35 protein-coding genes are annotated in these 44,317 nt (G+C 67.0%); 17 read left to right on the top strand and 18 right to left on the bottom strand.

The window, feature by feature from the left end:
• Positions 1–110: 110 nt before the first annotated feature.
• A complete protein-coding gene (locus ACLQ7E_RS19315; protein ID WP_411734205.1) occupies positions 111–779 on the bottom strand; it encodes a M48 family metallopeptidase in 669 nt (222 codons plus the stop codon).
• A gap of 182 nt (positions 780–961) precedes the next feature.
• Between ACLQ7E_RS19315 and ACLQ7E_RS19310 the strand changes: the two genes are divergently transcribed.
• Complete coding sequence (locus tag ACLQ7E_RS19310) at positions 962–2,002, top strand: ThiF family adenylyltransferase (RefSeq protein WP_411734204.1); 1,041 nt, start codon at positions 962–964, stop codon at positions 2,000–2,002.
• A gap of 11 nt (positions 2,003–2,013) precedes the next feature.
• On the opposite strand, the gene ACLQ7E_RS19305 is transcribed toward ACLQ7E_RS19310, so the two are convergent.
• Positions 2,014–4,155: an ATP-dependent DNA helicase UvrD2 gene (locus ACLQ7E_RS19305; protein WP_411734203.1), complete on the bottom strand. Its 2,142-nt coding sequence runs from the start codon at positions 4,153–4,155 to the stop codon at positions 2,014–2,016.
• Between the two features lie 3 nt (positions 4,156–4,158).
• Positions 4,159–5,112: an NAD(+) diphosphatase gene (gene nudC / locus ACLQ7E_RS19300; protein WP_411734202.1), complete on the bottom strand. Its 954-nt coding sequence runs from the start codon at positions 5,110–5,112 to the stop codon at positions 4,159–4,161.
• 227 nt (positions 5,113–5,339) lie between these two features.
• Here nudC and ACLQ7E_RS19295 point away from each other — a divergent pair, with 227 nt between their 5' ends.
• Together ACLQ7E_RS19295 and ACLQ7E_RS19290 are read left to right on the top strand one after the other, a co-directional pair.
• Positions 5,340–6,815 (top strand): phosphotransferase, encoded by a 1,476-nt coding sequence (locus ACLQ7E_RS19295; protein WP_411734201.1) that lies wholly within the window; start codon positions 5,340–5,342, stop codon positions 6,813–6,815.
• 146 nt (positions 6,816–6,961) lie between these two features.
• Positions 6,962–7,708 (top strand): hypothetical protein, encoded by a 747-nt coding sequence (locus ACLQ7E_RS19290; RefSeq protein WP_411734200.1) that lies wholly within the window; start codon positions 6,962–6,964, stop codon positions 7,706–7,708.
• 80 nt (positions 7,709–7,788) lie between these two features.
• On the opposite strand, the gene ACLQ7E_RS19285 is transcribed toward ACLQ7E_RS19290, so the two are convergent.
• Genes ACLQ7E_RS19285 through ACLQ7E_RS19275 form a run of 3 tightly spaced genes read right to left on the bottom strand, consistent with a single transcriptional unit; the run spans position 7,789 to position 15,055 of the window.
• The gene (locus ACLQ7E_RS19285) at positions 7,789–11,277 is read right to left on the bottom strand and encodes an ATP-dependent helicase (RefSeq protein ID WP_411734199.1); all 3,489 of its coding nucleotides are present in this window, start codon (positions 11,275–11,277) and stop codon (positions 7,789–7,791) included.
• The gene (locus ACLQ7E_RS19280) at positions 11,274–14,615 is read right to left on the bottom strand and encodes an ATP-dependent helicase (RefSeq protein ID WP_411734198.1); all 3,342 of its coding nucleotides are present in this window, start codon (positions 14,613–14,615) and stop codon (positions 11,274–11,276) included. The genes ACLQ7E_RS19285 and ACLQ7E_RS19280 overlap by 4 nt, the downstream gene beginning before the upstream one ends.
• An 8-nt stretch (positions 14,616–14,623) precedes the next feature.
• Positions 14,624–15,055 carry an MGMT family protein gene (locus ACLQ7E_RS19275; protein WP_411734197.1) on the bottom strand — a complete coding sequence of 144 codons (432 nt, stop codon included), beginning with the start codon at positions 15,053–15,055 and terminating at the stop codon, positions 14,624–14,626.
• Between the two features lie 120 nt (positions 15,056–15,175).
• Here ACLQ7E_RS19275 and ACLQ7E_RS19270 point away from each other — a divergent pair, with 120 nt between their 5' ends.
• The 6 genes from ACLQ7E_RS19270 to ACLQ7E_RS19245 all read left to right on the top strand — a co-directional run bounded on the left by ACLQ7E_RS19270 (position 15,176) and on the right by ACLQ7E_RS19245 (position 20,644).
• Positions 15,176–15,856 (top strand): 3'-5' exonuclease, encoded by a 681-nt coding sequence (locus ACLQ7E_RS19270; RefSeq protein WP_411734196.1) that lies wholly within the window; start codon positions 15,176–15,178, stop codon positions 15,854–15,856.
• A 409-nt stretch (positions 15,857–16,265) separates the two neighbouring features.
• On the top strand, positions 16,266–17,258 hold the full coding sequence (locus tag ACLQ7E_RS19265) for a methionine ABC transporter ATP-binding protein (protein ID WP_411734195.1): 993 nt from the start codon (positions 16,266–16,268) through the stop codon (positions 17,256–17,258).
• A gap of 3 nt (positions 17,259–17,261) precedes the next feature.
• Positions 17,262–17,942: a methionine ABC transporter permease gene (locus tag ACLQ7E_RS19260; RefSeq protein ID WP_411734194.1), complete on the top strand. Its 681-nt coding sequence runs from the start codon at positions 17,262–17,264 to the stop codon at positions 17,940–17,942.
• A gap of 139 nt (positions 17,943–18,081) precedes the next feature.
• A complete protein-coding gene (locus ACLQ7E_RS19255) occupies positions 18,082–18,939 on the top strand; it encodes a MetQ/NlpA family ABC transporter substrate-binding protein (RefSeq protein WP_411734193.1) in 858 nt (285 codons plus the stop codon).
• Between the two features lie 258 nt (positions 18,940–19,197).
• Positions 19,198–20,049 (top strand): MetQ/NlpA family ABC transporter substrate-binding protein, encoded by an 852-nt coding sequence (locus ACLQ7E_RS19250; protein ID WP_411734192.1) that lies wholly within the window; start codon positions 19,198–19,200, stop codon positions 20,047–20,049.
• Positions 20,050–20,197: 148 nt separating this feature from the next.
• Entirely contained in the window at positions 20,198–20,644 is a 447-nt protein-coding gene (locus ACLQ7E_RS19245) for a GNAT family N-acetyltransferase (RefSeq protein WP_411734191.1), read from the top strand.
• A 193-nt stretch (positions 20,645–20,837) separates the two neighbouring features.
• Here ACLQ7E_RS19245 and ACLQ7E_RS19240 read toward each other — a convergent pair whose 3' ends face one another.
• The 9 genes from ACLQ7E_RS19240 to hemE all read right to left on the bottom strand — a co-directional run bounded on the left by ACLQ7E_RS19240 (position 20,838) and on the right by hemE (position 32,026).
• Entirely contained in the window at positions 20,838–22,364 is a 1,527-nt protein-coding gene (locus tag ACLQ7E_RS19240) for an amino acid permease (protein WP_411734190.1), read from the bottom strand.
• Between the two features lie 394 nt (positions 22,365–22,758).
• On the bottom strand, positions 22,759–24,072 hold the full coding sequence (hemL, locus tag ACLQ7E_RS19235; protein ID WP_411734189.1) for a glutamate-1-semialdehyde 2,1-aminomutase: 1,314 nt from the start codon (positions 24,070–24,072) through the stop codon (positions 22,759–22,761).
• A complete protein-coding gene (gene hemB / locus ACLQ7E_RS19230; protein ID WP_411734188.1) occupies positions 24,072–25,055 on the bottom strand; it encodes a porphobilinogen synthase in 984 nt (327 codons plus the stop codon). Before hemB ends, hemL begins: the two co-directional genes overlap by 1 nt.
• Before the next feature lie 87 nt (positions 25,056–25,142).
• The gene (locus ACLQ7E_RS19225) at positions 25,143–26,003 is read right to left on the bottom strand and encodes a uroporphyrinogen-III synthase (protein ID WP_411734187.1); all 861 of its coding nucleotides are present in this window, start codon (positions 26,001–26,003) and stop codon (positions 25,143–25,145) included.
• A gap of 8 nt (positions 26,004–26,011) precedes the next feature.
• Positions 26,012–26,986 (bottom strand): hydroxymethylbilane synthase, encoded by a 975-nt coding sequence (gene hemC, locus ACLQ7E_RS19220; RefSeq protein ID WP_411734186.1) that lies wholly within the window; start codon positions 26,984–26,986, stop codon positions 26,012–26,014.
• On the bottom strand, positions 26,983–28,188 hold the full coding sequence (locus tag ACLQ7E_RS19215; protein ID WP_411734185.1) for a ferrochelatase: 1,206 nt from the start codon (positions 28,186–28,188) through the stop codon (positions 26,983–26,985). The genes hemC and ACLQ7E_RS19215 overlap by 4 nt, the downstream gene beginning before the upstream one ends.
• Positions 28,185–28,898: a hydrogen peroxide-dependent heme synthase gene (gene hemQ / locus ACLQ7E_RS19210; protein WP_411734184.1), complete on the bottom strand. Its 714-nt coding sequence runs from the start codon at positions 28,896–28,898 to the stop codon at positions 28,185–28,187. The genes ACLQ7E_RS19215 and hemQ overlap by 4 nt, the downstream gene beginning before the upstream one ends.
• 124 nt (positions 28,899–29,022) lie before the next feature.
• Positions 29,023–30,834, bottom strand: a complete 1,812-nt coding sequence (locus tag ACLQ7E_RS19205; RefSeq protein WP_411734183.1) for an FAD-dependent oxidoreductase — start codon at positions 30,832–30,834, stop codon at positions 29,023–29,025.
• Positions 30,835–30,955: 121 nt separating this feature from the next.
• A complete protein-coding gene (gene hemE, locus ACLQ7E_RS19200; protein WP_411734182.1) occupies positions 30,956–32,026 on the bottom strand; it encodes a uroporphyrinogen decarboxylase in 1,071 nt (356 codons plus the stop codon).
• A gap of 136 nt (positions 32,027–32,162) precedes the next feature.
• Between hemE and ACLQ7E_RS19195 the strand changes: the two genes are divergently transcribed.
• On the top strand, positions 32,163–33,536 hold the full coding sequence (locus ACLQ7E_RS19195; protein ID WP_411734181.1) for a glutamyl-tRNA reductase: 1,374 nt from the start codon (positions 32,163–32,165) through the stop codon (positions 33,534–33,536).
• Between the two features lie 150 nt (positions 33,537–33,686).
• Here ACLQ7E_RS19195 and moeB read toward each other — a convergent pair whose 3' ends face one another.
• On the bottom strand, positions 33,687–34,910 hold the full coding sequence (gene moeB / locus ACLQ7E_RS19190; RefSeq protein ID WP_411734180.1) for a molybdopterin-synthase adenylyltransferase MoeB: 1,224 nt from the start codon (positions 34,908–34,910) through the stop codon (positions 33,687–33,689).
• Between the two features lie 172 nt (positions 34,911–35,082).
• On the opposite strand from moeB, the gene ACLQ7E_RS19185 reads away from it, so the two are divergent.
• Positions 35,083–35,664, top strand: coding sequence for a TetR/AcrR family transcriptional regulator (locus ACLQ7E_RS19185; protein WP_411734179.1), 582 nt, complete (start codon positions 35,083–35,085; stop codon positions 35,662–35,664).
• A 71-nt stretch (positions 35,665–35,735) separates the two neighbouring features.
• Positions 35,736–35,957: a DUF3107 domain-containing protein gene (locus ACLQ7E_RS19180; RefSeq protein ID WP_411734178.1), complete on the top strand. Its 222-nt coding sequence runs from the start codon at positions 35,736–35,738 to the stop codon at positions 35,955–35,957.
• 87 nt (positions 35,958–36,044) lie between these two features.
• Here ACLQ7E_RS19180 and ACLQ7E_RS19175 read toward each other — a convergent pair whose 3' ends face one another.
• Together ACLQ7E_RS19175 and ACLQ7E_RS19170 are read right to left on the bottom strand one after the other, a co-directional pair.
• Positions 36,045–36,728, bottom strand: coding sequence for a 4a-hydroxytetrahydrobiopterin dehydratase (locus ACLQ7E_RS19175; protein ID WP_411734177.1), 684 nt, complete (start codon positions 36,726–36,728; stop codon positions 36,045–36,047).
• Positions 36,729–36,778: 50 nt separating this feature from the next.
• The gene (locus ACLQ7E_RS19170; protein WP_411734176.1) at positions 36,779–37,459 is read right to left on the bottom strand and encodes a ferritin-like fold-containing protein; all 681 of its coding nucleotides are present in this window, start codon (positions 37,457–37,459) and stop codon (positions 36,779–36,781) included.
• A 76-nt stretch (positions 37,460–37,535) separates the two neighbouring features.
• Between ACLQ7E_RS19170 and ACLQ7E_RS19165 the strand changes: the two genes are divergently transcribed.
• The 5 genes from ACLQ7E_RS19165 to ACLQ7E_RS19145 all read left to right on the top strand — a co-directional run bounded on the left by ACLQ7E_RS19165 (position 37,536) and on the right by ACLQ7E_RS19145 (position 43,998).
• The gene (locus ACLQ7E_RS19165) at positions 37,536–38,987 is read left to right on the top strand and encodes an RNB domain-containing ribonuclease (protein ID WP_411734175.1); all 1,452 of its coding nucleotides are present in this window, start codon (positions 37,536–37,538) and stop codon (positions 38,985–38,987) included.
• A 335-nt stretch (positions 38,988–39,322) separates the two neighbouring features.
• The gene (locus ACLQ7E_RS19160; protein WP_411734174.1) at positions 39,323–41,005 is read left to right on the top strand and encodes a DEAD/DEAH box helicase; all 1,683 of its coding nucleotides are present in this window, start codon (positions 39,323–39,325) and stop codon (positions 41,003–41,005) included.
• A 19-nt stretch (positions 41,006–41,024) separates the two neighbouring features.
• Positions 41,025–41,966: a DNA-methyltransferase gene (locus tag ACLQ7E_RS19155; protein ID WP_411734173.1), complete on the top strand. Its 942-nt coding sequence runs from the start codon at positions 41,025–41,027 to the stop codon at positions 41,964–41,966.
• A gap of 389 nt (positions 41,967–42,355) precedes the next feature.
• The gene (locus ACLQ7E_RS19150; RefSeq protein ID WP_411734172.1) at positions 42,356–43,015 is read left to right on the top strand and encodes a DUF6318 family protein; all 660 of its coding nucleotides are present in this window, start codon (positions 42,356–42,358) and stop codon (positions 43,013–43,015) included.
• 2 nt (positions 43,016–43,017) lie between these two features.
• Positions 43,018–43,998 (top strand): hypothetical protein, encoded by a 981-nt coding sequence (locus ACLQ7E_RS19145; RefSeq protein WP_411734171.1) that lies wholly within the window; start codon positions 43,018–43,020, stop codon positions 43,996–43,998.
• Positions 43,999–44,317: the final 319 nt, after the last annotated feature.

The raw sequence follows: 44,317 nt of genomic DNA, 5'->3' as shown, positions 1-44,317 counted from the left end.
CCCCCCCCCACTTTGTCTTTGCCGATGGTCCTCGCCGGTTGTCCCTGAAGGCGTGATTTGCCTTGGCCGCCCAGAACGACAGGTTCGCTCGGGCCCGGCCGCGGGAAGTGCTACCCGAGGGCCGCTTCGTGCTCCCCCAGGTCTGCGTCGTCAAAATCATCGAAGTCGTCGAAGTCGTCGTCCCCGCCCAGTGGCAGGTCCCCGGGCAGCGGATGCGCCCCGGGCTTGGCCGCTGCGTGGTAACCGTGACTGACCCCGGACAGGAAGATGTTGGCATCGTGCACCCGCGGGTAGCGTGACAGTGCCGCCTTGAACCGCGGGCCGTGGCCATCGCGCGGCTCCACCAGGTGGGCCAGTTCGTGGGCCAGCACGTAGTCCTGAACCCACTGCGGCATCGCACGCAGCCTGTCCGAGAGCCGGATCCGGCGGCTGTGCAGGCTGGCCGAACCCCAGCGGCTGTTTTGGTTCGACACCCACCGCACGCCAGCGGGCTTGGCCTTGGAACCGAAGAGCTGCACATCCATGGCGCGCGCCCGTTCCATGAGCTGCGCGTTGGGGTCGACCGAGGTTCCGGCAACCACCTTGCGCATGACCTTTTTGACCATGTCGGCCACGAGCATGCGTTCGGCCTGTTCGCCCAGGCCGAGCGGAACCGACACGACCATGGTGTTCTGCTTCCAGGCCCCGGATATCGTCTTCTTGCGCCTGGCCGAGCGCACCACGCGAATGGGGGTCCCGTCGCTGTCGACGTATTCGCTGGTGGATGCTTGGGTGCTCATGTCCGTGTCCTTCCGCCCCGTCCTGTTCTTTTGCTGCACCGCGCGCCGCTCCCCCCCACTTTCCCGCTCCGGGGTGTGGATAGCCCGCGTAGCCCGTGCGGCCGATGCCACGATGGGTGGATGAAGGGCGCCGGCGATTGGAAATCTCGTCGGTGCCGCCGTTCCCCCAGAGGAGCAACATCATGAGGATCAACCCCGGCTTGCAGGTACTTAGCCTAGTGGAGGGTGCCATCCAGATTGGCACCGGCCAGCGCGCGCGGTGGATAACCGGGCTCACCGCTGCCGAAAAACGCTTCGTGCTCTCCTTGTGTGAGCGCGGCCCGGGCCCCGGCGGTCCCGCACCGGAGCAGCCGGACGAGCGGCGGCGCGGGGAGATCCTGGCGATGCTGGGCCCGGTGCTGCTCCAGTCCCCCATGAAACCGCCACCCGCAGGTGCTCCCGGCGTCGGAAACGGGCTCGTCACCGGAAACGGGCTGGGTGGGCGGTTGGTGCCCGATGTCCTGCAATGGGGAGCTGCCTACCAAATGGATGCCGTCCCGGTGCTGCAGCGCCGCGCCGAGGCCAAGGTGGCCCTGTACGGCTGCGGGCGGATGGGCCAGTTGCTGGCACACGTCCTGGCAGGCGCGGGCGTCGGATCCCTGATGCTCTGCGACGGCACCCCGATGGATGCCGGGGACCTGGGTGCCGGGACCACCGGCATCACCGGCGTGGGCGCCCCGCGTGCCCGCGCCACCGCCCGGGCGCTGCAATCGATCTACCCCCACCTTTTGGTGGCCGATGCCGCCGGCCGCAGTCCCGACGCCCCGGCCCTGGACATGGCGGTGGTCATCGCCGGCGGCATGCTTCCGCCGCTGGAATCCCTGGCAGTCGATGCGGCGATGCTGCCGGTGTTGTTCACCGATTCGGGGATGCACCTGGGCCCGATGGTCATCGACGGTCTCACCATGTGCGCGCAATGCGCGTGGGAACAATGCGACCCGACGCTGCGGATGCTCTGCGACGACGAGTCCTCCGGACAGGCCCCGGCGCTGCGTCCGGAGGCCTCGCTGGCGGCCGTGGCGGCGGGCCTGGCCGCCATGGCGGTGTTGATGGCCCTTGACCGCATCAATGTCCCCGCCGCGGCGGGGTCCATGGTCGTGTGCGACCTGCCCACCGGTTCCGTCACTTCGGTGCCGGCCCGGGCCCGGCCGCGCTGCACCTGCCTGGACCCGCTGGCCGCCTGAGGTTCGACCCGCTAGTCCGCCGACCCGCCGGCCAGGATGGCCAGCACGGCCTCGCCGTAGCGATCCAGCTTGCCCTTGCCCACGCCTGAAACCTGGCCCAGGGCCGAGAGCCCGTCGGGGTTGGACTCGGCGATCGCCATCAGCGTGGCATCGGTGAAGATCACGAAGGCCGGCAGCGAGTTGGTCTGGGCAACCTGCAGGCGCCAGGCGCGCAGGGACTCGAACACCGCCTCGTCGTACCCGGCCGGACAATTGCCGCAACGGCCCACCTTGCGTTCGGCGGCGCTGGTGAGCAGCGTGCCGCAGACCCGGCACATCGGCGGGCCGGCGGGGGCCTTGCGCCGGGCGGCCCGCGGGGCCGATGCCACGCGGGAGGTCCCGGCGGGGCGGAGCCCGTCCAGGAAGCGCGAGGGCCGGCGGTTGGCCCGGCCCCCGGGGGTCCGTGCCAGGGACCAGGACAGGCCCAGGTGCATGCGGGCGCGGGTGATGCCCACGTACAGCAGGCGCCGCTCCTCGTCGTATCCGGCCTGGTCGTCGGCGAAGGAAATCGGCATCAACCCCTCGGAGAGCCCGACCAGGAACACCGCGTCCCATTCCAGGCCCTTGGCCGCGTGCAGCGAGGCCAGCGTGACTCCCTGCAAGGTGGGCGCGTGCTGGCTGGCTGCACGTTCCTCCAGCTCGGCCACGAAGGTGTGCAGCGTGAACGGGGTCTCGGATCCCGCGCGGGCCGCGGCCATCTCGTCGGCGAGCGCCACCAGGGCCGAAAGCGACTCCCACTTTTCGCGGACCGCGCCGGAGGCGGCCGGGGCCGTGGCGCTGTAGCCCAGGGACACCAGGATGTCGCGGGTCAGCTGCGGGACCGTTTCGCCGTCGGCCTCGGTGGTGGTATGGCGGGCTGCGGAGCGCAATTGCAGCATCGCGTCGCGTACCTCGCGCCTGGCGAAGAAGCGTTCCCCGCCGCGCAGCAGGTAGCCCACTCCGGCGGACGCCAGCGCCTGCTCGTAGGCGGCGGACTGTCCGTTGGTGCGGTACAGGATCGCGATCTCGGCGGCCGGGGTGCCACCGGCGATGAGCTTCTTGATCCGCTGGGCGATCTCGGCGGCCTCGGCCTCGTCGTCCTTGGCCTCGAAGAAGGTCGGCTCGGGCCCGTTCTCGCGCTGGGCAATGAGCTCCAGCGGGGTGGGCCAGTTGATGTCGCGGTCGGGGACCCCGGGTTCGGGGCGGCGGGCCGCAAGCACGCGGTTGGCCAGGTGCACCACCTGCGGGGTGGAGCGGTAGTCGCGCACCAGCTTCACCACCGGGGCGTGCCCGTAGGTGGCGGTGAAGTCCAGCAGGTGGCGCGGGGTGGCGCCGGTGAAGGAGTAGATGGTCTGCGAGGCATCGCCCACCACGCACAACTCGTCGCGCCCGCCGAGCCACAGATCCAGCAGGCGTTGCTGCAGCGGGGAAACGTCCTGGTACTCGTCGACCACGAAGTGCCGGTACTGGTCGCGCACCGAGGCGGCGACCCGCGCGTCGTCCTCCAGGATCGCCACGGTCAGCAGCAGCACGTCCTCGAAGTCGATGAGCTGCCGATCGGTCTTCACGTCCTCGTAGGACTGGAAGACCCGCGAGACGGTGACCGGATCCAGCCCGCCGGGCTGCCCGCGGTCTGCGGCGGCCGCCACATAGGATTCCGGGGTGAGCATCGAGACCTTGGCCCACTCGATCTCGCTGGCCAGGTCGCGCACGGTGGCGCGGTCGGCGGTGGTGCGCAGGCGGCGCGCCGCCTCGGTGATCAGTGGCGCCTTGTAGTCAACGATGGACGGCAGCTGCCCGCCAATGGACTGCGGCCAGAAGTACTGCAGCTGGCGCAGCGCAGCGGCGTGGAAGGTGCGGGTTTGCACGGCCCCGGCCCCCAGCTCCCGCAGCCGCGAACGCATTTCCGCCGCCGCCCGGGCGGTGAACGTCACCGCCAGCAGGGAGGAGGGCTTGTAGACCCCGGTGTGCACGCCATAGGCGATGCGGTGGGTGATGGCGCGGGTCTTGCCGGTGCCGGCGCCGGCCAGCACGCACAGCGGCCCGCGCAGCGTGGTGGCGACCAGCCGCTGTTCCTCATCCAGTCCGCCGAGGATCCGTTCTTCCAGGGCTCCCATGTCGGTTGTCTCGGTCATGTCCTAGTTTTCCAGGCGTTCGGGTTCGGGCAGCACGCCGCCGTACCAGTGCTCGATCAGCGCGCTGGCAATCGAGGTGCCAGAGGGCACGGCGATGGCGCCGGAGCGGACCGCGTCTGCAAGTTCCTGGCGGGTGAACCAGCGCAGGTCGATGATCTCCTCCCCGTCGGGCATCAGCTCGGTGCCGACGGCGGTGGCAGTGAAGCCGAGCATCAGCGAGCGCGGGAACGGCCAGGGCTGGGAGCCCATGTAGCGCGGGTCGGACACGATGACGCCAGACTCCTCGGCGACCTCGCGGATGACGGCGGACTCCAGGGATTCGCCCGGCTCCACGAAACCGGCAAGGGTCGAGAAGCGTGTCCCGCCCCATGCCTTGTTGGCACCCAGCAGCAGCCGGTCGTCCCCGTCGGTGATGGCGACGATGACTGCAGGGTCGGTGCGCGGGAAGTGTTCCAGGTCCTCGGCCGCGCAGTGCTTGACCCAGCCCGAGGCGCGCAGCTCCAGTTTCCCGCCGCAGCGCGGGCAGTAGTTGACAGAGTGGTTCCAGTTGGCGATGGCGACCGCCTCGACGAACAGGCCTGCGTCGCGGGCACCGAGCCCGGCGGCGACGTCGCGCAGCCCCAGCCATTGCTCCGGATCCGTGGAGCCGGGCCCCGCCTGGCCATCCGCCGAGGCAGGTGCGTCGTGGAAGGAATGCAGCACGATTTCGGTGATGCCGTCAAAACCCAGATAGATCTCCGTGCCGCCGGCCGGGACGCGGGCATGCTCGATGAGCACCAATTCGCCGTCAAGCACCCGGGCACGCCCGCCGACCAGCACCAGGTAGCGGGTCGCCGGATCCACGCGCAGCGCATCGAGCCAGCCGTCGTCGGTGCGCCGCTCGCAGCCGCGATCGGTGGTGGCGCGGGCCAGGGGCAAGGCTCCGAGCGCCGGGAAGCTCGTCACTGGGTTCTGCACGGTATCGCTCATAGCATCAACCGTACTGACCGTTGCGGCCCAACGCCTACTTCGGAGACCCTGTTGTGGCCATCGGCGCACCGGTCAGTGCCACGGAGCACCATTCCCGGCGTCCCCCATGGTGGGGAAGCGAGGAGGGATTGGACGCAAAACATGCGACTCGCCGCCACACGGCAGGACTCGGGCACGGCATGCGGTCTACGGTGGAGGATGTGAAACGCTCTCCCATGGAACTCGCTGCCATCGCCACCGCTGCGGTCCCCGGCTTGGCGCCCACGGGCGTGGCCTCGTTGCCGGACGACGGCAATGATTTCGACTCGGTGCTCATTGTGGACGCCGCCAAGAACCGTTGGCGCGTGCGCTCCCCGCGCCACGAGGAAGCCAGTGTGCGCCTCGAAACGGAACTCGCCGCCCTGCGCGCATTTTCCGCCGGCATCCGCGCCTCGTTGCCCTTCCAGCTGCCCACCGTCGCCGGAACCGTGCGCCAGGGCCCGCTGCGAACCTTCGTCTACAACCACGTGCCCGGGAAGCAGTACTCCCTCGAGGACCTGGTGTCGCTGGGCTCGCGCTGCGCCCGCGACCTGGGTTCGGTCATGGCCGCCATCCACTCGATGCCCGCCTCCGCGATCGACCGTGCGGATTTGCCCTCCTACACCGCCGAGCAGGTGCGCCAGCGCCGCTTGAACGAACTCGACGCCGCGGCAACCACCGGCATGATCCCCTCGCGCCTCTTGCGCCGATGGGAACACGCGCTGGAAGACGTGGCGCTGTGGCGCTTCAATGCCACCGTCATCCACGGGGACCTGCATGAGGACCAGCTGTTGGTCCTGGACGCCAAGGTCGTTGCCGTCACCGGCTGGACGGATCTGCAGGTCGGGGATCCGGCCGACGACTTCGCCTGGCTCGCGGCGGTGCACGAGCAGTCATTCGCCGAGGCAACCTTCGAGAGCTATATCGCGGTGCGCGGGGACCGTGCCGATCCGCACATCATGCGCCGTGCCGCGCTGGCTGCCGAGTTTGCGTTGGCCCAGTGGCTGGTCAAGGCCATTGCCGGCGGCGACGCCGACCGCATCGCCGAAGCCAAGTTGATGCTCGAGGAACTGGACTCGGACATTGCAGAGTACGGCGGGCAACCCATCTCCGTGGTTGAGCCCCCGCGCGCAGCCCGCGCCGAGGCCGCCGACGAACAGCCCAAACCTGTCCCCGTCGCCGAAAAGGTCACCGTTTCGGGCATCGAGCCCGCCGACGAAGACGAGACCGATGCAGCTGCCCAGTCGGGCCCGGCCGAGCCGGAAACCTCGGCGCTCAAGATCGTGCCTTCCCCGGTGAGCGTCGCGCCGATACCGGCCGCAGCACCGCCGGTCCCGGCCGCTTCCCCGCTCAAGCCTGTCGACGCTCCCAAGTCGAAGTCGAAGTCGACAACCGACTCAGACTCGACGGACGATCAGCCGAAGTCAGCCGGTTCCCTGGACGCAACCGTCACTGAAGACGCGGATGCCGACGCCAAGGAAACAACAGGCGACAAGGAAGCCGCTAAGACCAAGGGTGCCGACACCGCAAACGGCGCCCCGGCGACTGCGTTCTCCGCACTCTCGGGCGAGGGCAACGTTGACAGCGCCGAGCAGAACCAGGACAGCCCCGCCAAGGACTCCGCCGGAACCGACACCACCGCGATCCCCGTTCAGTCCGCCGATACTAAATAACAGGCGGGAGGTCGTATTCACGACTCTCCCGACTCGCTCGTTTTCCGCGTCATATTAAATCCACTTGGTAGAGTGTATGTTGCGCGCCGATGCCGTTGACATCGGACCGTGCCTTCCACCTTCCTATGTACAGCGGGGACATACTTATGAAAAATTTCAAGAACGGCACCATGCTGCTGTCGGCGACCGCTGGGGTATTGCTGGCCTTGACCGGATGTTCGGCCGCCGCGGAACAACCTGCCGGACCGTCGAATGCCGGAACCGAAGCTGCCCCGGTGCAGGCCGAAATCGTGGTGCCGGAGGCCAAGGAAATCTTCCCCAAGGCATCCGCCGCCATGGAGAAGGCCACCTCGGCAACCATCGTTGCTGACCTGACCGATGGTTCCGAAAAAGGAAAATTCGAGCTTTCAGGCACCGTCGACGGCACAAATGCCCAGTCAATGATGAGCCGAGGCGACGCCACCATCGAAATGCTGACCGTCGACAAAGTTTCGTACGTGAAGCCCAACAAGGCATTTTTGACCGAAAGAGCAGGGGCCGAGGCCGCAAAGATGCTCGACTCGGTCGCAGCGGACAAATGGATTTCCACGAAGAACGCCAGCCAGTTCGGGGAATTCAAGATCGATTCCCTGCTTGAAGCGATGGGCACCGACCAACTCGGAACGACGGAAGCCGCAAAGTTCACCGAGAAGGCCCTCACCGATCTCAATGGCGCCAAGGCATTCAAGTACACCGGTGGCGACGACACTTACTGGATTGCGGCCGAGGGCGAACCCCACCTGCTGAAGATTGAAGGAACCGGAACCGGAACCATGACCTTCAGCGAGTGGAACGCCGTCAAGCCGTACGAGGCTCCGGCCAAGTCCGACGTGGTCAGCGTTCCGGGTCTCTAGAGCACCACGCCAACGGGCGGGGATGATTGGAATTTTCCGATCGTCCCCGCCCGTTGGCGTGTCCGGCTCCGTGACGAAACTCAGCCGTTCAGGGCACCCATCGAATTGCTGATCAGGCTTTCGAGTTCTGCCTCATCGGCCAGGTCGTGTGGCCGGATGGTGGTGCCGGACCCGACGTAGTAGAACGCCGCGCGCACCTCGGATACGTCGATGCCGCGCAGACGTGCCCAGCCCAGCCGGTACACCGCCAGCTGCAGTGCCTTGATCCGCAGTTCCTCCCCGCGCGGCACCCGCCCGGTTTTCCAGTCCACCAGCAGCCAGGCTCCGTCGGGTTCCTGGAAGATCGCATCAATGCGGCCACGCACCGACACCGGACCGATGCGGGTCTCGATGGCTGCTTCCACGAATGCCGGCTGGCGGTTGGCCCATTCGGAATCCAGGAAGGCGTTCTTCATGTCCTCGAGGTCCAGCGCATCGTCGATGTAGGCGTCGGCGGCCTCCATGTAGTCCCCCAGTTCCAGCATCCCCGTGGAATCGAAGTACTCCTCCAGCCAGGCGTGGAACGCGGTGCCTCGGCGGGCGGCGGTCCCCGGGCGCCGCGGTACCGGCCGGCGCAGCTCGGCCAGCACCGTGGCCGCGTCGGTGGCCAGGTCCACGAAGACCGAGGCACGCACGTGCTTCGGGATCACCGTGGTCCGCTCCTCGGCGGCTTCCCGTGCCTTTCGGGCCAGCAACAGCTCGGCTTCCTTGAACCAGCCCCTGCCTGTCGGCGTGTGCCACGGTTCCGGCGCTTCGGACTCCACGTCCCCGTCCGTGGATCCGTGCGACGGATCGGTTTTCTGGGCGGTGTCTGCTTTCGCGTGTGCGGCGGCCTGGAGCACTGCGGCCGCGGAGGCCTCCAGCTTGGCGCGGCGCCCGGGCGCCCGGGGGCGCTGCACCCCGCCGCCGGTGACGACCGGGCCCTCCAGCGGGTCGTAGGGCCAGCGAGCCTCCAGCGGTGCCTCGCGGAACGGGTTAGCCTCCGGTGCGTCTTCGTCCTCAATCCACGTCATGGATGCCGCCGAGGGGGTCGGCGGATCGGCCAGCGGCAACATGTCCAGCAGGAAGCTGGAGGGTTCGGTGAGCTTGGTGCGCGTGCCGGTCCAGGCGGTGGCCGAACAGATCAGCAACGACTTGGCCCTGGTCAGCGCCACATAGGCCAGGCGGCGCTCCTCCAGTTCGGCATGGGCCAGCACCTCGGACTTGAACATCCCCTCGGACTTGACCACGTCAAAGAGGCACTCCTGATCGGTGTCCCACTGTGGCAGGTCGTGCTTGTCGCCGCGCAGCGGCCAGGGCAGCGCCGCGTCCCCGCTAGTCCAGCGCGAATCGTTGGCGCTGGGGAAGATGCCCTCGTTCATCCCGGTCACCGCCACCACATCCCATTCCAGGCCCTTGGAGGCGTGGATGGTCAGCAACTGCACCGCGTCCGGGTTCGATTCACCTGGCACGATCGCCAGCCCGCCCTCCTTCTCGGCGGCGGCCTCCAGCCAGGTCAAGAAACCCGCCAGGTCCACGCGCGCCGAGGTGCTGGCGTAGTCCTGCGCAATGTCGGCAAAGGCGTCCAGATGGCGCCTGGCCTCGTGGATGCCGACCCCGGGCTTGGCGGCAACCTCGATGTCCAGCCCCATGGCCCGCTCGGTCTCGCGCAGCAGCGCCTCCAGGTCGTCGTCGATGAAACCGCGCAGGTAGCGCAGCTCATCGCGCAGCGTCCGCAGCCGAGCCAGTGCCTCGGGGCTCAGGGCGCGGCCGTCGCCGGAGACCCAGTCGGGGTGCGGCAGGCGGTCAAGGGCCTCGATGAGGCTGGCGGCGTCGTTCAGTTCCGCCCGCGCCTCACCGCGGGTGACTTCCTCGGCGCTCTCGGGCGCGTCCAGGTTCTCCGGCCCGCCGTCCTTGAGCGCGAATTCGCGGCGGCGTGCCAGGAAGCGCGACCAGTCGGCAAAGGCCATCAGGTCTGCCGGGCCAATGCGCCAGCGGGCACCTGCCAGCAGCCGCACCAGGTGGTCCGAGCGGTTGGGGTCCACCAGTACGTTAAGCGTCGCGACGACGTCTGTGACCTCGGGCATGCTCAGCAGCCCGCCCAGGCCCAGGATCTCGTACGGGACGCCGGCGTCCTCCAGTCCGCGGGAAATGGGGGTCAGCTGTGAGCGTGTGCGGCAGAGCACCGCCATGGTCGGGTGGCGACCGTGTTCGGCGGCGAAGGAGTTGCGCTCGGCGATGAAGCGCTGGGCCAGGGCAGCTGCCTCCTGCGAACCGGTGGCGTAGCGGGCCAGTTCGACCTTTCCGGTTCCGGCGAACGCGCTGGGTTTGAGCGACGGCACTGAAATGCCCAAGGGTGCGACCGAGTTCAACTTCGCGGAGACGGCATTGGCTGCCTGAAGCACGTTGATCGAGTTGCGCCACGCTGTGCTCAGGTACGCCACCGAGGCCGGGCGCAACCCGCCGTCCCCGTCTTCCCCGGCATCGTGCGTGCGGGCCGGGAACTCGGTGGGGAAGCGGAAGAGCTGCCCTGCCGAGGCCCCGCGGAAGCCGTAGATGGACTGGTTGGGGTCCCCCACCGCGGTCAACGCGTGGCCGTCGCCGAAGATGCAGGAGAACAGCACCATCTGGGCGTGGGACGTGTCCTGGAACTCGTCGAGCAGCACCACCTTGAAGCGCGCGCGTTCGCTGTGCGCCGCCTCGGGGATTTCCCGGGCGATGCGTGCCGCAAGGGCCACCAGATCCCCGTAGTCGAGGGCGCCGCGGGCGGCCTTGGCCCGCGCGTACCCCACGGCCAGTTCGGCGATGGTGGAGCGGGTGCGCAGCTTGTCCAGCAGCTTGCGGGCGTCCAGCGAGGGCGCGGCGGGCTTGTCGATCCGGTACGGCAGCACCTCGAGCCTGCAGACCAGCTCGTCGATCCACTCCTTGGCGGCCACCGGGGAAACCAGGTGCTCGGCGCATTCCCCGGCGAAGGTCACCACGGCGTCGATGAGTGTGTTCTTGGACGAGGCCAGGTGCTCGTAGTCACCGGTGTAGCCCTCGACCACCGCCGCGGCGACCTGCCAGGCCTGGGCGGTGCCAAGCAGCGCGGTGTCGGACTCGACCCCGATGCGCAGCCCGTGCTCCTTCACCAGCGTATTGGCGTAGGAGTGGTAGGTGGAGACCGACGGGTCAAGCAGCCCCTCGTCCTCGAGCTCCAGCAGCCCCGAGCGGGCCAGCTTCTCCAGCTGCCCGCGGATGCGCTGGGCCAGTTCCCCGGCGGCCTTGCGGGTGAAGGTGACGCCCAGGATCTCTTCGGGGCGCACCTTCTTGTTGGCGACCAGCCAGATGACCCGGTCGGCCATGGTGGCGGTCTTGCCCGACCCTGCGCCGGCGATGACCAGCAGCGGCTCGAGAGGGGAGGAGATGATGGCGGACTGCTCGGGGGTGGGCTGGTGCTGGCCCAGGATGTCGGCCAGCTCCTCGGGCGAGTACACCCGTTGGGGCGCGGCGGGCGAGTCGGTGCCGGCGATGGGTTCGGCGGGCGGGGTTGGTGCTTGGGTGCGGCTCACGGCTCGGTGACCTGCCTTCCTTCGGAACACAATGGACAGATGCCCGGCAATCGGCAGTTGCTGCCGCTGCGCCCTCCGCGGGCCGGGTCGTGGCGGGAGAGGAAGTCGGCGTCGCCCATCAATTGCGCGGCGGACAGCACCATCGGGGTGGCCCAGTCCTCGTCGGTGATGGCCGGCTGGGCCTGTTCGCGCGGGGTCTTGGTGGTGGTGCCCAGCTGCACCAGCGACGCACCGGCGGGCACGCGGGTGAGTTCCTCGGCGGTCTTCCCGGCCAGCGCGCCGTTGATGATGGCTGCCTGGTAGGCGCCGAGCTGAGGGTGCCTTTCCACGTCCTTGCCGCTGGGCTGGGACTTGCCGGTCTTCAGGTCAACCACCCACGGGTTGCCCGCGGCGTCTGCCTCCACACGGTCAACGACCCCGCGCAGCAATGCTGCACGCGGGGCGTTGGGATCGGGCAGCGCCTCGGGCCCGGGGTCCGGCGCACCGGCGGCGGACGGCGCGGGGATCGTGATTTCAAACGGGATCTCCCGGCCGATGAGCCGCCGGTTTTCGGTGCGCATCATGACGTTGTACTGGGCCAGTTTCTTGAGCATCGACTCTGCCCGTTCGCGGTCCCGGGCACCTTCCCAGTTATCCGGCATCTCCAGCTCGCCCCAGCGCTCCTCGAGCACCTGCAGGTATTCGCCGCCGCTGGCCTCAGGGTGTTCCTCGGCGATGGAGTGCACCAGGGTGCCCAGCGAGCGCGCGAAGTCGGTGGCTGCCTCTCCCCCTGCAGCCTGGACGAACCAGTTCAGCGGGGAGTTCATCACCGCCTCGACCTTGGAGGGGGAAACCTTCACCGGATCCCCGGGCGGGACGACGGGCCCGCTGGAGGTCGATTCGGCCAGCCCCCACCAGCGGGCGGGGTGCGCCCCGCGCACCGGGTGTGGTGAAGCGACCAGGGCACCGAGCACCGAGGTCGCGTCGCGGTGCAACTCCTCACGGGCCTCGTCCAGCGCCGTGGACTCGGCGGCCTGGCGCAGTTCGGCCACCAGGGCGCCCAGGGTCCGGGGCCGCGGGACGAAGACTGCCCGGCGACCATCGATTGCCCCGTCGGGGTCCACGATGTCCAGGAACGACGAGGGCTGGGTGTCTTCCGAGGCCACTGCGACGGCAATGACCTTGGAGGTGGCGCGCGAAATTGCGTTGGCGAAGGTGCGCAGTTCGTCGGCCCTGGTCTCGCGGATGAGCGAGGCGATATTGCGCACGGGCAGGATCTCCGGGCCGTGTTCGATCACGTCGCTCAGCGCTCCCCCGCCCAGCAGCTCGCCGCGCAGCTTCGTGTTGGGCCAGATGCCCTCCTGCATCCCGGGCACCAGCACCAGGTCCCATTCACGTCCTGCGGCCGCAGCCGTGGTGAGGACCTGAACGGAGGCGGCGCTGCCGCCCCTGCTGGCGAGGGTGTCCATGGGCAGTTCCTGGCCCAGCACGTGCTCGACGAACTGGGCCACGGAGGAACCCGGCAGCTGGTCAACGAAGCGTTCGGCGGATTGGAAGATCGCCAGCATTGCGTCGAGGTCGTGGTCGGCGCGGGCGCCCAGGATGCCGCCGGCCAGCGCTGCCTGGCTCCACTTCTCGCCCATGCCGCTGGCCGCCCACAGCGTCCAGAGCGCCGTTTCGGCGTTGACGTTGCTGCCCGCAAGCTCGGTGCGCAGCGCCTGGTACATCCTGGCCAGGCGCCTGGCCCCGGCCGCCTCGCGGCCCATGGTCTCGAGCAGTGCCAGCTGGTCCAGCATCCCGGTGAGCAGTTCGGCGCTGGAGCGGTTGCCGCCCTGCGCAACCTCGTGGCGGCGCAGTCCCTGGCGCAGCCGGCGCACGTCCAGCGCGGAGGCGTTGGCGTAGCGGGACATCAGCAATTCCTGCAGCAACAGCGGATCCTGCGGCGCCTCGGGCGCCAGGGCAAGGCCCATGAGGTCCAGCAGCGGGCGCACCGCGGGTTCCTCGCGCAGGGGGGTTTCGGCCGGCGGGGTGTTCACCGCGATGCCGGACCCGGCCAGGTACTTCGCCATGGAGCGGACCTGGGATCCGTTGCGCAGGATGACGGCCATGGTGTCCAGCGACCGGTGGTGGATCAGGTGTTCCTCCAGCAGTCGCTGGGCGACGAGGCGCTGCTCGTGGATGGGCGAGTCGACCAGCAGCACCTCGAGGCTGCCCGGGTCGGGCGTGTCCGGGGCATCGGCTTCGCCGTCTTCGGCACCGTTCGGGTTTGCTTCAGCCGCCCCGGGTTCCGCCTCGACCTCAGGGTAATCCAGGATCCTTCCGGCTCCGCCGGCTGCCACGGGGATGCGTCTGGCGACCCTGCCCCAGGCCGTCGCCAGCTCCTCGTTCAGGCGATAGGAAGTCTTCAGTTCCAGCATTCGGGCGGGGTTTCTCTCGGTTCCCAGGCGCGCACCAAATTCGCCCAGCATGTCCGGGCGCGCGCCGCGGAAGCCCTGCACCACGTTGTCGGGCACGGCGAAGGCCACCAGATCGCGCCCGCGGGCCAGCAAGGAGAGCAGGCGATGCTGCGCCGGGTTGGCCTCCTGCAGGTCATCGACCATCACCAGGTGCAGTCGCTCGTGCTCGGCGGCCAGGAACTCCGGGTTGTATTCCAGGATGCCGGCGGCGGCCGCCAGCAGCCCGGCCGGGTCAAAGGCCTCGGCACTGCCCAGGTCCAAGAGGTCCCTGTATTCCTGGTAGAACTGTGCCGCGGCGACCCATTCGGGGCGGCGCAGGGACTCGCCAAGATCCTGCAGGGCTCCGGCCTCGAGCCCGTGTTCGGAAATCCTGTCGAAGAGTTCGCGCAGCTCCTTGCGGAACCCCCGGGTGCCAATGGCCTCGCCGAGGGACTCTGGCCACTCCGGACCGGGGGTGATGCCCAGCGCGTGGCCCTCGAGCAGGTGCCCGATCAAGGTGTCCTGTTCGGGTCCCGAGAGCAGCCGGGGCGGACGTTGCAGTGCCGGCAGCAGCCCGTCCAGCCGCGCCCTGCGGATCAGGTCGAATGCGTACGCCGACCAGGTGCGAACGGCGGGTTCGGAAAACGTCTTTTCGGTGCCGGCGGAAAGGTCGTCACGAAGCGTGGCCGCGGCGGAGCGCGTGGGGGAAAGCACCAACACGTGCTGCGGATCGAGCCCGGTGTCCAGGCGCGTGGTAAGCACGCGCAGCAGCGTCGTGGTCTTCCCGGTTCCCGGCCCTCCCAACACCAGCACCGGACCGTGGCCGGGCTCCAGCTCGAGCAATTCCTGCTGCGCGGCATCGGCGCCAAAGGCATCGTCCGCGGCGATGGCCGCGGGGTCCTGGGTGGATGCGAGGGTGTCCATGTACTCCATCAGATCATTCGCGGGCGACGTTTTGGAATCGGCAGCAATTCGGCCACGCGATCGATGCGCGCGTGGTCTTCCTCAGAGGGTTGCCAGCGGGCATGCCTCATCCGGACCCCCGCCCCGGTGCGGGGTGTGGACTCCCTCACCCAGTGCTCCTCGGCGACCGGCTGCAGTGCCGCCGGGAGGGTTCCGTTGGAGCGGATGACGCGCCACCAGGTGATCTCGGTCCCGCCGCGGCCCATGGACTTTCCGACCTGGCGCGGGCCGCCGGATCCCAGCAGCTCGGCAATGTCCCCATAGGAGAGGACCCTTCCAGCGGGAATCATCGCGACCACGGCAAGCACCGCTTCGTCGTAGTCCAGTCCGGCGTCACCGGCAGGTTCACGGTCGCCGGGGCCCGATGGGCCCGGCCGTGGTTCCTGGCTTCGTTGAATCAACGTTTTCTCCTTCCGCTCCCCCGCACGTCTCCACCCATTATCGGGTCTCGGGCACGGTGTTCATCCACAAGCGCGCTGCGGTGGGCCAAAGTGTCTGCGATTCCCGGTAGCGTTGGTTACATGAATTCTTGGCACAATCTCCCCCGCGCCGCATTCGACCTGGAAACCACTGGTCGTGATCCGCTCGACGCCCGCATCGTCACCGCTTCCGTCGTCGTGGTCAACGGGCGCTCGGAAATCCTCCAGACCCGGGAATGGCTGGTCAATCCCGGCGTGCCGATTCCGGACGAAGCCGCGGAAATCCACGGCGTCACCACCGCCAAGGCCCAGGCCGAGGGCATGGATTCGGCAACCGCGGTCGCCGAAATCTCGGCGTTCCTGGCCGACCTCTTCCAGACCATGCCGGTCATGGCCTTCAACGCCGCCTACGACTTCACGGTGCTGGACCGCGAGGCCAAGCGCCACCTGCTGGCCCCGATCGTTGCGGCGCCGGTCATCGACCCCTACATCCTGGACAAGCAGGTCGACAAGTACCGCCGGGGCAAGCGAAACCTCTCGGTGATGAGCGAGTTCTATGGCGTTCAGTTGCTGAACGCCCACACCTCGGCAGCCGATGCGGCAGCGACCATCGGGATTGCCGACGCGCAGGCGTCCAAGTACCCGAACCTGCAAGTTGATGCCGCTGAACTTCATGCCTCGCAGATCAAGTGGGCCGCCGAGCAGGCAGCAAGCCTGCAGGAATTCTTCCGCCGCAAGGACCCCGCTGCCGTCGTCGACGGGCAGTGGCCGGTCAAGTCCTAACCCGTCGCCCCGCGATTCATGCAGGAGGGGACCCCGTGCGGGGTCTCCTCCTGCGTTCGTCTCCCGGCCGTTTCGGTTTCAGCCCATCGGTTCCGGCGCCCATAGGGGCCGGATTCTGGCAAGTCGGTCGCATCTTCGGCGCAACATGGGGCAATAATTACTAGCCACGGATTCCACGTGATGCGCTTCACCTTACGCCGGAGTAACCCACCGTCCTGTTTCGGGGATCGGGCATCGGCGAATTCTTCGGGAAAGCACTTGAAATCGCGCGGATCCAACAGGCAATGCCGCCCCGGTGGACATCGGTTGCAAAAAAAGACAAGATGTGACCACGATTGCGCTGCATTCATTCGATAGTGATTGAATGTCCAGTACCCCTTTTACTTTTTGATTGCTAAGGACACCCCTTTTGATCACAGTCACCGACCTGCGCAAGGTCTACCAGCAGGGCGACCGCACAGTCGTCGCCCTGGATGGAGTTTCCTTGCACGTCGACGCCGGCCAAATCCACGGCATCATCGGACATTCCGGAGCCGGAAAGTCAACGCTCGTCCGTTGCCTGACCCTGCTGGACCGACCCACCTCAGGGTCGGTTGCGGTGAACAACAAGGAACTGGCAAACGTGTCGGATGCCGATTTGCGCACGGCGCGGCGCCGCATCGGCATGGTCTTCCAGCACGCCAACCTCATGGATTCGCGCACCACGGCGCAGAACGTGGCGTTCCCGCTGGAATTGATCGGTACCCCCAAGGCCAAGATCGCGGAAAAAGTCTCTGCCCTGCTTGAGCTCGTCGGCCTGACGCAGTTCGCCGATGCATACCCGGCACAGCTCTCCGGCGGACAGCGCCAGCGCGTCGGCATCGCCCGCGCCCTGTCCTCGGATCCCGATGTGCTGCTCTGCGACGAGCCGACCAGCGCCCTGGATCCCAAGACCACCGACGAGATCCTTGAACTCATCAAGTCGGTGCGCGACCGCCTAAACCTCACGGTGCTGATCATCACGCATGAAATGAACGTCGTGAAGCAGGCCTGCGACTCCGTCTCCCTCCTGGAGGCCGGCCGCATCGTCGAACACGGGGACATCGCCACGGTCGTGGCCAACCCGGCCGGACGCCTCTCCCAGGCTTTGCTGCCCATGCCCGGCGAATTGCCTGACAACCTTCCCGCAGGAACCGTCCTGGACCTGCTGTACTCCGGCACCCAGGCCACCGAGCCGGTGATTTCCTCTATTGCCCGCACGTTCAACACCGATGTCAACGTGTTGGCCGGCTCCGTCGAGCATCTCGGCGAACACCAATTCGCGCACATTCGCATCCAGCTTCCCGAGGGAGCCGACATCACCGCCATCACCAACCACCTGCTCGGCAACGGCGTCGCAGTCACCGTGAAGGAAACCAAATAAGCCATGGACTTCTTCAATGACCTGATGACCAACCCCGGCATCACCAAGGCCATGTGGCCCGCGTTCATCGAAACAATGCAGATGACCGCCATCTCGGCACTCTTTACCGTCGTGGTTGGCTTGCCGCTGGGCATCCTGCTGCTCAACACCGCCAAGGGCGGCCTGACCCCGAACCGGGGGTTGAATGTCTTGCTCTCGGGCATCATCGTGAACATCACGCGTTCGATTCCCTTCGCGATCCTCATGGTCTCGCTGATTCCGCTCGCCGCACTGTTGGTGGGCACCTCGCTGGGGCCCATTGCCGCTTCCGTCTCGCTGACCATCGGCACCATTCCCTTCTTCGCCCGCCTGGTGGAAACCGCATTGCGTGACGTCTCTGCCGGCAAGATCGACGCCGCCCTGGTCATGGGTTCGACCAAGCTGCAGGTTGTCCGCAAGGTGCTGGTTCCGGAGGCGCTGCCGGGCATCATCGCGGCAACCACCACCACGATCGTGACGCTGATCGGTTATTCCGCGATGGCCGGCCTGGTCGGCGGCGGCGGTCTGGGGCGCCTGGCCTACAACTACGGCTTCCAGCGCTACGAACCGGCCATCATGGTTGTCACCATCGTTATCATGGTGTTGCTGGTGCAATTGGTCCAGATCCTGGGCGACTGGATCGCCCGCGTGGTCGACCACCGCTAAAACCCCGGAGTGCCAATGGCACTCCGCCACTCAATCTACCGGCGGCTCATCCCCCGCAGGCGCGCAGCCAGTAGCCGCTAGCTGCGTTGGTTACCCGGTGTCCCGCACACCGGTTCTTCATGAAAAGGAAACGCATCCGATGCGTAAGAAACTCGCACTCGCCCTGACCGGTGCAGCAACCCTGTTCGCCCTGACGGCTTGCGGTGGTGGCACTGCCACTGCTCCCAGCGCCGATGTGTCTGCCACGCTTGATACGGCCAATCCGACGATCGTCAAAGTCGGCGCAAGCCCGGTTCCGCACTCGCAGATCCTCGAGTACATAGATGAGAACCTTGCCGCCAAGGCAGGCATCGATCTGGAAATCACCGAGATCGACGACTACCAGACTCCGAACCTTGCGCTGAGCGACGGCTCGATCGACGCCAATTTCTTCCAGCATGTTCCGTTCTTCGACGACCAGGTCGAGTCGAAGGGCTACAAGCTGGAGCACGGCGCGGGCATCCTGCTCGAACCACTGACGGCTTTCTCCAAGAAGTTCGACGATGCAGCTTCGGTTGAAGACGGAGCGGTCGTCGTATTGATGAACGACCCGTCCAACCAGGTCCGCGGCCTGCGCGTTCTTGAGGGCGCCGGCCTGCTCAGCGGCATCGTCGACGGCGATTCGGCCCTGACCGTCGAATCCGACGAGGCCAAGAACCCGAAGCACCTGAAGTTCCAGGAAGTGAACGCCGAGCAGGTTCCGAAGTTCTACCAGGAAGATCCCGCGGTGGGCATCGCCGTGGTGAACGGCAACTTCATCGTCCAGGCGAAGCTGAACAAGGACGAGGTCATTGCCGTCGAACCGACGGAGAACAACCCGAACGCCAACATCCTGGCGTGGCGTGCAGGCGAAAAGACCGCCGGCGTCGCCAAGCTCGATGAGCTGCTGCACTCGGACGAGGTCAGCGCCTTCATCAAAACCACTTGGTCCGAAGGCAACGTTATCCCGGCCTTCTAGGCCAGGGCGGCTTCCGAAACTGAGCCATCCGTTGGTGTGGAGGACTCGTCCGCCACACCAACGACTCCTCCGGGGCGTGCACCGCCCGGGGAATGCTTGAACCAGCTTTTCCATCGCGGTATCCCCTCGAAGCACCTCGATGTTTCTTCGTGATTTTCCGGCGGTTCACCTCCGCCGGCGCGTAGCCAGTAGCCGCTAGCTGCGTAAGTTACCCGATTCCAACCAATATCGGGTCTTGATGAAAAGGAAACGCAGCCCATGCGTAAGAAGCTCGCACTCGCCATCACCGGCGTCGCAACCCTGTTCGCACTGACGGCTTGCGGTGGCGGTACTGCCGTTGCTCCCAGCCCGACGGCGACGCTCGACCCGGCCACCCCCACGATCGTCAAGGTCGGCGCCAGCCCGATCCCGCACGCCCAGATTCTCGAGTACATTGACGAGAACCTTGCCAAGAACGCCGGCATCGACCTGGAGATCACCGAGATCGATGACTACCAGACGCCGAACATCGCCCTGGCCGACGGCACCCTGGACGCCAACTTCTTCCAGACCGAGGCCTACCTCGCGGACCAGATGGCTACCAAGGGCTACAAGTTCGAACACGGAGCCGGCGTGCACATCGAGCCGCTGACGGCGTTCTCCACGAAGTTCAAGGAAGTCGCGGACGTGACCGAGGGCAGCCTCGTGGTCTTGAACAACGACCCGGTCAATCAGCTGCGCGGCCTGCGCGTGCTGGAATCGGCAGGCCTGCTTAGCGGACTGGTCGATGGCGATTCGGCACTGACTGTGCAGGACGACGCGGCAAAGAACCCAAAGAAGCTCAAGTTCCAGGAAGTCAACTCGGAGCAGGTTCCGAAGTTCTACCAGGAAGACCCGACCGTGGGCATCGCCGTGGTGAACGGCAACTACATTGTCCAGGCCAAGCTGAACCCGGAAGAGATCCTGTTCCAGGAAGAGGCGAAGGACAACCCGAACGCCAACTTCCTGACCTGGCGTGCAGGCGAGCAGACCGCGGCGATCGCCAAGCTCGATGAGCTGCTGCGTTCGGACGAGGTTCGCGAATACGTCAAGACCACGTGGAAGGATGGCAGCGTCCTTCCTGCCTTCTAAGACGTAAAGGTTCCCGCACGCGGAAGCCGATGAAATGCGCCGTTCGTTTCCCCTCCTTGGGGAAAGGAACGGCGCATTTTCGTGCACAAGGGCCGTCCAATTCCAGTGGGATTTGCACGGCAGCCGAGACGTGCCTTTGACTTGGCTTGTGTTGACTTCATTTTCGCTCCGAGCCGCCACCGACACCGATGCCCGGTGGATCGCCGAGCTGCGCGCAATCGTGCTCAGGGACGATCTTCAACGCCTCGGCCGATACGACCCCGTGCGCGTGCGACAACGCTTTCTTGACGGCTTCGATGCCGGACATGCGAAAGTCATCCTTGTCGACGGCGTTGAGGCAGGCAGCATCACCCTCCGACCCACCATCGACTGCCAATGGATCGAGCACTTCTATATTGATCGTTGCCGCCAGGGAAGAGGCCTGGGCGGATCCGTCTTGGCCGACGTCATGTCGCGGCATTTCGATTCACGCCCTTTTCGCCTGAACGTGCTTGCCGGCAGCCCCGCACAGCGGCTCTACCTGCGTCACGGCTTCAGCGTCGAGTCCGAGGACCCGATAGACGTGTACATGGTGGCTCCTGGACGAACCGCCTGACACACTCCTGAGCGCGAGGAACTTCTCCCTGTGCTAACGCCAGGTTCGAACGGCTCGGCCCCTCAGCCGGCGTGCCCTGGGGCGGTCATGACTTAATGCAAAAAACCCACCGCCTCTCCCCCGGATGGGTGGGGGGAAGGCGATGGGTTCCCTCTGCTTGATGCACACCAAGCCCGGTGTTCGGACTCGCGGACTATTTGCTGTCGACCAGTTCGTTTTCGTTGCCGTCGATGATCGCCATCTGCTTGGCGAATTTCTCATTCAGGCGCGAGTGCTTGCGGCCATAGGCGAAGTAGATGACGACGCCGACAATGAGCCACAGCACGAAGTAGATCCAGGTTTCCACAGCAAGGTTCAGCATCAGGTAGGTGCACAGCAACGCGGAGGCGATCGGAATGACCGGGCCGAAAGGAACCCGGAATGCAGGCTTGAGGTCCGGGCGCTTGCGGCGCAGCACGATGATGCCCAGGCTGACCATGACGAACGCCGAGAGCGTGCCGATGTTGATCATCTCCTCGAGCACGTCAACGCGGGTGAAGCCGGCGGCCAGGGCCACCAGCGTGCCGCAGATGACCTGGATGCGCACCGGGGTGGAGCGCATGGCGCTGGTCTTGGACAGCTTGTACGGCAGCAACCCGTCGCGGCTCATGGCAAGGACGACACGTGAAAGACCCATGAGCAGGACCATGACCACGGTGGTCAGGCCGATGAGTGAGCCCACGGCGATGACCGAGGCTGCACCCTCGTTGCCCACCAGCGAGAATGCCGTGGCAAGGTTCGGGGTATCGACGGCAGCCAGGTCCTTGTAGGACACCATTCCGGTCAGGGCCAGCGAGACACCGATGTACAGCAGCGTGGTCAACGCCAGACCGGCGAAGATTCCGCGTGGCAGGGTCTTGCTGGGGTTCTTGACCTCTTCGGCGCTGGTGGCCACCACGTCGAATCCGACGAAAGCGAAGAAGACCAGTGCGGCACCTGCGAAGACGCCCATCATGCCGTATTGCGCCGGTGCGGCTCCCGTGGCAAAGGCAAAGAGCGACTGCTTGAGTACCTCGGTGGTTCCGGTCCCGGTAGCGGGCACGGCCTCCGGGATGAACGGGGCGTAGTTCTCGGCCTTGACGTAGAAGAAACCGACCACGATCACGAAGAGCACCACGGCGATCTTGATGACGGTGAAGACGTTTGAGACGGTGGCCGAGAGCTTGGTGCCCATGACCAACAGAATCGTAAACAGGGCCACGATCAATAATGGTCCCCAGCTCATGGTGACGATGCCCAATTCAATGGTGGGTGAAAGGTGTACTCCCATGAGCTGGAAGACTTCGGTGAGGTAGATTCCCCAGTATTTGGCGATCACTGCCGCTGCCGTGAACAACTCGAGGATCAGGTTCCAGCCGATGATCCACGCGATGAATTCGCCCATGGTGGCGTAGCTGAAGACGTATGCCGATCCGGCGACCGGGATTGCCGTGGCAAACTCGGCGTAACACATGATCGCCATGGCGCAGGTCAGTGCGGCGATCACGAAGGAGAGGGTGACGGCCGGGCCGGAGAAGTTGGCGGCCGCTCGGGCGCCCACGGAAAAGATCCCGGCACCGACGGCTACCGCCACGCCCATGATCATCAGGTCCCAGGTGTTCAGGGACCGCTTGAGCTGTCGACCCGGTTCCGCGGCATCGGCCAGGAAACTTTCCACGGGTTTGGTACGAAAAAGGCTCACGGTTTTCCTCGGTGGCAATGAATCGCGAAAACTAACCGGACAAGCCTAGCCGCGTTGACTAGGGGCCGTTGGAAATCGATCGCCTCCTGGAGGTCCCCCCTGAATCATGGAACCGGACTCCCGCCTGGCATTTCACGGCCCGGCAAGGTTGTCCAAAAAATGACCTTGACGTGGTCGTTTCGTTTCAATTGCAGTTTCCCGCGACACCCGAAGGATCGGGTGTCAACGGTTCCCGGACTTTGGAATGCCGGCACTTCGAAAGTGGTCTAGACCTCACCAAATTTCATCGTCAAGGCGGCGTGAACTGCCCAAACACATGAAAATACCCCCGGAAACTGCTGCATCAAGCGATTGATATGGCAGTATCCGGGGGCTTTCACAGCACTCGTTGGGGCTAGACGGCAGGAACAGCCGAAGCCGCCGCACGTGCGGCGGCGGGAAGCGCATCGAAGATCTTGTTCATGGCTTCATCGTCGTGTGCCGAGGACAGGAACCAGGCCTCGAAGACGCTCGGCGGCAGGTAGATGCCCGAGGACAGCATCGAGTGGAAGAACGGCGCGTAGCGGTAGGCCTCTTGGGCCTGGGCCTGCGCGTAGTTGTGCACGCCGTTTTCCGAGGTGCCGAAGGCGACGGAGAACAGGTTGCCGGCACTCTGGATCGAGTGGTCGACCCCGGCGGCACCCAGCGCCTCGGTGAGGGCGGCCTGCAGCTGCAGGGACTTCGCGTCGATGTGCGCGTAGACCTCGGCCGTGGCGTTTGTCAGCTGGGCGATGCCCGCGGCCATGGCCACCGGATTGCCCGAGAGGGTGCCTGCCTGGTAGACCGGGCCCAGCGGGGCCAGGTAGTCCATGACCTCGGCGCGGCCGCCCAGCGCGGCGGTGGGCAGGCCGCCGCCGATGACCTTGCCGAAGGTGTAGAGGTCCGGGGTCCAGCCCTCGGTGCGGCCGGTCAGCCCCCAGTAGCCTGCATCCGAGGCGCGGAAGCCGGTGAGCACCTCGTCCAGAATCAGCAGCGCGCCGTTGGCGGTGGTGGTCTCGGCCAGGAACTTGTTGAAGCCGTCCTCCGGGGTGACGACGCCCATGTTGCACGGTGCCGACTCGGTGATGACAGCTGCGATGTTCGCGCCGTGCTCGGCGAACGCGGCGGTGATGGCCTCGCGGTCGTTGTACGGCAGCACCAGGGTCTCGGCGGCGGTGGCAGCGGTGACGCCGGCGGAGCCGGGCAGCGCCAGGGTGGCCAGGCCGGATCCGGCGGCTGCAAGCAGCCCGTCGAGGTGGCCGTGGTAGCAGCCGGCGAACTTCACGATCAGGTCGCGTCCGGTGTAGCCGCGGGCCAGGCGCACCGCGGTCATGGTGGCCTCGGTGCCGGTGGAGACCATGCGCATGCGCTCGACCCCGCCGAAGCGGTCCATGACCAGCTGGGCCAGCTTGCCCTCATCGGGGGTGGAGGCGCCGAAGGACAGCCCGCGGTCCACGGCTGCGTGCACCGCGTCCTGGATGGCCGGGTGGGCGTGGCCCAGCAGCGCCGGGCCCCAGGAGCAGACCAGGTCGACGTAGGAGTTGCCGTCGGCGTCGGTCAAATAGGCGCCCTTGGCACCGACCATGAACGGGGGCACCCCGCCGACCGAACCGAAGGCGCGCACCGGGGAGTTCACCCCACCGGGCATGAGCTTCTGGGCGGTGGCAAAGAGTTCGGCGGAGCTGGTCATTATTTTCCTTCTTTCAGCCACTGGGCGAGTTCGGACGCCCAGTAGGTCAGCACGGTGTCGGCACCTGCGCGGCGGATGCCCAGGACTGATTCGGTGATGGCGGCGCGGCGGTCGATCCAGCCGTTGGCGGCGGCGGCCTCGATCATCGCGTACTCCCCGGAGATCTGGTAGGCGGAGACCGGGACCGGGGACATGGCTGCCACGTCGGCCAGCACATCCAGGTAGCTCATGGCCGGCTTGACCATGACCATGTCGGCGCCCTCGGCCAAGTCGAGTTCGACCTCGATCATCGCCTCGCGGCGGTTCGCCGCGTCCATCTGGTAGGTGCGGCGGTCGCCGGTGAGCTGGGAATCCACGGCCTCGCGGAACGGGCCGTAGAACGCGGACGCGTACTTCGCTGCGTAGGCCAGGATCGAGACGTCCTGGTGCCCGGCGGCATCCAGGGCCTGGCGGATGACCGCGACCTGGCCGTCCATCATGCCGGAGGGGCCCAGCATGTGGGCACCGGCCTCCGCCTGTGCCACGGCCATCCGGCCGTAGATTTCCAGGGTCGCGTCGTTGTCGACGTTGCCCTTGGCATCGAGCACGCCGCAGTGGCCGTGGTCGGTGAATTCGTCGAGGCAGACGTCGGACATGATGACCAACTCATCGCCCACCTCGGCGCGCACCGCCTCGATGCCGCGGTTCAGGATGCCCTGGGGGTCCACCCCGGCGCTACCCAGCGCGTCACGGGTCTCCGGGATGCCGAAGAGCATGATGCCGCCCAGACCCAGCTCGACGGCCTCGGCGGCGGCGGCCTTGAGCGTGTCAAGGGTGTGCTGCACGACGCCGGGCATCGAGGTGATCGGGTTGGGTTCGGTCAGTCCCTCGCGCACGAAAGCCGGCAGGATCAGCTGCTGCGGGGCGATCACGAGCTCGGCGGCGAGCCGGCGCATGGCGGGGGTGGTGCGCAGGCGGCGGGGCCTGCGGGCGGGGAATGACATTCTGGCTCCTTGTGAAGCTCGTGGCTGGGTGATTCGAAGGGTGCGGCGTGCGCCTGGGTCGGAAGGCCGGCCGGCGCGCGGCGGGGATCAGGTCGGGGGGTGCGTTGCGGTGCGCAGGGATTGCTCCCAGGCGTCGATGAGGCCCGCGGGGGTCGGGAAGAGCGCGGTCGCGGCCGGTTCCAGGCCGCGGGCGCGTAGGCGGGCCGCGGTGCTGTCCCCGATCGCCACCAGCGCCAGGTCGGCAGCGGGTGCCGGGACCAGGGACAGGAATTGGTCCACGGTGCTCGGGGAGGTGAAGAAGACGGCGTCCAGCGTGTCGATGGCGGCGGGCAGTTGCCCCCTCTCCAGCAGGTAGCTGCCCTGCGGCAGCTCGGGGTCCGGCACCGGGGCGTGCAGTGCCCGGAAGGGATCGGCCGGGGCCGGGACGGTGCGGTAGGCGATGACGATGTGTGCATCCCAGCCGCGTGCGGCCAGGCCGTCGCGCAGGGTGGAGGAGGCGATGTCTGCCTGCGGCATGAACACGCTCCCCGGCTCCCCCGTGCGCAGCTGGTCCCACTCGGTGAGCATGCCGCGGGCCGAATGGTCGTGCGCCGGCATGAAGTCCACGCCGGCACCCAGTGCCTTCACGGCGTGTGCGGTGGCCTCGCCGACCACCGCCACCTTCGTGGTGGCGGGAATGAATAGCCGCAGATCCAGCGCCGCGGCGCGGAGCTCCAGTGCCCTGGCGGTGTTCACCGAGGTGAGCACCAGCCAATCGAAGTTGCCGGCCAGCAGCCGCCGCACACCCTCGTCCAGGACGAGGGTGTCGGCGGGCAGCTCGAAGTCGATGAGCCGGCACACCGCCGCGGATGCGCCGCGCTCGGCAAGCCGCGACACCGTGTCCGCCGCCCGCGCGGGGTCGCGCAGGAGCAGGGCGGTGCGGTGCGCGAGCACTGAATCAGCTGACATCCGGGTGCCTAGAGTCCCGCCAGGTCGGCCGCGCCCTCGCGCAGCAGCTGTTCGGCCAGCGCCACGCCCAGGGCCTGGGCGCCGTCGATGGTCAGCGTCTGCGTGGTGGCCGAGCGGCGCATGGTGTCGGTGCCGTCGGGCCGGCAGGCCACCGAGTCGAGCACCAGGGCGTCCCCGTGCACCGTGGCCAGCGCGCCGATGGGCGCGGCGCAACCTGCCTCGAGGCGGGACAGCAGCGCGCGCTCGGCGGTGACCGCCAGGCGCGTGTCGCCATCGTCCATGGTCTCCAGTGCCGCGTCGACGGACGGATGTCCGCTGCCGGCGGCACGCACCTCCACGGCCAGGGAGCCCTGGCCGGGGGCCGGAAGCATGATCTCCGGGTCCAGGTACTCGGTGATGTGCGATTCCAGGCCCAGGCGCTCCAGGCCGGCGGCGGCCAGGATGACCGCGTCCAGGTCGCCCTGGGCGGTGCGTCCCACTCCCCCGTCGTCCTTTTGCGCCGGCGAGCCCTTGACCCTGCCCAGCCGGGTGCCGACGTTGCCGCGGATGTCCACGATCTTCAAATCCGGGCGGAAGGCCAGCAGCTGGGCGGCGCGGCGCGGGGAGCCGGTGCCCACGGTGGCGCCCTCGGGCAGTTCGGCCAGGAAGAGCCCGTCGCGGGCGCAGAGCGCGTCGCGCACGTCCGCGCGCTTCGGGGTGGCGGCGATGACCAGGCCCTCGGGCTGCGTGGTGGGCAGGTCCTTGAGCGAGTGCACCGCCAGGTCGCAGGTGCCGTCGTAGAGGGCCTGGCGCAGGGCAGCGGCGAACACGCCGGTGCCGCCGAGCTGGGACAGCGGACCGGTGGTCACGTCCCCCTCGGTCTTCACCAGCACGGTGTCGTAGGGGACCTGCGAGATCTCGTGCAGCTGCGCGGCGACGTGTCCGGTCTGCGTGGTGGCCAGTGCGGAGCCACGGGTGCCGATGGTGAAGCGTGAGGCGCTCATGGTGCCGGCACCCCGACCTCGGAGTCGACGGCGGCAATGGTGGGCTTGACGCTTCCGTCGCGCATCACCTTGGCGCAGCAGTTCGGGCGGCAGACATCGAACCACGGACCGAGCTCGGCGACCGAGTCGCGACCGGGCTTCAGCGCGTTTCCGTCGCTTCCTGCCAGGCGCTCGGAAACCAGGTCGACCATGCCGGAGACGAAGTCGGCGTGGGTCCCGGGGGTCGGGACGCGGTGGAAGGCCAGGCCGAGTTCCGCGCAGCTGTCCTTGGCCTCGGTGTCGAGGTCCCAGAGGACCTCCATGTGGTCCGAGACGAAGCCGATGGGCACCACCACGACCCCGGCGACGCCGGCGCCCTTGTATTCGGTGAGCGCGTCGTTGATGTCAGGTTCCAGCCACGGCACGTGCGGGGCGCCGGAGCGGGACTGGAAGACCAGGGAGTGCGACAGGCCCGCGGCCTCCGGCACCCCGGCGAGGATCGCCTTCGCGACGGCCAGGTGCTGGGCCGAGTACAGGTCGGTCTCCAGCTCCGCGACCAGGTCGCGCGGGCCGGCGGCCTGCGCGTCGGAGATCGGGATGGAGTGGGTGACGAAGACGATGCGGATTTCCCCGTCGGGGTTGCCGGCCTCGGCCAGCTGCGCCCGGACGTTGTCCAGCGAATCACGCAGCCCGCCCATGAACGGGTTCACGAACGCGGGGGTGTCGAAGTACTGGCGCACCTTGTCGACCTCGAGCTTGCCCTCCAGACCGGTCTCGCGCAGGGCGACGCCCAGGTCCTCGCGGTACTGGCGGCAGGAGGAGTAGCCGGAGTACGCGCTGGTGGAGAGCATCAGCACCGTGCGGTGCCCCTCCTTGTACATCTGCCCAACGGTTTCCGCGACGTAGGGCGCCCAGTTGCGGTTGCCCCAGTAGACCGGCACGTTGATGTCCCGGGCGGCAAGCTCGGCCTCGAGCGCCGCCCTCAGCGCGCGGTTCTGCGCGTTGATCGGGGACACGCCGCCGTTGGCCCGGTAGTGGGTGGCGACCTCCTCGAGGCGCTCGTCGGGGATGCCGCGGCCGCGGGTGACGTTGCGCAGGAACGGGATCACGTCGTCCTGCCCCTCGGGACCGCCGAAGGAGGCCAGCAGGATGGCGTCGTACGCCTTGGGGGCCATCACCCCGAATTCGTCGTACCCGGTGCGAGGATCGAAATCCTGGCTCATCGCAGGACCTCGGCGACCTCGGCGGTGGAGATCCGGCGGCCGGTGTAGAACGGGGTTTCCTCGCGCACGTGGTTGCGGGCCTCGGTGTAGCGCAGGTGGCGCATCATGTCGACGAGGTCGATCATGTCGGGGGCCTCGAGGCAGATCTGCCATTCGAAGTCGCTGAAGGAGAAGGCGGCGACGGTGTTGGCCAGCACGCCGGGGAACTCGCGGCCCAGGATGCCGTGGTCGCGCAGCATCTTGCCGCGCTCCTTGGGATCCAGCAGGTACCAGTCGGTGGAGCGCACGAACGGGTAGACGGTCATCCAGGTCTCCGGGGCCACGCCGCGGGCGAATGCAGGCGAGTGGTCCTTGGCGAACTCGGCCTCGCGGTGCACGCCCATGGTCGAGTAGACGATGGAGGTCTCGGCGAAGAGGAAGGAGCGGCGGATCTTGCGCACCGCTGCCTGCAGGCCCTCGGCCGTCGGGCCGTGCACCCAGGTCATCACGTCGGCATCCTCGCGCATCGCGGAGACGTCGTAGGTGCCGCGCAGGGTCACTCCCTCGGCGGCCAGCTCGGCGATGAGCGCGTCAAACGCCTCGACGCCCTCGGTGCGGTCGAGGTCGGAATCGCGCTTGAAGACGGTCCACAGGGTGAAGTACATGGTTGCGTCGGTGCCGGCTGCTTCACGGTCGCGGATGACGGGTGAGTTGGATTCCACTGCACTCATGGGGTTGGTTCTCCTGCTTTCTTGGCGGTGCTTCGCGTGGGTGAGCGAAGCGGTTCTCGTAAGTGAATTGAATCTCTGGTCCCCGCCCCGGCACCCGCATTCACGGACCCCGGGGCGGGATGGATCAGCTGGCGGTGATGCGCAGCCGTTTGCGGGTGTCGGCGATGACGGAGGCCAGGCCGGTGCCGGCCAGCCAGGCGCCGACCACGTCGAGGCCCGGGTGGGTGGAGGCGAGTTCGCGGATCTTTGCCACGCGCTTGGCATGCCCGGTGGTGGCGAAGGGCAGTGCGCCCGAATAGCGCACCACGTCGAAGCCCAAAACGTCCCCGGCGGTGATCTCGATCCCCAGCAGCACCGAGGCGTCCTTCAGCGCCGCATTGCGCAGCGAGGCGTCGTCGGCGTTGACCAGGGCCGAGGCCACGTCGTTGAGCCGGCCGTAGGACAGCCGCAGCACGTGGGAGCCGGGGCCCGACTCGTCTCCCAGCCAGTGCCACTTGGCGGTCGCGTGGGTCAGCGCCTTGGCCCCGACGTCATCGACGGTGGGGGCGACCAGCAGGCCGGTGCCGCGCGGGGCGTCATCGAGCTCGGGCTTGTCGATCACCAGGGTGACCAGGGCGATGCCGGCGCCCGGCGCCGGGCGGTGCTCGGCGAAGTCCGCGTCGATCCCGCACAGCAGGTCAACTGCGCTTTCGCCGCCGGTGGCAACCACCAGGCGGTCGGCAAGCAGTTCGCGCGGCTGCCCCGCCTCGGCGGCGGCATCGGCCTCCTTGGCAAGCCTGTCGTGGCGCTCGTGCCTGGATTCCCTCTCGTGCTTGGCGTCCTTGGCCACCGCGGCATCATCGGCGCGCGGGGCCAGCTCGATGCGGAAGCCGGTGCCCTCGGCGTTCGGTGCGATCGCCGCCACCTGGCTGTTGGCGTGCAAGTGGACGCCGGCGGCCTTGAGGTCCGCGAGCAGGGCGGCGACCAAGCGGTTCATGCCACCGGAGATCGACGCGACGGCCGATCCGGCCGGGGCCGCGTTCCGCATGGCGGCGACGGCGCGGGCCAGCGAGCCGTGCTTGAGCACCGAGGCGCGCAGCCCCGGCGCGATGGCGTCCACATCAAGGGTGTCGGGGTCGGCCGAATGCACGCCGGAGACCACCGGGGTGACGAGGTTTTCCAGCACCGCGGAGCCCATTCGGGAGCGGACCAGGGCTCCGAGGGACATTTCACCCTCGAGAATCTTCTTGGAGACCGGGGTGATCAGGTCCGCGGCGGCACGCAGGGCGCCCGTGCGTCCCACGGCGCGGCGGACCTCCTCGGCCCACGGGTCCCCGGGGATGCCCAGGATGCCGGTGGCAGGAAGCGGCTGGGCCACGTTTTCGCCCCCGCGCCGCAGGTACAGCCAGGCGCCGCCGGGTTCGGGCGTGACGATGTCATCGCCCAGGCCCAGTTCGCCCAGCAGGTCCGCGACGGCGGTGGAACGGGTGGCGAAGGATTCGGCGCCGGCATCCAGGGCCAGCCCTGCCACCTCATGGAGCCCCACGCAGCCGCCAAAGACCGGCCCGGCCTCGTGCACCTGGACGCGGTGCCCGCTGATGGCCAGTTCGCGGGCGGCCACGAGCCCGGAGATCCCGCCGCCGATGACCACGGCAATCGGTCCGGTCGGTGTGGCGGCCGGGGACGGCTGCGACGCCTCGGTGCCACGGGCCCGGTTTAACAGGCGCAGGGCGTGGGCGGCAGCGTTCGAGGCCACCTGGGTGTGCCTGGGCTTGGCGGCGGCAGGGGTCTTCTCGGTGGCAGGTGCCTCGGAGGTGGTCGGGGCCTTGTCCATGGCCGATCCCGCGTCGGCGGCGGGGATGCGGTCCTCGGAGCCGGCCTGGCCGCCGGAGATGCTCTGGTCAGGGGCGACTTCGTTGGCCGAGCCGCGGCGTGGCTGCTCTTCGACGTGTGGCACCATCAACTCTTTTCCGGGAAAACGAACGTGTTACTGGGAGTCCGGGGCACGATGCGCGTGGCGTCTGCGCGGGCAAATGCCCCGCGCACCGCACCCCGGCGGTACTGCTTGTGGTTCTAGCTTAACGCCCGGCCACGGGGATCGAGTGAATGAGCTCGACCACGCGGGTCAGGATTTCCGGGTTGGTTTCCGGCGGCACGCCGTGGCCGAGGTTCGCCACGTGCGAGAGCGCCGTGTCTCCGGCCGCCAGCACCTCGCGCACGTGCGCCTCGAGGACCTCCCACGGGGCGGTGAGCAATGCCGGGTCGATGTTGCCCTGCAGTGGGATGTTCCCGCCCAGGCGGCGATTGGCCTCATCCAGCGGCAGACGGTAGTCAACGCCCATGACGTCGACTCCCACATCGCGCATCGCTCCGAGCAGCTCGGAGGTTCCGGTGCCAAAGTGCACCAGCGGGACGCCGGTATCTCGGACATGATCCAACGCGCGGGCCGAGGCCGGAGCGACGAAGTTGGTGTAGTCACCCAGCGAGAGCGATCCGGCCCAGGAGTCAAAGAGCTGGCCGGCGGAGGCGCCGGCCTCGATCTGGGCGCGCAGGAACGCGCCGGAGGCATCCGCGGCCCAGTTGGCCAGTTCCTCCCAGGCCCCGGGCTGCGCGTGCATCATGGTGCGCGGTCCCATGTGGTCGCGGGAGGGACGTCCCTCCACCATGTAGGCGGCGACGGTGAACGGGGCGCCGGCGAAACCGATCAGCGGGGTGTTGCCCAGCTGCTCGACGGTCATCGCGACCGCCTCGCGGATCGGATCCAGTGCCGCGTCGTCCAGCTTTGGCAGCGCACGCACATCGGCCGCGGTGCGCACCGGGGTCCCCAGCACCGGGCCGACGCCCGGGACGATGTCCACGTCGATGCCCGCGAGCTTGAGCGGGATGACGATGTCGGAGAAGAAGATCCCGGCATCCACGTCGTGGCGGCGCACCGGCTGCAGCGTGATTTCCGAGGCCATCTCGGGGCGCAGACACGATTCGAGCATCTCGGTGCCCTCGCGCAGCTTGCGGTACTCGGGCAGCGAACGGCCGGCCTGGCGCATGAACCACACGGGTCTGCGGCTGGGCTTCTGGCCGCGGTAGGCGGAAATCAATGGGGAATTGGCGGTACGACCGTCCATCAGCGGGTGGTTCTGGCTCAACGTCATGGAATTGATTCTGCCAACATGTTGCGCCGAATCGTAATCCGCACGCCCCCAGCGAACACTCGGCACCGCTTGTAACTAACGAACTGGTCACAACTGATGCTCTACGGCACGTAGAAGGGCTATCATGGGAGGCACTGTGGTTTTACTATCTCTCGTTGCCTCCCATTCAGACATCGACCTCGAGACCGTGGCAAAGATCAGTGCCGACGCCTCCCAGGTCGCTTCCGTCGTGCTCGCTTCGGCCAGCCCGGTCGCCGGCGCCATCACCCTGGCCACCTGCAACCGCTACGAAATCTATTGCGAAGTCCCGCAATCAGAGGACGTCGTTGCCGCCCGGTCGGAGGTGATCGCCCAGATCGCCTCGAGCACCGGACTCAGCGAGGACACCATTTCCACCGCGCTGGTCTCCAAGACCGAGACCGAGGTCATCGAGCACCTCTTCTCCGTCGGCGCCGGGCTTGACTCCGCCGTCATCGGGGAACGTGAGATCGCCGGACAGGTGCGCCGCGCGCTCACCGAAGCGCAAGCCGCGGGAACCGCCACCGGATCGCTGGTCCGCCTCTTCCAGGCCGCCTCGCGCACCGCCAAGGACGTTGGCTCACGCACCTCGCTGGGATCGCGCGGCCTCTCCGTCGTGTCGGTCGCCCTGGAGTTGGCCACGGACCTGAGCCGCGACCCGGACTGGGCCACCAAGAACATCGTCATCTTCGGCACCGGGGCCTACGCCGGGGCCACCATGTCGCTGCTGCGCGAACGCGCGGCCCACCTCGTCTCGGTCTACTCCGCCTCCGGTCGCGCCGACGCCTTCGTCGCCACCCGCGGCGGCACCGCGCTTGACGAGACCACCCTCGAGTCCGCCCTCGAGCAGGCCGATGTCATCATCGGCTGTTCCGGCTCGGACTTCCGCCTGATGGCGGCCGACATCGAGGCCCTGGATCGCGCCTCCCGCCCGCTGGTGGCCATCGACCTGGCCCTGACCCACGACTTCGACCCTGAACTCGGGGCCCTGGACGGCGTGGAATTGATCAACCTGGAATCGGTGCGCATGGCGGCACCCGAGGAGCAGGCGCAGTCGCTGCGCCAGGCACGGAGCATTGTGCTCGATGCCGCCGAGGCCTTCGCCTCCGAACAGCGCGAGCGCGCCGCCGATGCCGCCATCGTGGCCCTGCGCAAGCACACCCAACGGGTGCTGGAGGCCGAGGTGGAGAAGGTCCGCGCGCAGCACGGCTGCACCGCCGCGGCCGAGGAAGTCGAATTCGCCATGCGCCGGATGATGCGCCAGCTGCTGCATGTGCCCACCGTCCGTGCCCGCGAACTTGCGGCCGCCGGACGCGCCGGGGAATACATCGACGCCCTGGAAACCCTCTACGGGCTCGAGGTCGAGCTGCCGAGCGCCCCGTCGGTGAAGAATGCTTCCCGCTGCCCGGTCACCGGAACGGCGTCGGAGGACTCCGCACTTGAGGCAGGGACCGCGTCGAGGCCTGCAGACCTGGAGCGCCAGGCCGTCTAGTTCCTGACCAATGGCGCGAAGGCGCCGAGGGCAAGCACACAGCTTTCCGGCGGCGCCTTTCTCGTGGCCCCGGATTTCCCGCGGCCCTCGGAACCGTCCAAGCCATGCGAACCGTCGGGAACCCTCCGCTGTCCGTCGGGCCTGGCCGCATCAATATGCCGGCAGCGTCGGATCCACGTCGCTGATCCAGTCCAGGATGCCGCCGGCCACGTGGCGCACCCGGGTGTAATCGTTGCGCAGCAGGTAGCGCATCACCTCGGAGGAGCGCCCGCCCGACTTGCAATGCAGGATCAGCTCCCGGTCCCGCGGCAATTCGACCTCGCCGGAGAGGATCGCCCCGCGCGAGGCCAGGATGGCCCCGGGGATCGAAACGATCTCGGCCTCCCCGCGCTCGCGCACGTCGATGAGCAGGAAGTCTTCCTTCCCTTCCTCGCGCTCCGCGAGCAGCTCGGCCAGTCGGGAGGCCGGGATGCTGTGCGCGGCCGTGAGCCGCAGCCCGTCCGCGTCCAGTATCGGCACCGAACAGAAGTCGTCGTAGCTGGGCAGCAGCGCGGTGATCGGTGCGACGTCGGGATCGGTGCGCAGCGAGACCTCGCGCCAGGTCATGTCCAGCGAGTCCAGGATCAGCAGGCGGCCCAGCAGCGTGCGCCCCACCCCGGTGATGAGCTTGATGGCCTCTGCCACCATGACGGAGCCGACCTGCGCGCAGAGCACCCCGAAGACCCCGCCCTCGGAGCAGGAGGGAACGGTGCCCGGAGGCGGCGGGGTCGGGTACAGGTCCCGGTAGTTCGGGCCGTAGGCGTCCCAGAAGACCGACACCTGCCCGTCGAAGCGCAGGATCGAGCCCCAGACGTACGGCTTTCCGGCGAGCGCAGCTGCATCGTTGACCAGGTAGCGGGTGGCGAAGTTGTCGGTGCCGTCCAGGATCAGGTCGTAGTCCCCGAAGAGCCCAACGGCGTTGGAGACCTCCAGCCGGTCGTTGTGCACCTTGACGTCGATGAGCGGGTTCAGCTCGCGGATGCGCCTGGCCGCCGATTCGGTCTTCATCTCCCCCACGGTGGCGGTGGAGTGGATGACCTGGCGCTGCAGGTTGCTCAGGTCCACCACGTCGTCGTCGATGATGCCCAGGGTCCCCACCCCTGCCGCGGCCAGGTAGAGCAGTGCCGGGGAGCCCAGTCCCCCGGCGCCGATGACCAGGACCCGGGCGTTCTTCAGCCGGCGCTGCCCGGTCATCCCGATCTCCGGGATGATGACCTGGCGCGAGTAGCGCAGCAGTTCCTCGGGCAGCAGCGTCTCCCCGGGCTGCACGAGGGCCGGTGGCCGGCCCGGGGCGTCGTTCCGGTTCTGGGTGGTGGGCGCGGTGCTGGGATCCATGTATTCACCATAGTGCTTGCGCGGCACGATGCGTCAGGTCCGGGATCCGTCGTTACCCAAGAGTAGACTTGTGCGAAATGTCGCCCGTTTTCTCCGGGCGGCCAGCTTTCGCGAAAGGGCCGACGTGACCATACCCCCAAGCCTCGGCGGCCGGACCCAAAGGACCGCGCGGATGCCGCGCGAGGCCCGCCGTCGCCAGCTGCTCCAGGCGGCCCACCAGGTCTTTGTCGCCCATGGCTTCCACGGGGCGTCGATGGACGAGATCGCCGAGGTCGCGGAGGTGTCCAAGCCGGTGCTCTACCAGCACTTCCCTGGCAAGCGGGAGCTTTATGTGGCGTTGCTGGATACGCACATGGACGAGTTCAGCGAGCTTTTGCAGGAGGCGATCAATTCCACGTCCGACAACAAGTTGCGCGTGACGGCCACGATTCGCGCCTACTACGAATACATCGCCCGGGATTCCCAGGCCTTTCGGCTCATCTTCGAATCCGACCTGCTCAACGACGACGAGATCGGCGGGCGCATCGAGGCGTTCAACGCGAAATTCGCCGGGCGGATCGCCGCAGTCGTTGCCGAGGACACGAAACTTTCCCCGGCCCAGGCCCTTCTCATGGGCCGGGCCATGGCCGGGATGGCCCAGGTCTCGGCCCGCTACTGGGTTGATATGGCCGACGAGGTGTCCATGGAAGAGGCCAGCGATTTGGTGTCGCGTTTAGCTTGGCGCGGAATCGGTCGATTCCCCAAGGAATCCTGACGTAAATTCGAGACTAGATGTTGGTCGGCGCCACCGGGCTCCGGCACATGCAACAAACCAGGAAGGCCGACATGGACGTTCGCATTGGAATTCAGAATGTTGCCCGCGAGATCGTAATCGAATCCGACGAAAACGCCGAGGAGTTGGCCAAGCGCGTCTCGGACGCCTTGGCAGCGGGCGGGGAACTTCGCCTCACCGACTCCAAGGGCCGCCTCATGCTCGTGCCCGTTGCGGGCATCGCGTATGTCGAGATCGGTGTCGAGGAAGCACGCCGCGTGGGATTCGCCCACTAGGCGTACTTCGTGAGGCAGCCGAGGGGGGACGGGCAACCGTCCCCCCTCGGGCGTTTAAGCCCCTCGGTGCCCCGGGCGCCGGTGTCCCTAGTCGAGGGCGGGCGGGTCCTGCCGTTGCTCGGTGCACAGGCAGACCCGGTTGCCGTCGGCGTCCGAGTAGATGGTCCAGCTCGGTTCGTGCGTTCTGTCCCCCGGGCCGGCCTTCGGCATCAGCGCAGCCTGGGCGTGCTCGAGCCCGGAGTGGGAAATGTACTTGTCGATGTGGATGCGGTTGGGGTTCGGCGTCGCCGTTTCCTGGAACCAGATCCGCGGGTTGCGTCCCTCGGGGTCGACCAGGTCCCCGTCGCGGCCCTTGCGGTAGCCCATGGCATCGATCCAGAAGTCCTCCAGCCGGGCTGGGTCCTGCGTGTCGATGCCCAGGGACACGGACTGGTGGCGCTGCGGCACGGCGACGGCGGCGGAGTCGGCTGCCGCGAATTCCAGCAACGTGGCCAGGGCGAGGTCGCGCAGGGTGATTTCACCGCCCACGTCGTGGGAGGTGATGCTCAGGAAGATGGTGTTCCAGCGCCAGTCGACGTCCGGGTGGTGCCCCTGGTGTTCCGCGGCCTCCGCCACGATGGCCAGGAAGTCAATGGCCTCCCGCGAGTCGGGGAACGCCCAGGCGCAGACCAGCGCACCCTGGCGTTCGCGCCACGACGGCAGTTCCTTCAGCGCCCTGGCGATCTCGTATTCCGTCAGGACGCGGACGGGTGAGTCCTTCTCAAGGGCCATGGTTCTTCTCGTTTCTCTTGGTTCGTCGATGCCGTGCGTCGGGGCGGGTCTCAGGCTGTCATGCCCAGCTGGCGCATGCGCCGCGAATGGTTCTCCACCAGCCGGGCAAAGAGCGCCGTCATTTCCTGTCCGCGGTCGTTGCGGCCCTCGGCCTGCAACGCACCCCAGAAGTTGTACGTCTCGCCGATCTCCCGTGCCTGGGTCAGCGCCTCCCCCAGCAACCTGCGGCCCCACAGGGCCAGGCGCGAGGCGCGCTCGGGATGGTCGGCGATGGCGAGCTGCAGCCGCTCGCGCAGCCACTCGGTGTTCGTTTGGGACGTCTTGACCTCCTCGACCAGTGCGCGGGCCTCCGGCTCCAGTCCGGAAGCAATCAGCGCATAGAAGTCGGCGGCGACCCCGTCGATCACATAGGCCTTGGTCAGCGACTCGTACCAGTCCCCCGGCTTGGTCCGCCGGTGCATCTCATCGAGCGATGCCATGAACGGCTCGATGACCTCCTGCGGGTCCAGGCCGCGGGCGGCAATGAGTTCGCGGACCAATTCGAAATGCGCGAACTCGGTCACGGCGAAGCGGCCCAGGGTTTCGCGGTCGACCAGGGTCGGCGACAGTCGCGCATCGGAGGACAGGTGTTCGAAGGCCGTGAGTTCCTGGTAGGCGATCAGCCCGAGCAGGGCCAGTTCCGCATCCTCTGCGGCGGCCGCCGAACCAAAGGTCAAAGGTGATTTGGTCATGGCTTCAGCGTACTCGGGGCCCAACACACGCGACACAACGACGTCCCGGCACGGGCGTGGTGGTTATGCTGGCGATGTGATTCACCAAAATATCGCCTTGACGACCGAGGCCCGAAGCACCGCACTGGCACAGGCCCTCGAGGCCCTGGAAACGGAGTTCGCCCTGCGCAGCGAATTCCCTCCGGAGGTGCTCTCCGAGGCCCAGCGAGCCATCGCCGACTTCGAGCGCCCGGCCATCGACCGGCGCGAGATCGAACTGGTCACCATTGACCCGGCCACTTCCACCGACCTGGACCAGGCGGTGCATCTGGCCCGCAGCGGGGACGGCTACGTGGTGCACTATGCGATCGCCGATGTGCCGGGATTTGTCGCCCTGGGCGGCAGCCTCGATGCCGAGACCAGGCTGCGCGGCCAAACCGTCTACCTGCCGCACCGGCGGATCTCGCTGCACCCCGAGTCCATCAGCGAGGATGCAGGTTCCCTGCTGCCGAACCAGGACCGCAGCGCCTACCTCTGGGCCTTCACGCTCGATGGCTCCGGCGCCGTCACGCACACCGCCCTGGAGCGGGCCATCGTCCGCAGCCGGGAAAAGCTCAACTATGTCGGCGTCCAGGAATCCCTTGATGCGGGAACCGCCGGCCCGATGCTGCAGCTGCTGCGCGAAATCGGGCTCAAGCGCATCGAGCTGGAACGGGCACGCGGCGGCGCGTCCCTGCGCATCCCTTCCCAGGAAGTCGAGTGCATCGAGGGCACCTACAGGATCGTGGCCGAGGCCCCGCTGCCGGTGGAGGACTGGAACGCCCAGATCTCCCTGATGACCGGGATAGAGGCCGCCCGCATCATGCTTCAGGCGAAGGTGGGGCTCTTGCGCACCATGCCGGCACCGGCCGAAAAGGACATCAGGATCTTCCGGCTCCAGGCCAAGGCGCTGGGAACCGTTTGGGAGCAGAACCAGCCCTACGGCGAGTTCCTGCGCTCCCTGGATCTGGCCGACACCCGCCAACTGGCCCTCATGCACCAGGCCACGAGCCTGTTTCGCGGTGCCACCTACACCGCGCTCGACGGCGAGGTTCCCGACGAGACCGTCCAGGCCGCCATCGCCGCGCCCTATGCCCACACCACCGCCCCGCTGCGGAGGCTCGTGGACCGCTTCGCGCTGCTCGTCTGCTCCTATGCGGTCCATGGCCAGGAGGTCCCCGCGGGCGTGCGCGAGGTGCTGCCCCAGCTGCCGGATTTGATGAACGACTCGAACCGCATCGTGAACAAGGTCGAACGCGCCGCCATCGACACCGTGGAGGCCGCCTCGCTGGCCCATCGCGTGGGCGAACGATTCTCCGCGGTGACGCTCACCGGCTCCGAGGACTCCGGGAACGGCAACCACCGCTCCGGGGGCACCCTGCAGGTGAAGGACCCGGCGGTCATGGCGCCCTTCGAGGGCACCGCGCAGGCGGGCATGCAGGTCGAAGTCGAGCTGGTCCACGCGGACATGGCCAGCCGCAAGGTGCTCTTCCGGGTCGTCGGTCCCTAGGTCCGTCCGCCGGGGACAGGGCTGTGCGCCAGTCCCCGGCCGGCGGCGCCCCGGCGGCCCGGCACCCCGGTCCGACGGGGGCAATACCCCGAATTGCCCGGGCGCACGATATGCTTGAAGGGTATACAAGGATGCCCGGTCGCGTACCTTGAAAAGAATTCATGCGGGATTACCCAGCGACTTCCGCGCCCCACGTGGTCAGATCCACTTGACCGCTAGCTAAGCCTGCGATCGGCTCCGCTGGAAGCACCCCGATTGTGGTGGACCTCCGACCTTATTTCCCCGGCACTGACGGGGACGGTCGTCGAGCACCCCGGTCCCAAGTGCCTAAAAGAATGAGACCCCCTGTGTTGAATGCAGAACACCAGCTCACCGCCGATTCGGCGTCTGAAGCAGTGGACATCGAAGAATCCCTGTCCACCGATGAAACCCCGCACGAAATCCCGCAGCTGACCTTCGCAGATTTCGGCGTGCGCGCCGACATCGTCGAGTCCCTGACGGACGCCGGGATTCTCCACCCCTTCCCCATCCAGTCCATGACCCTCCCGGTCGCACTGGGCGGGCACGACATCATTGGCCAGGCCAAGACCGGCACCGGCAAGACCTTCGGCTTCGGCATCCCCGCGCTGCAGCGCGTGATCGGCCCGGACGACGAGGGCTATGACAAGCTCCCGCAGCCCGGCGCCCCGCAGGCACTGATCGTCGCCCCGACCCGCGAGCTTGCTGTGCAGGTCGCCACGGACATCGCCAAGGCCTCGACCAAGCGCAACGCCCGCATCGCCACGATCTACGGCGGCCGTGCCTACGAGCCGCAGATCGAACAGCTGAACAACGGCGTCGAGATCGTCGTCGGCACCCCCGGGCGCCTGATCGACCTGCACCGCCAGCGCCACCTGAACCTGAAGAACGTGCGCATCGTGATCCTCGACGAGGCCGACGAGATGCTTGACCTCGGCTTCCTGCCCGACGTCGAGACGCTGCTGGCCGCCACCCCGGCGACCCGCCAGACCATGCTCTTCTCGGCCACCATGCCCGGCCCTGTCATCTCCATGGCGCGACGCTACATGACCAAGCCGACGCACATCCGCGCCGCTGACCCGGACGATGACTCGATCACCAAGAAGGACATCCGCCAGGTCGTCTACCGCGCCCACCAGCTGGACAAGGACGAGGTCGTCGCCCGCATCCTGCAGGCCGAGGGCCGCGGCCGGACCATCATCTTCACCAAGACCAAGCGCTCGGCGGCCAAGCTGACCGACGAGCTGATCGATCGCGGATTCGCCGCCGGCGCCATGCACGGCGACCTGGGCCAGGGCGCCCGCGAGCAGGCGCTGCGCGCCTTCCGCAACAACAAGGTCGACGTGCTGGTCGCCACCGACGTTGCCGCCCGCGGCATCGACGTGGACGACGTCACCCACGTGATCAACCTGCAGTGCCCGGAGGACGAGAAGACCTACTTGCACCGCGTGGGCCGCACCGGCCGTGCCGGCAACAAGGGCACCGCCGTGACCTTCGTGGACTGGGAAGACGTCCCGCGTTGGGGCTTGATCAACAAGGCCCTGGGCCTGAACGTCACCGACCCGGTGGAAACCTACTCCTCCTCGGCTCACCTCTTCGCCGACCTGAACATCCCGGCAGGGACCAAGGGCCGGTTGCCGCGCCACGCGCGCAAGCTTGAGGGGCTGGCAGGGGAAACGCTGGAGGACCTGGGCGAGACCGGCAAGAAGAACGCCCCGCGCTCCTCCGACGGCGGACGTCGTGGAGAACGCGGCGGCGAGCGCGGTGGCACCAGCGGTGAGCGCGGCGGACGCCACGGCCATTCCCGCGGCCGCTCCGACCGTCCGGCACGCGAAGGCGAACGCCACCGCGAGACCGCCGCTGCCTCCGAGCACGCCGTTGCTTCCGAGTCCCCGGACCAGGGCGCCCCGGCGGCCGAGCGTCCGGCACGCACCCGCCCCAATCGCAGCCGCACCCGCCGCCGCGACGGCGAAGTCGTGAACCGCACCGACGCCGAGTAGATTGACGCCAAGCAACTAGATGACGTTGACCAGCATTCCCGACGGGCCCATCGCCGATCCCTCACCGGACGCCGATGGGCCCGCCGCGGCCTCCCCCGCCCCCATCTGGGATCCGGCGGGACCCAACCTGATCGTCCATGCCGAAAACGCGGCGTTCCTGCCCACGTTGCCCGACGAATCCTTCACCCTGATCTATGTCGATCCACCGTTCAACACCGGGCGGACGCAAAAGCGCCAGGTCATGACGTCTGTCCGCGCTGCTGAAGGCGAGGGCGACCGGGTCGGTTTCCAGGGCCGGAGCTACTCCACCCTGCGCGGGGACCTGCACAGCTACGACGACGCGTTCGACGACTACTGGTCGTTCCTCGAGCCACGCCTGCGCGAGGCCTGGCGGCTGCTGGCCGACGACGGGACGTTGTATGTACACCTTGACTACCGCGAGGTGCACTACGCCAAGGTCATGCTCGATGCGATCTTCGGGCGCGAGTCGTTCCTGAACGAGATCATCTGGGCCTATGACTACGGCGCTCGGGCCAAGTCCCGCTGGCCGGCCAAGCACGACAACATCCTGGTGTACGTCAAGAACCCCAAGACGTACCACTTCGACAATGCCGAGGTCGACCGCGAGCCCTATATGGCCCCCGGTCTGGTCACAGCCGAAAAGCGCGAACGCGGCAAGCTGCCCACCGATGTCTGGTGGCACACGATTGTCTCGCCTACCGGCAAGGAAAAGACCGGGTACCCCACGCAGAAGCCCGAGGGCATCTTGCGCCGGATCATCAATGCGAGTTCGCGCGAGGGCGACTGGGTCCTGGACTTCTTCGCTGGCTCCGGCACCACCGGTTCCGTCGCCCAGGCCTTGGGCCGCCGCTTTGTCTGCGTGGACGAAAATCCCCAGTCGATTTCCGTGATGACCAAACGCATCCCGAAGGCAACCCTGCTTCAGGCACTGGAAGACTAATCTCTCCACGGCGTGGCACAGCACGGTTCACGGTGCCGCGCATCGGCCATGATCTGAATGCAGTAAGCCCCATGCCGCCTCACAGAGGCAGCATGGGGCTTACTGCATTCCGGGAGTCATGACTCTGACCCAGTCGGATTCCCGTGTCCAGGTAGACGCGATGATTGCCAACCAGGTGCTCCAGTTCGCTTCGAACTTCCGGACAGGGACGTGTGAGACGGTCCGGACTCTGCACACGCTGTCCATCGCCCTGAGCCAGTGGACGCTGAACCAATTGCGATACGAACCAGGATGTATCCGGCTAAGCCCTGTGGAAAACGCTCCCAAAGACTTGGGATCGGGGCTAGGATGTCTGCTAATTGACTCCGACCGAATCGTAGGCCCCTGGCATGTTTACGAAAATCAAGAAAATCATTGTCGTTTTCTGCTCGGGTGCACTTTTACTCACAGCGGCAGGATGTAGCGGAAACGCCGACCCCGCCGAACCCACCAGTTCGTCTTCCGCTTCCACAGCTGCGGCATCCAGCTCGTCTCCTGCACCGTCGCTGAGTCCCACCGCGAAGACAGCACCCACACCAGTACCTGCCAGTTCCAAGGGACCGGCGAGGAACTGGCCAGTGCCCAAAATGCCCGCGGCGGCGAAAAAGAACTCAAAAGACGGAATCGTTGCCTTTACCAAGCACTATTTCGCGCTGGTCGATTATTCAGTTCTGACCTATGAAACGAAACCGCTCAAAGCAGTCACCGAACGCACATGCTACTTGTGCGCGAAACAGATTATTGATCCAGCAGATGGAAACCGGGGGCATGGCGGTTGGCACGTTGGCGGAAAAACGGATGTAACTGTAACTTTTGCCAGGAACACCAAGGGAAGCTCAATATCCGGGTTCACGTTTCTTCGTGAGAAGACCTGGGTCTACCTTGCCAATGGAAAGCTACAAAGTACAATTCCAGCGATAACTGCGCCAAGGGCCGGAACCTTCAATTTGATTTTCGATAATGGATGGTCCGTGGTCGACGTCGAATTCGTCGACCCAGAAGGAAAGTAGCAATGATGCTGCGACTGGTCTCAGTGATACGGAGCATTTCAGCGTCCGCTCTAGTCCTGATCTGCCTACAGACGCCTGACGTGATGGCCACGGCACTCGGACCAGGCATCGTGGCAAAGCCGGCGTGTGAATCTGAAATGTCATTTGGCGGAGACAGCGGGCATACGCACGAGGACAAATGCGCGGACGGGGGCGAGGTGAATAAGCCACCAGGGTCCTTTTTCCAAGACAAATCAAGATCCAAACAGGTTGGCTACGGCCCCAAGTTAAAATATCGCGTTGAGTACTTCCGCCAATGCGAGCCTGCCTTGATGCAAGCTCTGGGATGCGACGCGAACCCCGATCCGCCATGCGCAGATGGCAGTTACCCCTTGCTGCGACTCATCTACGCCATCAATGGCCCGCGCAAGGGACAGCAAGTGGGGACCGATTCCTACTGCAGCCGCGAGCCCAGCGTGGAGATCCCTGGTGCCGAGTTAGACGTCGCACAAGTGACACCGGAACGGTTTCGAGAGCTACCAATACTTGCTTCGACAATCATCAGCCAGCCAAAGAGCTTCTCGCTACGGAACGGGCACGCCCACATGTATGCGGAGTCAAAAACGCAGAACTTCAACGTGACGATTTTCGACCAAAACGTACGAATCAGAGCGCTTCCGATTTCATACGGATGGGCCTACGGAGATGGGACATCGCAACGGTTAGGCTTCCCTGGCGAGCCGGCGACCGCGCACGGCTTCGACAAGCCGACAAGCACGAGCCACGTCTACAAGGAAACTGGTGATTTCGGGGTCGGGCTCAGCACCAGGTTCCGCGGAGAATACTCGACCGAAGGCGGTCCGTGGACTCCGATCCCCGGCGTCGCAAATGTTCCCAGTGAACAAATCACCATGAGCGTGTGGCGGACCAAGAAGATCCTCGTGGCGGAGAGCTGCAACCGGGGATCCGGCGCTCCCGGCTGCGCTTCCCTATTCCACGAATAGCACCCCGCCCGGACCCGTAGCAATCTCACGCCGGCGATGTCGGCATGGGTACCGCGCGGGACCGTGCTGGTCGGTGCAGTGCTCGATCTCGCTTTCCTAGATCCGCGCGCAGGTACCGTCGAAAAGCCCGTCATCGATCAGAAATGCGAATGCTGCGACGGGAATTCCGTCGTCAGCTCGGCGAATAGCAGCACCCCGTCGACAAGCTGGATGTTGGTGATCGGGCCCCGATTCACTCAGGAGTGGGCTGGCCGGAAGTATTCCCGTGGTACAAAAAGCGCGGGGGGGGGGGGGGGGTGGGGGGGGGGGGGGCCCCCCC

The organism is Paeniglutamicibacter sp., from assembly GCF_046714615.1.
In the GTDB taxonomy this organism is placed as follows: Bacteria; Actinomycetota; Actinomycetes; order Actinomycetales; family Micrococcaceae; genus Paeniglutamicibacter.
Note: the sequence above shows the minus strand (reverse complement) of the source record. Positions and strands in the feature narration are given on the sequence as shown.

Bases quoted from the DNA above. Each gene is read 5' to 3' on its own strand.
- hemC (WP_411734186.1), bottom strand. From the start codon at position 26,986: ATGAGCGCCTCACGCTTCACCATCGGCACCCGTGGCTCCGCACTGGCC.
- ACLQ7E_RS19180 (WP_411734178.1), top strand. From the start codon at position 35,736: ATGGACGTTCGCATTGGAATTCAGAATGTTGCCCGCGAGATCGTAATC.
- ACLQ7E_RS19150 (WP_411734172.1), top strand. From the start codon at position 42,356: ATGTTTACGAAAATCAAGAAAATCATTGTCGTTTTCTGCTCGGGTGCA.
- ACLQ7E_RS19170 (WP_411734176.1), bottom strand. From the start codon at position 37,459: ATGACCAAATCACCTTTGACCTTTGGTTCGGCGGCCGCCGCAGAGGAT.
- ACLQ7E_RS19145 (WP_411734171.1), top strand. From the start codon at position 43,018: ATGATGCTGCGACTGGTCTCAGTGATACGGAGCATTTCAGCGTCCGCT.
- ACLQ7E_RS19260 (WP_411734194.1), top strand. From the start codon at position 17,262: ATGGACTTCTTCAATGACCTGATGACCAACCCCGGCATCACCAAGGCC.
- ACLQ7E_RS19255 (WP_411734193.1), top strand. From the start codon at position 18,082: ATGCGTAAGAAACTCGCACTCGCCCTGACCGGTGCAGCAACCCTGTTC.
- ACLQ7E_RS19290 (WP_411734200.1), top strand. From the start codon at position 6,962: ATGAAAAATTTCAAGAACGGCACCATGCTGCTGTCGGCGACCGCTGGG.
- ACLQ7E_RS19295 (WP_411734201.1), top strand. From the start codon at position 5,340: ATGGAACTCGCTGCCATCGCCACCGCTGCGGTCCCCGGCTTGGCGCCC.
- hemL (WP_411734189.1), bottom strand. From the start codon at position 24,072: ATGACCAGCTCCGCCGAACTCTTTGCCACCGCCCAGAAGCTCATGCCC.
- ACLQ7E_RS19310 (WP_411734204.1), top strand. From the start codon at position 962: ATGAGGATCAACCCCGGCTTGCAGGTACTTAGCCTAGTGGAGGGTGCC.
- ACLQ7E_RS19250 (WP_411734192.1), top strand. From the start codon at position 19,198: ATGCGTAAGAAGCTCGCACTCGCCATCACCGGCGTCGCAACCCTGTTC.
- ACLQ7E_RS19305 (WP_411734203.1), bottom strand. From the start codon at position 4,155: ATGACCGAGACAACCGACATGGGAGCCCTGGAAGAACGGATCCTCGGC.
- ACLQ7E_RS19225 (WP_411734187.1), bottom strand. From the start codon at position 26,003: ATGTCAGCTGATTCAGTGCTCGCGCACCGCACCGCCCTGCTCCTGCGC.
- hemB (WP_411734188.1), bottom strand. From the start codon at position 25,055: ATGTCATTCCCCGCCCGCAGGCCCCGCCGCCTGCGCACCACCCCCGCC.
- ACLQ7E_RS19175 (WP_411734177.1), bottom strand. From the start codon at position 36,728: ATGGCCCTTGAGAAGGACTCACCCGTCCGCGTCCTGACGGAATACGAG.
- ACLQ7E_RS19315 (WP_411734205.1), bottom strand. From the start codon at position 779: ATGAGCACCCAAGCATCCACCAGCGAATACGTCGACAGCGACGGGACC.
- ACLQ7E_RS19160 (WP_411734174.1), top strand. From the start codon at position 39,323: ATGAGACCCCCTGTGTTGAATGCAGAACACCAGCTCACCGCCGATTCG.
- ACLQ7E_RS19280 (WP_411734198.1), bottom strand. From the start codon at position 14,615: ATGGACACCCTCGCATCCACCCAGGACCCCGCGGCCATCGCCGCGGAC.
- ACLQ7E_RS19155 (WP_411734173.1), top strand. From the start codon at position 41,025: ATGACGTTGACCAGCATTCCCGACGGGCCCATCGCCGATCCCTCACCG.
- ACLQ7E_RS19270 (WP_411734196.1), top strand. From the start codon at position 15,176: ATGAATTCTTGGCACAATCTCCCCCGCGCCGCATTCGACCTGGAAACC.
- ACLQ7E_RS19215 (WP_411734185.1), bottom strand. From the start codon at position 28,188: ATGAGCCAGGATTTCGATCCTCGCACCGGGTACGACGAATTCGGGGTG.
- hemE (WP_411734182.1), bottom strand. From the start codon at position 32,026: ATGACGTTGAGCCAGAACCACCCGCTGATGGACGGTCGTACCGCCAAT.
- ACLQ7E_RS19185 (WP_411734179.1), top strand. From the start codon at position 35,083: ATGCCGCGCGAGGCCCGCCGTCGCCAGCTGCTCCAGGCGGCCCACCAG.
- hemQ (WP_411734184.1), bottom strand. From the start codon at position 28,898: ATGAGTGCAGTGGAATCCAACTCACCCGTCATCCGCGACCGTGAAGCA.
- moeB (WP_411734180.1), bottom strand. From the start codon at position 34,910: ATGGATCCCAGCACCGCGCCCACCACCCAGAACCGGAACGACGCCCCG.